Below are 57,671 nucleotides of genomic sequence, written 5' to 3' on the forward strand. Positions count from 1 at the left end.
CCGGTTGAACTGAAGGATCATATGTTCGACTGCGTATGGGACAATACGACCATCAGCACCCGCACGGTAGCAGATGTGGCTCAGGCAGGCAATTGTGTTGACGGACTGACCTACACCTATACCGCAAATGTTGACGGCCAGAATTATACGCATGAAGAATCGGTTACGCCGGGGACGCATACGTATTCTGTGGAGTGGACCTGGGCAGATGATTGCTCTACCGCAACCGCGAAGCTGACCTGTGACCGCTGCGGCGCAACAGCAGAGGAAACTGCAACTGAGGATGCTCAGACTATCACAAAGAGCGGCTATACTGCTGCGACCTGTGAGGAAGACGGTTCTATTTCCTATAAGGCAAAAGTTACACATGACGATGTAAACTATGTAAGCACCAAGACACTGACCATCCGGCTACAGGCCATAGCTATGGCGATCCGGTATGGGAGTGGGTTAAGGCAGATGACGGAAGCTACACGCAACTGCAACCTTTACCTGCGAAAATGGCGACACACATGTTGAGAAGCGGGATGCAACACTGACGGTTGAAACGGACGAATCCACCGGTGAGCAGAAGTATGTTGCAACCGTAGAATTCAACGACACAACCTATACAGACGAACATGAGAAGGAAGTTATGATTACCTCTCAGCCGGGGATTATACCGGCGAGATCGGTACAAAGGCGACCTTCACGGTTGTTGCGGAAGGCAATGGCCTGACCTACCAGTGGCAGTATCAGAACGGTGGCAAAACGACATGGCAGAATTCTTCCCAGAGTGGCTGCACGACCGATACACTGACTGTCCCGATTACGGAAGCACGTGATGGTCAGAAGTATCGCTGCATTGTCACCGATGCAGGCGGAAACAGCATTACTTCCAGCGCGGCAACAATGCATGCAACGGCAGCAACGCCGAAGATCACGATCACCTCTCAGCCGACGAATGTCAGCGGCGCGGTTGGCACAAAGGCTGTCTTCACTGTTGAGGCGGAAGGCAACAGCGAGCTGACCTACCAGTGGCAGTATCAGAACGCTGGCAGCACCTACTGGCAGAAATCCTCTCAGAACGGCAGTACGACCAAGACGCTGACGGTTTCGATTACTGCGGCACGCGATGGTCAGAAGTATCGTTGCGTCATCTCGGATGTGGACGGCAATACTGTCACCTCCGATTCGGCAGCAATTGAGGTAGTTGAACCGACCACTACAATTACGATCACCTCTAATCCGGTCGATTACACCGGCGCGCTTGGTGAAAAGGCAACCTTCACGGTTGAAGCTACGGGTGAAGAGCTGACCTATCAGTGGCAGTATCAGAACGCCGGCAAAACAGTATGGCAGAATTCTTCTCAGAGCGGCAACCAGACCGCAACACTGACGGTTCCGATTACGGCGGCGCGCGACGGTCAGAAGTATCGCTGCGTCATCTCGGATGCAGCTGGCACAACTGCGACCTCCGGTGAGGCAACGCTGTTTGTCAAGACGGTAGATACGCAACTTGAGATCACTGGTCAGCCGGAGGATGTTTCCGGTGCAGTCGGCGAGCAGGCAGCATTTACTGTTGAGGCAGCAGGCGAGGGTTTGACCTATCAGTGGCAGTACCAGAACCCTGGCAAGAGCTACTGGCAGAATTCTTCTCAGAGCGGCAACCAGACCGCAACATTGACCGTTCCGATTACGGCGGCACGTGATGGCCAGAAGTATCGCTGCATTATCACCGATGCAGCAGGGAATTCGGCAACTTCTGATGCGGCGACGCTGACTGTTGTAACGAAGATTACGATCACAAGCCAGCCGGTAGACTTCACCGGTGCGGTTGGTGACATGGCGACCTTCACCGTCGAGGCAACTGGAAACAGTGACCTGACTTACCAGTGGCAGTATCAGAATGTTGGCACCAGCTATTGGCAGAATTCTTCCCAGAGCGGCAACCAGACCGCAACGCTGACTGTTCCGATTACGGCGGCACGTGATGGTCAGAAGTATCGTTGCGTTATCACGGATGCGGACGGCAACACAGTTGCTTCCAATGAGGCATCGATTTTTGTTGAATAAGTCGGGCTCTGACCGGAAGGCGACCTGTGAAACAGTTGAATTTATAGAAAAGTAAACAGCGGGGCGGGCATATTGTCCGCAAATAAACATCCTGCATGCTATATTCGTATAGTGTGCAGGATGTTCTTTAATTTATCAAAATATATTGCAATGCTGTCGATAGAATGGTATAATAAAGACGATTTAAATTGTATGAATCACAGAAAGACATAGCTGTTTTTCTGTGGAGAAGAGGTTGGATTTATGCTATATTGCTATAAATCTAGGAGGATTGCATTATGAAACGTAAAATTCAGGTGATGATCTTGGCTGCATGCATGGTGCTGGCCGCTGGCTGCGGCTCGAAAGATTTATCAGACTCCGTAAACGATGCCGCCACTGCCGATAATGGCTCTGCTGTGATTGCCAGTGAGCCCGCTGCGGGAACGCCGTCGTTAAATGTCGAAAATGACACCTTTACCTTTGAACAACTGGCACGCCAGGCTGGGGCAAAGGAAACAGATGTATTGGCGATGCTCGGTGCCAATGAAAAAAGCGATTCGTATTCCACGACCCTGTTCGGTGAGAGCGTAACGGTTGTTCTGACCAGTGAAGGTGATACTGTAAGCGCGATCAAATTGACTTTCGTAGGGACAAATGCTGACTCACTCATCAATGCCATTGCTGAAGAACTGGGTCAGGATGGCGAAAACACAGATGACATCACAACATGGACGTATCAGAACAACACCGTTACGTTGACCAAGGATAATCAGAACTGTGTTGTCAATATTACAAAGGCATAAGCGAGATCCCTGTAATAGGATAACATAAGAAGCGAGTATCCCTTATCAGCGAGAACAGAAAATAAAAAGCCGATCGAAGCAGTATGATTGCATAACTGCTCCGACCGGCTTTTTTGTGTTGATAGCAAAAGAACGCCTGATAACGGGATGTCCGGTCAGTGTTGACTTTGATTTATGCCAGCGCTCTTTGTTAACAGTTTTGAAATTTATTACAGTGGACAACTCGTTCAGTACGATTATTATTACAGTATATTTTGTTTGAAAGGAATGGTCATATGATTTCTACCATTTTCTATGATTATCTGCATGATAATATAGTTCGATTCGACCTTTGTGGTCTTTCATCAGATCCAAAGCCTTTTCCGAATTTCGGGAAGAGAATGATTGCAAACGGAAGTTCGTTTATCGAAATGGATACCGGTTCGCTATATTTTTTGATGAGGATGGACAAAACTGGTTAGAGTTTGGAGTGAATACATGATGGTTGATATCATTGCGCGTGGATGGCGGCAAAGGCGCTTCAAATCGGTGCCCCAACGGACGAACAAATTACGGACTCGCTTTCCGTGTTGGCGGAAAATGGAAAGATTACCACAGGTGCGACTGCCGCACAGGCAGAGCAGATCGAGAAGAACACACAGGACATCCGTTTATTTACAGAAGAACTTGAAAACAATATCAATTCACTCTCTCTGTGGGAAAGCGGACAGATCAATTCGGATGGAACGAACAATACAAACAACACCCGAATCCGCACGATCAGCTACATACCCGATAATGTCATTCGCGTCAAAGCGGACGATCAGGCAAATGTCAGGGCACAGTTGTATGCCGCAGACGGTACATTTGTGAAGGTGTCCGATCTTGGATTTACACAGGATTTTTTGGTTGCAGATGTGCTGGCAGAAGATGCGCAGGCATCAAAAATCCGGTTGACTGCCAGACACGTAAAAACGACGACGGCGATTGACACAGATTATGCGGAACATATTCAGCTGCTTACTCTGACGGACACGGAACTGACTGCCGCCGGAAAGTCGGCAGACGCAGCGGCAACCGGTGCGGCGATTGCGGCGCTGGAAAAAACAGACAGCGACCAGCAGTCACGAATCTGTAGTATTGACCATATCCTGTCCCCGGTGTGGGAACAGGGTCACATCAAGACTGCGGATGGTACAGACGGTTTGCCGACTGCAAACAGTTTTGCCCTGCGTATCCGAACAGGCTTTCTGCCGGAAGATGTGCAGAAGATCACAACGTCCCGGCTGGGATGGCTGTATCTGTTCCGCTATGACAAAGACGGAAATTTTGTGGATTATATCGATTACGAGGCGTCAGCAGAGGTGACCGATTTCGACCACAGCCAATATTTATACCGTGCGATGCTGCGCGACGGCTTGGATTATGGCGCTGCGACGGATCTGTCCTACACGGCGTATGTCAAAATCGAAAATAAGATCAACCGACCGCTTGTGCGGTTTGAAATCGACTATACTATGCGCGATGTATCCGGCGATTTGTCTGGCGTGGATTTATCTGCCGACACCCTGTCGGAGAAAACGCTGGAGCAGGTGTACAGTCTGTTTGACGGGCTGGTTACAGCGTATCCCGACTATGTGACAAAATCAGATGCAGCGGGGCTGTGCAGTATGACATACCCCGATTATGCCAACGGCGTATCGGGCAGCAGCATATATGAAGATACGCCGGCGTATCAAACATATTTGTACAAATTTTCAGAATCCAACGAATGCGCCGGAAATGATGGCACATGCAGAAAGGCGAAGCTGCTGATGATCTGCGGCGTGCATGGAAATGAATATGCCGCACCATACAATGCCTATCTGTTTGCAAAGCAGCTGTGCGACAGCGTTTTGACAGACGAAAATTTCTTCAAGCTGCGGGCGGCCTTTGATATCTATATCATCCCGTGTCTGAATGGCTATGGCATGTACCACGGACTGCGCGGCAATGCCAACGGGGTAAATATCAACAGAAATTTCCCTGTTGAGGACTGGAAGGTGCGGAGCGAAGATACGAAGGACACAGCAGCGAACAATTACAGTGGCCCATCTGCCGGAAGCGAATTTGAAACACAGCTCGTCATGAACATAACGGATTTGATTCAGCCGGATATGTGCATTGACCACCACAACTACAACAAGGAAAAATGGCAGTTCTATACAACGGTATGTGATTACCGATGGCTGGGGTTGATGTATCAGTCGTTGGTGGACTGTTCGTGCGCATTCAAAAAGAACTATCCGCAGTATTTCGGAACCGGATTTTCCCTTCTGGTAGATAAATCCGGCGCGGCGCCATCCAGCGTGTCGAAGGATAAGACGCTTTGTACGGCGTCCAAATGGTGGTATGAAAGCGGTATGACATTCGCCGCCACAGTAGAAGCAGCCGTGTCAATCAACTATACCGACGGCGTTTATACGGATACCACTACAAATTACTACGGTATGGACACGTTATCCGTCGCGGAATACACGCTGCGCAATGTGATCCTGCATGCGGGGCAGTACGTGTTGGATAATCGATGATGCTGGCATGAGTAGAACGAGACAGCTTGAAAACAGGGAACTGGCTCTGGCAAAATAAACTTATATTTACAGCAGTCATGTCATACTCCTTTTCAGGGAAACAATGCATAAAAGCAGAGTTTCTCTGGAGAGGAGCATTTTTATGCACAATAGAGGGAGAAAACGCACAAGCCAGTGCAGTGATGTGGAGTTTGATTGTAGCTGTAAAGGGAAACAATGGGACTTCATTTTGCAGCGAATGCGGAAATTCTGCCCAAGCAATGTAACTTTATGGAAGGAAATCTAGAGAATTGCGTTAAAAAAACTTTTTTGTGTAATATTATTTATTTCTTTATTGCTTTTTGTATATTTCGTGTATTGACACAGGAAATAATATTTTATAGAATTTTAACGGTATACATATTGACTCAGTAATATAAAAAGTTGGTTTAATCCACAATTGGATACAGCGATTTGAGGTTTTCTCTTGCATCAGATGTGGAGATGTGCCAATTGACAGAAGAAATCTTCCGATTTCTGTCAGACAACTACGGAGAGACTTTTAGAAACCGTTAGTTCTGAAAATGTTGTGAGGACTCTATAGAATATTAGAAACATTCCGGAAACTTTGTGATATCTGGAATAAGCTTTTTGGAAGGGGTAAGGAGAAAGTAATGGAAATAATGCAACATGACACGGACGAAATTGATATTAATTTCTTAAAATTATTTCATATATTATTAAGTAAGCTGCATATCATTCTTCTTTGTGGCCTGCTTTTTGGTCTGCTTGCGTATGGAGCTGTTTATCTGCTGATAACGCCGAAATATATGGCGAGTACAATGCTGTACGTAAACAATGCTTCCACAAAGGAAAATACCACAACGATTACTCAGAGCGATTTGTATGCCTCTTCGCAGCTCGTAAATACATATTCTGCTATCATTACCTCTGAATCTTTTCTGGGACAGGTAATCGTAGACGCAGATATTGATCTTGAGGTGGAAGAGCTTGCAAAGCAACTGGAAATTGAGTCTGTGAATGATACAGAAGCATTTAGAGTAACTGTCATGGATGAAGACCCGAAGGCTGCCGCTCGTATTGCCAATGCGATTGCGGATATTGCACCTACCCAGATTCCTACCATCGTAGACGGCAGTTCTGTAAAGGTTATTGACTATGCAAGTATCCCAACAGATATTGCGAAACCGAACTATCGTAAATTCACATTGATCGGAATCATGCTTGGTCTCGGCATCAGCATGCTTGTCATTCTTTTGAGAGAAATTATGGATACGACGATTAAATCGGAAAGTGATCTGGAAGAATGGAATCTGCCAACTCTGGGAGTTGTGCCTGATTTTGCAGAAGCAAAAAAGCATAAATCATATGGATATAGCTATGGAAATCAAAATGTAGGGAGATAAATGATGATAGGATCAAAAAAGCGTGCGGGAAATGCTGGTTTTACAAATCAGGTAGAGTATTTGCTGACGGATACCGTTCCCTTTGCGATTCAAGAAGCATATAAAATGATTCGAACGAACATTATTTTTTCGATTCCCGATCAGAAATGTAAGAAAATTTTAGTAACAAGTGCGTTGCAGGGTGAGGCGAAGAGCACCACGGCTGTTAATGTGAGCATTGCATTTGCGCAGAATCAATCGCGGATATTGCTGGTTGACTGCGACCTGCGTCTGCCTACAGATGCGAAGAAGCTGAATGCACAACAATCGCCTGGTCTGACGAACCTTCTGGTTGGAATGTGTACGCTGGATGAAGCAATACAGCAGTTGCCCAGTGGTCTTGATGTGCTCGCTGCAGGAGATATCCCGCCCAATCCGTCGGAATTGCTTGGCTCGCCGCGTATGGAGCAGCTCATGAAGGAATTGGAGAGCAGATACGAATATATTATTCTCGATACTCCGCCGATTTGTGCCGTTGCAGATGCGACGATTCTTTCTAAAATGGCATCCGGTGTGATTTTGGTTGTGCGTCAGGGAATTGCAACACGTGAAAATGTCAATAATGCGCTGGAAAAGCTGAAAGTTGCGAATGCCAAAGTTCTCGGCATAGTTATGACCGGCGCAGCAAATGAAAAGACAAAAAGCTATAGTAAAGGCAAGGGTTATGGGTATGGATACGGATATGCAGATAACTATGCCAAGGCACAGATGCAAATAGGTGATCAGAAAAATGAAAGTCATTGATTTTCATTCCCATATTCTGCCAAATATTGATGATGGAAGCAAAGACATCAATATGTCTATGGAGATGCTGAAACGTTCAAAGGAACAGCAGATTGATGTAATGATTGCAACGCCGCACTTTTATGCGGACAGCGATACGATAGAACATTTCCTGAAAAAACGAACGTATGCGTTGAAGCAGCTGGAAGACAATATCGATTTTTCAGCTCCCAAAATTGTCAGTGGTGCAGAGGTATGTTTTTTTGCCGGAATCGGGCGGGCAGATAATATTGAGGAGTTATGCATCGGAAGCTCTGACCTGATGCTGTTGGAGATGCCATTTCGAGCATGGTCCAAAGGGGATCTGCGTGAAGTCGAACGATTGCTGAATCGCGGGATCAGACCGATTATTGCACATCTGGAACGGTTTTATCGGTTTCAAAAAGATAAGGAATTGATACAAGATTTGTTCGCTTTCCCGGTACTAATCCAGGTGAATGCAGAATGCCTGCTGTCTTGGAAGGATCGGCGGCGCGCCATCAAGCTGTTTCAGAGCGGGCAGGCTCACCTGCTTGGCTCGGACTGTCACAATCTTACGGGTAGGCCGCAGAATCTGATGGAAGGCCGAGCCATGCTGGAGAAGAAAATAGGACGGCAGTTCCTGAATCAGATGGATCAGTTGGGCGTATCACTGTTAAGAGAGGATATTTAAAATGCGGAAGGTGCTTGGATTTATTGGCTGCATCGTCCTTGCAGGCAGCCTGTTTGCGCTGGACTACTGGCAGGGGCATAATAATAAACTGACTTCGGAACAGTTGAAACAGGATAATGCGGAAATTCAGCAGCTATTAAATGAAAAATCACAGTTGGAAAAGAAGCTGGAGGAAACCGCACAGCAGGAAACCACGCAGGAGACTCAGGAAATATCGGGAGCCGTTCTTTGCTTTCATTCTTTGGACGAGAGTTTTTACACGGAAATTTATCCTGTTGTAAAAGAAAAGGTCGATTCCGGTATTCTGATCTTGGAGGATGGCAAGATTCCAGGTGATAACGATTATATTTCCGCACAGGCTTTTTCTGAACTGATTGAGGATGGCTGGGACTGTGCCGTTTCTATTGAACGAACAGCGGATGCTTCTCAATGGCAGACCAATATCAAAAATTATTTAAATGCATTGAGTGCCAGAGTTTCTGCAAAACCGACAGTATATTATTTTCCTTCGGGAGGATGCAGTGAAAGCGATGCGCAGATTTTGAAGTCTCTTGGATTTGAAACTGTACTTTGTCACGAAGAGACAACGGAGAAGACCATAGGGGGACTGAATCTTGTCCAGCTATATGGATATAATGATTCGGCTGCCGTAAATAACGTTTTAGCCAATCCGGGCAACTGTGGCTTGGAGATTTGGGTAAATTGGGATAATTCGATCCGTACGCGTGTACGTTATACGGAAACCGCGTTGCAGCGCTTATTGAACAGCAGTACAATAACATTCAAAGGGCTGGAAGAGCTGCTCGACGAAGACCAGGTTGTTACATCACAAACTGTAGAGGAACGACTTACAGAAATAGATCAGTTGCTTGATGATCTGTACCATTGAAAGCGGCGTTTCATATGAAAGGCTGGAGTAGGTGATCTCAAACAGTGCATTTTATAAATCATGCGTGTGAGGGAACATCTTGGGCTTTGGAAGAGTGAGGAAGAGGTTAGATGGAATTGGCAGAGATGATGGCGGTTGATATGGAACAAATGAACAGCAACGTCAGTTTAAGCGGTGAAAAACGAATCTATATCGACCGAAAAGAGCAACTGCACAGAAAGAGAAGATATTGGATACTCAGACGAGTGCAGGATATTCTGCTTTCGGGGATTGGTTTGATTATTCTTTCTCCAATTATGCTGCTTATCGCTTTGGCAATTTGCATTGATGATCCGCATGGCAGCCCGATTTTTACGCAGATTCGGTGTGGAAGAGACGGGAAACTGTTTAAGTTTTATAAATTTCGCAGTATGTGTGTGGATGCGGAAGACAAGTTGGTTGAATTGCTCGGGAGTAATGAGATGGATGGCCCTGCATTTAAGATTAAGGACGATCCACGCATTACGAAGATTGGGCGCATTATTCGGAAAACAAGCTTGGATGAACTGCCGCAGCTTTGGAATGTTTTCAAGGGAGATATGAGCATTGTCGGCCCACGACCGGCGCTGCCCAGAGAGGTTGAACTGTATGATGATTATCAGCTTCAACGCATGTATGTTCAGCCGGGGCTGACCTGTTACTGGCAGATTCAGCCGCGAAGAAATGAAATTTCCTTTGAGGACTGGGTTGCTCTTGATATCAAGTACATACAGGAACGAAGTTTCTGGATCGATTGGAAAATTATTTTCATGACAGTTGGAGCAGTGATAAGGGGCGAAGGAGAATAATTTCTGCTCAGGAGCGCAGGCAGGAGCCTCGATACATCGTACAAACCCGAATGCCATAGGCAGGATATTTTATATTTCTGACAGAATGCCAATATGCTAATAGAGAGTATCCCGCGCATATTAGCCTGCAAGCCGATGTCAATTGACAGCAAGCTACAGGCTTTTTTCTTTTGATTTTTTGCGGAAAAAGTAGCTGATACATGGCAGCTGACAGGGGGATGATATACCTTTGCCCAGAGGTGTTGATATTCCTGTAGGACAAAATAGTGAAATCAGGAACCGGAGGAGACAGACATGGCTGAAAAAAGAAAGACAATTTTGTTTGTGGTTGAGGCCATGGGCGGCGGCGTGTTTACATATGTTGTTGACCTTGCAAACGAGCTTGTGAAGACATATGATATGTATATTGCATATGCGGTGCGCAGCCAGACACCGGCGAATTATAAGGAACAGTTCGATCCAAGAATACAGATGATTGAGGTAAAAAATTTTGTTCGTTCGATCAATCCCCTGAAGGATATCAGAGCCTTTTTTGAAATCAGAAAAATCGCGGACAGAGTTCAGCCGGATATCATTCATTTACACAGCAGCAAGGCTGGGGCACTGGGGCGTTGGGCATTCAATGGAAAGAATACCCCGATTTTTTACACACCGCATGGATACAGCTTTTTGATGCAGAATCAAAATGCAGCAAAGAGGCTGTTGTACAAATTGGTGGAAAAAGTAAGCGGTCAACGGAACTGCACCACCATCAGCTGTAGCGAAGGGGAGCACAGGGAATCATGCAGACTGACCCGGCATGCAACCTATGTAAATAACGGAATCAATGTTGACAAGCTGAAAAATGTGCTGGATTTCGTTACAACAGAGAAAGAACATCCGTTTACTGTGTTTACGCTTGGAAGAATATGCTATCAGAAAAACCCTGCATTATTTAACAAAATTGCGCTGGAACTGCCGGATGTGCACTTCGTCTGGATTGGCGATGGAGAAATGCGTGCGGAGCTTTCCTCGCCTAACATTGAAATAACCGGCTGGGTAGAAAGAGAACCGGCGCTTCAGCATTCCATGCAGGGTGATGTATTTGTACTTACCTCTCTTTGGGAAGGGCTGCCGATGTCTCTGCTGGAAGCTATGTATATGCGGAAGCTTTGCATCGTCAGTGAGGTCATTGGAAACCGGGATGTCATTCATACAGGGGAAAACGGATTTGTCTGCCGAACAGCGGAAGATTTTGTAAAGGCAATCCGGGAGGCACAAAACGGCGATACAAAGGGCTTGATCGAGAAAGCCTACGCGGATATTATTGAAACATATAATACAAATGCCATGGCCAGACATTACAGCGACATTTACAGGGAAGCATTGCGTTCTTGCTGAAAGATACATTTCAGCGCTTCGGGCGCGGAACGATGCAGTACAAAGCCATCAGAGAAGCGGTTTTCCTATCCATTTCTCTGTCATATAAGGAGAATAATATGAGTCATTTGAAGATTGCTGTTGCTGGTGCCGGCTATGTTGGATTGTCTCTGGCAGTTTTGCTGGCGCAACAGAACGAAGTTACAGCGGTTGATGTAGTGCAGGAGAAGGTTGACGCAATCAATCAGCGGAAATCGCCGATTCAGGACAAAGAAATTGAAGAATATCTGGCGACAAAAGAACTGGATTTGACTGCGACGTTGGATGCAAAAGCGGCATACACAGATGCAGATTTTGTCGTGATTGCAGCGCCCACAAATTATGATTCTCAAAAGAATTTTTTTGACACTTCGGCAGTGGAAACGGTCATCCGATCGGTTATAGAAAGCAATCCGCAGGCAATTATGGTGATTAAATCCACTATACCGGTTGGCTATACAAAAGCAATCCGTGAGAAAACCGGAAGCGAAAATATCATTTTCAGCCCGGAATTTTTGCGGGAAAGCAAAGCTCTGTATGATAATCTGTATCCGAGCCGGATTATTGTCGGCACCGATCTGGAAGACGAACGGCTGATGCAGGCTGCCCGTACCTTTGCCGGTCTGCTTCAGGAGGGTGCGATAAAAGAAAATATTGATGTGCTGTTCATGGGCTTTGCGGAAGCGGAGGCAGTCAAGCTGTTTGCGAATACGTATCTGGCGCTCCGTGTATCGTATTTTAATGAGCTGGATACATATGCTGAAATGAAAGGATTGGATACACAGCAGATTATTCAGGGAGTCTGTTTGGATCCCCGCATCGGAAGCCATTATAATAATCCGAGCTTTGGATATGGTGGATATTGTCTGCCCAAGGATACCAAGCAGCTGTTGGCAAACTATAAGGATGTTCCGGAGAATTTGATTCAGGCCATTGTGGAAAGCAATCGGACGAGAAAAGATTTTATTGCAGATCGTGTCCTGAAAACAGCAGGCTATTATGGCTATGATGATGACAATGAATTTGACAGAGCGCACGAGAAGAAAGTGACAATTGGTGTGTATCGCCTCACGATGAAGTCAAATTCCGATAATTTTCGTCAGAGCTCCATACAGGGAGTCATGAAGCGGATCAAAGCGAAGGGGGCTGTCGTTATCATTTTTGAGCCGTCGTTGAAGGATGGAGAAACCTTTTTTGGAAGCGTTGTTGTCAACGATTTTGAACTGTTCGCAGCACAGTCGGATGCCATCATTGCGAACCGTTATGACAGTTGTCTGGACGCTGTACGGGACAAGGTGTACACGCGAGATGTCTTTGGAAGAGATTAAATGCCATCTGAAAACCAGAAAACGAAGAATATTGCGCTATGGCGCGGGGAGTTCGATGCAAGATTTCTTGGAAACCTTTGTGGATTCCAGGGGATTTTAACGAAGAAAATTCTGCCTTGCCGAAATAGTCAAAATTTCTGACTTTATCAGATCCGCCCTGACGGAATAGTGGAAATATATGCAGAATATTCATTCACAAAGCTGTATGGGAAGAATCGTTGTACAATAGAATGAGGAGATGACCAATGAATAATCCATTGATTAGCGTGGTAGTTACGACACATAAGAGGGAAGTAAGTGAGATTCGGCGGGCGATTGACAGCGTTTTGAATCAGACGTACCAAAACCTCGAACTGACGATTGTAGATGACAGCCCGGAGAGTTATGAACATCGCAATGAAGTGAAAGCATTTTGCGAGAGTATTTCAGATGAGCGGGTGACATACATTCAGCATGAAAAAAATTCCGGAGCCTGTGTTGCGCGGAATACCGGACTTGCGCACAGCAAAGGTGAGTTTATTTCCTTTTTGGATGATGACGATGAATTTCTTCCGTTTCGCATGGAAAAAATGATTGGCTATTTTTCCGATCAAAATGTTGTATTGGTTTATGCAGATGCAGCCATGTACCAAAATGGAAAATATGAGAACAAAAACTACTCCGATCTTCAGAAGCCACGCACCGGACAGGTTTATGATGAAATTATGAAAGCGGATTTCATTGGATCAACATCCATGGCAATGCTGCGGACAGATATTCTGCGCAAGGCAGGAGGTTTTAATCCGGAAATGGAGGCATGCCAGGACTGGGAAACCTGGATTCGTGTTGCCCGGTATGGCGAAGTAGCATATTGCCCGGAAGTGGTATTTAACTACTATGCGTATGATGGCAATGGCAAGGATGCCCGAATCACCAACGACACCAATCGACGCATCCGAGCAGTGCGACATTTGAATGAGCTGCACGCGGACTATTTGAAAGAACATAAAGACGCGTTGGCGGTCAGAAAAGCGTATGAAATGAGATTGCACATTAAAAACAGTGACATCAAGAGTGCTGTTGCCTGTTACCGGGATGTCCTTTCTGCAAGACCGACTGCGATCCTCAGCAATCTGATTCTGCTCAAGGCGTTTGGAAGACTGTGGATTAAGAAAAAACAATAACCGGCAAGAGGGCATGATTCCTGCACGGTGATATAGATTAGGGTGGGAGAACGATTCATGGCGATATATGTAGCAACATTTGCAGCTTCAGTGCTGTTTCTATTTATTTCCAGGAAATTGAGGTACAGGCAGTTGAGGCAGCTTTGTGTGATAACAGGCATCCTGATCCCTGCTGTTTTGGCCGGATGCCGGGCGTCGACGATCGGCGTCGATGTTATGGTATATGGTATACCATCCTTTCAGCAGGCGCTCAAGAGCAGTAATATCATTGATTTTTTGGGCCGACAGACATTACAGGGCAGTACGGATTGGGGCTTTAATGTCATTGTATATGCAGTTTCTCTGCTTGCCAAAGACTATCACTGGAGTCTGTTTGCCTATGAACTGATTACAGTTTGGGTGATGTATCTTGGAATGTCCCGCATGGAAAAGCAATATGGTACGCCGGTGTGGTTGGGAATGCTCCTGTATTATCTTACCGTATACAACGCCTCGTTGAATATCATGCGGCAGGCAGTTGCTGCCAGCTTTGTATTTTTGGCATTTACATATCTGACCACCAAGGAATATAAAAAATATGCTGTTTTGATGGTGATTGCTTTTCTGATGCATTCTTCCGCTGTGATTGGCCTTGTGATCTTGCCGTTATACCTGATTCTTCAGGTTCAGAACGGAAGCAGTGAGAAAAAGCAAATTTTCCGGGGGCTATTCGTCATTGCCGGGGTCATGCTCATAGTGGCAGTTGGACCGCAGCTTGTTCGGATGTTAGTCCATATGGGATTATTTCGGGAGAATTATCTCAACTATTTACAGGGAGGAAGATACTCTACTATCTCGCAAGGCAGATCAATTTCTATTGCGGAGTTGGTTATTCAATTGGCATACATTGGAATTTTTATCCTATATTACCGTATTTTAAATCGAAAAAACATGCAGGGATTGTTTTATCTGATGGTTTCCGGAATGGTTCTGGCAATCACTTGCTTTAGCCCGTTGTTCGCAGAATATATTTCACGAATGAGTTATTATTTTATCCCAATGCAAATGGTTGGATTGGCGAATACGTCACTGTGCTATCGGAAAAGCCGCAGAGGTACATGGACTGCTTTGATTGTTCTGTTTGTATTTGCTACATGGCTGAGAACTTATGTTTTTCTGGGGTATCATGCGACAGTTCCGTATGAATTCTTTTGGCAATGAGCCGGGATACCGTGCGAATGCGTGGAGTACGGCAGAAATATTTTACAATGAGCCGGAATGTCAAGGGATTCGTGCAACGAATGATTCTCGGGGTAAAGAACGGATCAGATTTAAGATAAGGGTGAGAGTTGTTTTGGCATATGATGGAATAAAAAAGAAATTTCCTTTTTTGTACGAAGTATATCTCTGTGTGAAGAGCCGAAGGCAATTGTCTCAAAATATGGCGAATACAAAACGAATTCACGCTATGACAAAGAAGGAATTGGAAGCATATGATGCGGCATTGTATCAGGAGTGGACGGGAAAAATCCTGAATTGGGATGATTTACAGACGTTCACGGAAAAAATGCAGTGGGCCAAGCTATATGACGATGATCCACGGAAGGTAGTCTGTGCAGATAAAATTGAAGTACGAACGTGGGTCGCTGACAGAATTGGAGAAGAGTATCTGATTCCGTTGATTGGAACATGGGATAGGTATTCTGATATTGATTTTTCAGCATTACCGGAACAGTTTGCAATGAAAACAAACCACGGAAGTGGTGATGTGGTTGTTGTTCAAAGCAAGAGTCGAATGTCTGTAACAGACAAAATTGATATGCGGCGGAAGATAGAAACCGCCCTGAAAATGGATTTTGGTGCATACCTGTGCGAAATGCATTACAGCAAAATAACACCGCGCATCTTGGCAGAGCAATATCTTGTGTCAGAGGAAGGAGACCTGAGGGATTATAAATTTCAGTGTTTTGATGGAGTGGTAAAGTATTGCTATGTGGATTTTGACAGATTTCATCAGCACAAACGAAATGTATATGATTTGGACTGGAATTTGCAGGATTGGAACACCGGAGAGTATGAAAATTATTCCGGTACGATAGAAAAGCCTGCCAATTTTGAGAAAATGATTGCCATAGCGGAGAAGCTCTCCGCAGGTTTTTCACAGGTACGTGTTGATTTATATAACCTGCATGGCAGGATTTATTTTGGCGAAATGACCTTTACCAGTGCAAGTGGATTTCGTACGTTTTCCTCACGTGAAGCGGATCTGATGCTTGGCAGCATGTGGAACTTACCTATGGACAAAAGCGATTCGTAATCTGGCGCCTGCCTCCCTCTTTTGTGTTTGTTTATGCGGCTGTTGTTGCCGCATTGTACATTTCGCTTATCCCAATGGAAGCGCAGCAAACCGCTCCGGCAATGGCAGGTATGTCGGATCACTGCTCCTGAATGATATCTGCGGGCGCATAGCAGATGGTTGATAAAGTAAGGTAAAGAGATAGGGGAACTGAAAATGAAAAAAACAGCGATCGTTTCATGCTATTTCCAACATAATTACGGGAGTATGTTACAGGCATATGCTACACAGATGGCTCTGGATCAGTTGGGATATGAGAACGAGACAATAGATGTTTCTGGTTTTAATCATGAAATGAAAAAGGCAAAGCTGCTTTACTTTGCGAAAGCCAGTCTGACTTCAGACATCCTGCTTTCTAAAATGGGCATGGCAAAAAGTGTGCTGATCCGAAAGTTTTCCAAAAATGAGTACGCTGTCTTGTCCCAAAAGAGGAATCAGAAATTTGATGCGTTTTCTAAAAAATATTTCAGATTGTCTCCGGTCTATTCCTCTAAGGCTGAATTGGGGGAGAAGTGTAAAGATAACTATTCTACAGTCCTTGTTGGCAGTGACCAGCTGTGGCTTCCGGGTAATATTGCAGCAGATTATTATACATTGAATTTTGTCCCGGATACGGTAAACTCCATCGCTTATGCGACAAGCTTTGGGCAGTCCGTACTGCCAAAAGATTCTTCTGAAAAAGCGCGTGTGTTTTTGAAGAAAATCAAACACATTGGTGTACGCGAAGAATCCGGACAGAAGATGGTAAAAAAACTTTCCGGAAGAGATGTGCCCGTTGTCTGTGACCCAACATTGCTCTTTACCGGCGATGAATGGATGTGCATACAGAAAGAACAGGCAATTGTGAGAGAACCATATATTTTTTGTTATTTTCTGGGGAATAATCCGCCACACAGAGAATTCGCCAAGAGGTTGAGAGWWWAAACTGGCTGTAAGATTGTTGCTCTCACACATTTGGATGAGTTTGTGAAGAGCGATGAAGAGTATGCTGATAAGAATCCGTATGATATAGATCCTGCGGACTTCCTAAATCTCATTCGCAATGCATCCTATGTATGTACAGATTCCTTTCATTGCTCTGTTTTTTCCATGCTCTATAAAAGGACATTTTTTGCATTCAGACGATATTCCAGAAAAACTAAGTCCTCTACGAACGGCAGGCTGGATACATTGTTTCAATTAGCGGGTATCCAGGGGCGCATTCTGAATGGCGAGGAGGATATTCAGGAGTGCCTGGACAGAAAGATCGACTATGAAAAGGTTCATCAGAATTTGCAGAAAATGAGAGAAAAATCATATCATTATTTAGTGGCGGCTTTGGAGGATAAGGAGAGTACCGATTTCGATTAAACAGGAGGGACTTTTATGATACAGATTTCTGATAAAAGGCAATGCTGTGGCTGCGAAGCCTGTATGAATGCATGTCCAAATGGCTGCATTACTATGAGGGCTGACAAAGAAGGCTTCCTGTATCCTGAAATTGAGAAACAGCGATGTATGGACTGCGGGCTCTGCGAAAGGGTTTGTCCGGTTATTCAGGTTTCAGCTGATATTCCTTTTGAACAGAACGCATATGTCGTGCAAATAAAAGATGAGAAGATCCGCAGAGAGAGCACTTCGGGAGGCAGCTTTTCTGCGATTGCAGAATATGTGCTGTCTAGAAATGGCATCGTTTTCGGTGCATCATATGATCGTAATTTCAAAGTCCTGCATACAAAGGCTGAAAGCAGATCGGAAATGTCGAAGTTTCGCAACAGTAAATATGTTCAAAGCGATACGGGAACAACCTTTCGTCAGGTGCAGCAGAGCCTGGAAGAAGGAAGATGGGTTTGTTACAGCGGAACGCCCTGTCAGATAGAAGGGTTGAAAGCATTCTTACGAAAAGAGTATGAGAAGTTAATTACAGTTGATGTGGTCTGTCGTGCAGTCCCATCTCCATTGGTTTGGGGTAAGTATGTTGAAATGCAGAAAGAGAAATTCGGAAGTGACATCTCAAATATTATGTTCCGTGACAAATATTATGGCTATAAGTATTCTACCATGACTGTAAAAGACAGGACTGGTAAGTCAGTATATGCATTTGGCATCGATACAGACCCAATGCTGCGGGCATTTTTTTCCAATATATGCGACAGGCCATCCTGTTATGACTGCAAATTTAAGAAGAGATATAGAGTAAGTGATTTTACAATTTGGGATTGTTATCCGGTATATGACTTTGATAAGGCACTGGATGATGATAAAGGTACGACAAGAGTTCTGGTACATACAGAAAAAGGGAATACGGTTTTCAATGAGATACGTGAAAATCTGAGATATACAGTCGTTTCACCTGACAAATTAACAAAGGGATTCAGGGAAATGTTTGAATCAGTCGAGGAAAATGCCGAGAGAACAGCCTTTTTTGCTGACGCGAGTCGAATGTCAGGTAAGGCGCTGTTCAATAAATATTATCCTGAAACCTTGAAGGTGAAACTGGAAAGAACAGTCAGAATATTTTGCTATCACACTGGAATTTACAGTGTCGTTAAGCGCACTGCAAAGAGAATTTTAAAAAGATGAAAGGAATAGAGCAATGAGCAAGCCATTGGTAAGTATTGTTGTTCCAATATATAAGGTGCCAGAGCAATATCTGAGGAAATGCATAGAGAGTGCGATAGCTCAGACTGTTGAAAATATAGAAATTTTGCTGGTTGATGATGGCTCGCCAGATCAGTGTGGTGAAATTTGCGACAGTTATGTCACTTCGGATGGCAGAGTAAAAGTTATCCACAAAAAGAACGGCGGTTTATCCGCTGCACGCAATGCAGGTTTTCAGGCGGCGTCTGGCGAGTGGATCATGTTTGTGGATGGCGATGATTGGATTGAGCCGGATATGTGCGAAGTCATGTACAGGTTGGGCGAACAAACAAAGGTTCAGTTGGTGATGTGCGGCATCATGAAGGATTATGGACATTCGCAAACCGAATATAAATTTTATTTAGAAGAGAATAAGGTTTACAAAGATCAGGAATGTAAGTGGCTGCAGCAACAGCTGTTGGTTTATAATGGAAATATTGCTGTGGCGTATTCAAAACTAATCAGAAGATCATTGCTTGCTGACAATCATATATTGCATGACGAAGTCCTGAAGCAGGGAGCGGAGGGACTTGAATTTAATCTCCGCCTTTTTGAAAAATTGGAGAGTGCAGTGTTTATCAACAAACCGTTTTACCATTATATTTATAATGCAAATTCGATTTCGGCTTCGCATAATGAAGAGAACCATGAACTTGTGGTCCGGTGTTTTGAGAAGATTAAAACCTTTGCAGAGAGCAGTTCAAATAAACAAATGCTGCTTCCATGGCTGGACAATAGACTTTTATATGTGATTATTACAACTGCAATCAGTGGCTATTTTAATCCGGCCAATACGGAACCATATTCTGAAAAGAAAAGGAAGTACGCGGCTTATCTGAATAAGCCTATTATCGCTGAAGCATTAAAGACAGAAAATCTTGAGGGATTATCGAGGCAGAGAAAGATTGTTTTGTTTATGATTAAGCATCATATGTATTGGATGCTGAATCTCATGGGGATGATACGAAAATGTCAAAAAGAGCATCGCTAAAGTCAAAAAAAGCTTTGATCGTATTGCCATATTTAAAAAACGGAGATGGGACTGCCGTTGCAATTATGAACTATTATCAATCATTGATTGATGATGGCTGGCATGTTGATTTTATGCATTTGAAGAGCAATGCATGTCAGTGGCTGAATGAAGTGAGAGAGAATAATGGCAATGTTTTTGAACTGCCTCAGGCAAATAAATACACCCCTGCGGTACAAAACCGGATTGAAAATGTTATTTCTCAGGGAAATTATGATTTGGTTCATGTAAATATGCCGGGACATATTGGATATTCCACTCTCAGGCTCGCCCGAAAAAAGGGGATTGCAGTCAGAATTTTTCATGCACATAATCCGAAAAATATACTGAATACAAAAACAAAGATGTCTACATGGCTATATGATTATCTCATTCAAAAAGAAGCGACTGACTTGATTGCATGCTCAAAAAGTGCCGGAGAATCCCGCTTCGGGAGCAAAGACTTCCGGGTAATGAGAAATGTAATTGATACAGATCGATTTCAGTATCGCAGTGATGCAAGAAATTGCATTCGATCCGGATTGAACATTACGAATAAAGTGGTTGTTGGTGTTGTTGGGCGCTTTGCCGCTCAGAAAAATCCGGGATTTTTAGTACATTGTTTTGCTGAATATGTAAAAATTGAATCCAGAGCTTTTCTGTTGTGGGTAGGTGATGGCGAATTAAAACAGCGTGTCGAACAGGAATTACATCGGTTGAGCTTAGACGACAGGTACTATTTTGCCGGTAGAAAAGCTGAGGTTGAAGATTGGTATGCCGCAATGGATTTATTTTTCCTTCCCTCTGTTTTTGAAGGAATGGGAATTGTTTTTTTAGAGGCTCAGTGTACAGGTTTGCCATGCTTGGGTTCCAACCATGTGCCTGTGGAAACAGAAGTGACAGAATTGATGCACCGCTTGGATTTAAACCTTCCTGAAAAGGTATGGGCTTTGGAAATGAAGAAAATTACAGATCATGCAGAGGCAGAGGTTAGGCAAAGCAGGGCAAATGATTTTATCGCATCCGGTTATTCGCATGAGGCAACAAAAGATGATTTGAAGAATTATTATAATCATCTGTTTTGATGAAAGCAAAAAATGAACGATTACGCGGCTTGTGGAAACATTCATTGCAGTGTAGAATAGAAGCACAGCAATGGAGATGACACAAATGGAATCCGGCGTTTTTATCTCACCTTCTGAAAGGGTATGAATGATGGAAAAAAGCAGTGTAAAGAAGAATTTTTTTTATCAGATGATTTATGAGGTACTCGTATTCATCTTACCTTTTATTACCTCTCCATATATCGCGCGTGTGATTGGAGCGGAAGGACTGGGGATCTATTCATATGCCAATTCCATCGCGTATTATTTTGTTCTGTTCTCAATGCTGGGTCTGAAAAACTATGGAAACAGAACCATTGCACAGTCCAGAGATGATCGGGAGAGGCTGAATGAAACCTTTTCTAACGTTGCTGCATTACATATTATTGCTTCAACAATCTGCATTCTTACCTATGTCGGGTATATTGTTATCCTGAAGGGAGAACGTCTTTATGCCATTATCATGGGTGCATATGTATTGAGCGGATTGTTTGATATCAGCTGGTTTTATTTTGGAATTGAAAAGTTTAAGCTGACTGTCACAAGAAACACGCTGATCAAAATAGCAAATGTTATTTGTGTGTTTGTGTTTGTCAGGGACGCAGATGATTTGTGGAAATACTGTATGATTATGTCCGTCGGCACGCTGATCAGCCAGATGGTGCTGTGGATTCCATTGAAAAAATATGTGACATTTGTCAAACCCACATGGAGCAAAATGGTAATCCATATCAAACCGCTGTGCATCTTGTTTATTCCTTCGATTGCTGTCAGTCTGTACAAGTATATGGATAAAATTATGATCGGCGTGCTGAGCAATAAGGTTCAGCTAGGATATTATGAGAACGCGGAAAAAGTAATCAATATTCCGATGGGTATTATCACATCCTTTGGCGTCGTAATGCTCCCAAAGATGTCAAATCTGCTGGCAACCAAAAACCGGAAAGAAAGCCAAAAATATATGGCGTTGTCCATGAAATATATCATGTGCCTTGCCTATGCCTTAACCTTTGGACTGGCTGGTGTTGGAACTGTATTTGCACCGGTCTTTTGGGGCGAAGAATTTGCGCTTTCGGGAATTTTGATTATGGGGCTGTCGCTTACGATACCATTTATGTCGTTTGCAAATGTCATTCGGACACAATATCTGATTCCATCTGAGAAAGACCGGGAATTTTTATCGTCTGTAGTGGGAGGCGCCTGCGCCAATCTCATCATCAATACGCTGCTGATTCCTGTATGGGGGTCAGTCGGCGCAACCATTGGCACGATTGTTGCGGAGATCGTGGTGTGCCTGATTCAATGTCTGGCAGTCAGAAAAGAGCTGCCCTTGCAAATATATTTGAGAAACTCTGGTATTTTCCTCCTGTTTGGCATCGCGATGTTTGCTGCGGTTTATGGGGTGGGCAGCGTGATGAGTTCCGGAGTTGTTACTCTGCTGCTTCAGATTATCCTGGGTGTATGCATCTACGCTGGGTGTTGTCTGGTTTATTTTATTGTTGCGAAGGATCAGATGATCGTGGGGATGTTGGATCGTTTGCTGAAAAAAGTGAAAGTAAAATTATAAGCCTGTGTTTAAAAACAGGATGCCTGAAATAAAATATGGTGTATCTGAGTGCATTCAAATATGCTTGTGAGGTATACTGGAACCCTTAGTCGCTGTCGAGCTGTAACTCCGCAGCGACTTTTTTCTATTTTTCTATCAGTGCTCAATGGCCTCCCGTATGGGTTTGGTATCCAACTCCTCGGTTTGATAGTTCAATCACGTTAGCCAATAGATACACTGTGTATCGTCCGAATTATAATGGTATCATAAATTAAGACACTTTTTCGGACAGATTTTAATGAATCTGATATACTTAAACCAGTATGTAAGAAAGGAGCCATTATCATGTCCAGACAAAGAAGAAGTTTTAGTGCCAAATTCAAATCAAACCTTGTAATTGAGCTGCTTAAGGGTGAGAAAGATCTCAATACCCTGGCAGCTGAAAATAGCATCCAACCAAATCTGCTCCGTAACTGGAAAAAGGAGTTCCTGAACAATGCTTCGGTTGTGTTCGACGACAAGCGCGAGGAAAACCTCAAAGAAAAGCTTGCCGAAGAGCGAAAAGAGAAAGCGGAGTATGCCAAAAAGGTTGGTCAGTTAACCATGCAGGTTGACTGGCTCAAAAAAATCTGAAGAAATTTGTGGACCTGACTACGAGAGTAAGTTTAGTCCAAAACCTTTTGACGACTAAGGAAATTCCGGCTTCCGTTGGTGCCAGGTTGCTTGACATCAACCGTACAAGCATTTATTACAAGTGCGCCCCTATTTCAGATGAGGAACTGGCCTGCAAAGAGATCATTGATCATCTCCATACAGATAATCCCACTTGGGGCGCAAGACAAATGTCTGCACAGTTAAAAGCCCGTGGACCAGGTTGGGCGCCGCAAGGCAAGACGCTACATGAATGAGATGGATATTTACCCGATCTATCCAAAGATGAATCTTTCCAAGCGAATGCAGCAGGCGAAAGTATGTCCATATCTTCTTCGTAATGCGGTCATAGACAAGCCAAATCAAGCATGGTCTATTGACATTACATATATCCCGATCAAGCGCGGATTTCTGTATCTGACAGCCGTGATCGACTGGTATAGCCGTTGTATTGTCGGCTGGGAAGTGGATGACACACTTGATACCAGAATGGTTATCAGTGCCCTGAAAAAAGCTTTCAAAGTGGCAAAACCTCAAATCCTGAATTCAGATCAGGGTTGTCAGTTTACAAGTCAGCAATACATTGACTTTGTAAAGGAAAACGGCATCCGTCAGAGTATGGATGGAAAAAGTCGCTGGGCAGACAACATCATGATTGAACGCTGGTTCCGCAGCTTCAAGTATGAGGAAGCCTATCTGACACMGTACAACAACATCAGGGAAGCAAGAGCTGCTATCGGACAGTATATCCACATCDACAACTTTGAGCGGCGCCATTCTGCACTTGATTACCAAACACCGGCTGAATGCTACTATCCGGCAATGTTGATGCCATATGTAGCTTAGCATATATTGAATCTGGGGGAGTGCTCCACTGTTCTCCACATGTTCCTTGTAACTTGTCCACTATATCAGTTCATTATAAAAATCTTAGATTTTTGTCTTGACAACTGAGCCACTATAATCCGCGCAGATCAGCGCATAGAAAAGCATGCCGACTGGGCAGATGAGTTAAAGACACGTTATAGCTTCACGGCAGACAATGCGATGGACATCGTACAGAAGGAAGTTGGCGTTGTCTTCTCCAAGGTGCTCGAACACGCGGGTGTATTCAAGCGCGACGAAGCTGGAAAAACGGCTTTTTTACGGTTTGTACAGTCGGTTTCATGAGTATATTTTAATTGCACACGACCTTACGCCTGTTTCTCACAGGGGTGAGGTCGTTATTTATTTGCCGGATATCTGTTGAAAACAGGAGTTAAATCCTTTATACTGTTTTGCGTAATAAAGTACAAATTTTGGAAAAAATCATATCATAAAAAGGGTGAAAATTTCTCATGATACAAACAGAACGACTGCTTCAGACTTTCTGCACACTGGTTTCCTTTGACAGTCCATCCTGTGGAGAACGTAAAATCTGTGATTATTTAAAAGAAACCTTGAAACAGCTTGGCCTTGCGGTAACAGAGGATGATGCAGCGGAAAAAATCGGCGGAACTGCCGGAAATATATATGCTGTTCTGCCGGCAACACAAGGGATGGAGTCACTGCCGCCCTTGCTCTTTTCCGGACATATGGACACGGTAGAACCATCGCATGGAAAGCAGACGGTTGTTCATCCTGATGGCACGATTACATCAAATGGCGAAACGGTTCTCGGCGCAGATGACTGCGCTGCATTGGCAGCGATTTTAGAGGCGCTATCTGTGATTCAGGCAGACCAGCTGCCGCATCGAATGATTGAAGTATTATTTTCAGCCGCAGAAGAGAGCTATTGCACCGGAATCGGAATGTTTGATTTTAACAGAATTCAGGCAAAGGAAGCTTACATTCTGGATATATCCGGTCCGGTTGGTGGAGCTGCCACTCAGGCTCCGACGATTCTTTCTTTTCGCATCACTGTGCATGGACGCGCTTCTCATGCCGGATTTGTGCCGGAGGCAGGTATTCATGCAATTGCGATTGCAGCGACAGCCGTACATACTCTGAAAAATGGATGGCTGGATGAGCAGACCACGCGCAACATTGGAACCATTTCCGGCGGATCCCAAACTAACATTGTGCCGGAGCTCTGCGTTGTGACCGGGGAAATCCGCAGCTTTTCGCATGCTTCTGCCATGGCGGCATGGGAGGAGACGCAAACGGCATTCCGCGATGCCGTCGCACAGAGCGGTGCTGAGCTGGACATAACGCATACCATTCATGTCCATGCATATCATACGCCGGAAACACATCCTGTGGTCAAACGGTTTGAAGCCGTGTGCAGAAAACAGGGGATTTCCTGTTTTCTGCGTAGCACGATGGGGGGAAGTGACAATAATCCGTTGTCCGAGCACGGAATCACAGGCATTGTCCTTGCCACCGCAATGAATAACTCTCATTCCTGTACGGAATATACATCCATAGAGGAGCTGAGGCGGATTTCTGCTATTACTGTAGATCTGATGTGCGCGGAGGTGTAACCGATGAAAACTCCCTTGCACTATCAGATTTCCGAATATGATTGCGGCCCGACAACTATGATGAATGCCATGAGCTTTCTTTTTTCGCGAGAACAGCTCCTCCCGGAAATTGTACAACATATTATGCTGTACAGTCTGGATGCCTATAATGCCAAAGGTGAAATCGGTAAAAATGGCACCTCTCGTGTGGCTATGATGTTTCTTTCCAGCTGGCTCACTCAATTTGGCAGAGCCTGTCATTTTCCTGTTGTATGTGAGTATCTATCCGGTCAATCGGTCTACCTTGGAGATAAAAGCCTGCTCACACAGGCGCTGCACTGCAACGGTGCTGTGATTGCCCGGCTCAACTATGGCGGTGATCACTATGTCCTGTTGACTGGTCAGGAGGAAAATCAAGTTTCGATGTTTGATCCGTATTACCGCAAGCGTCCCTTTGTTCAGCGAGATATTCAGCTTTTGGAAAACGAGCCGTTCCGTCGGAATCGCATTGTAACAGCGGAACGGCTGAATACCGAAGAAAAGCAGGGAGTTTATGCTCTGGGCCCTATAAAAGCACGCGAAGCGATATTACTGTTTAATGAGGAAACAAGATTGACAGCAGAGAAAACCATCGAATATTTTATCTGAATTTGTTGCGGAAAAGGCCAAAACATCCAAATGACAAAATAAACGCCAAAATTGTTCAGGAACTACGTTTCTGATTGCAATTTTGGCGTTTTATTATGAAAATATATTGCACGATTTGAAAGGCGGTTCATATGAACTGATCCGCAGAGGTGAAGCTGAAAACGGATGTAAATCTGTATAGGCTGCTCAGATGACGTTCAGTGCCATGGCATAACGGATGCGCACGGAGAAACAGCTGTTTCCGGTGATAAAAGCTGAGACCAGCTGTTTTATGGGGGAAGATATCACGGAAAGTAAAATAAAAAGAAAAACTGAGTAAATTTTACTAAAACTATTCAACCTGAACGAAAAACAGATTTTTTGTTTTTTAATGAGTAAACGAAAAGTATGGTATTATCAACGCGTGTTACTTTTTGCGTTGAAATGAAAATGATATAATCATTATAGAAAAAAAGAAGATAAACAGGAGACAGAGAGTATTTTCGATATAAAAAAGAAAAATTCAACTGGAACAATGGATACAAAAAAACAGACGATATGTCGATTGTACTTGAGAAGATATTTACTGTTTTCGTATCTGTTGAATGTTTATTTTCCTCTCTTCACGAATGGATTTTCGGTACTGGGAGGGAGTTACATGAACCTTCTTTTTAAAAGCTCGTGTAAAAACCAACGGATTCTGATATCCGCAGTTCTCGGCGATTTTGCTCACCGGATCATCTGTAATACCGAGCTGTTCGTGTGCGCGGGTCAGTCGGAAGTCGGCGAGATATTCGCTGGGCGAGGTGTGCAGAACCGTTTGAAACAGTGTGGACAGATAACTTCGGCTGATTTCAACCGCATCGGCAATATCTTGTACGGTGATATTATCTGCATAATGTTCCCGGATGAACTCTTCCGCAGCACGCACATAATAATTTTGCTTATCGCTGCGAAATATCGTTCGATCTGTGGAGAGATCATGTGACAGACAGGAAAAAAACTGAAATAGCTGCGCCTGAAGGTACAGTTCCTGCTCCAGACCGTCCAGTTCGCTTTTGAGTATTGCAGTGACGATTTTCAGCAGTTTTGAGCCACAGTTTGCAGAATAGGTGAGGCTCTGGTGAGAAAAGCCCATCGCTTCCAGCAGCGTCCTGGCAGTTGAGCCTTCAAAACCAATCCAAAGATACGTCCATGGATCTTCATGATCTGACCGATAGGAAGACATGACATTTGGTTCTATTAAAAAGCCCTGATTTTTACCCAGTGAATAGGTTCGGCCATCAACCTGATATTGTCCTTTGCCATCCAGAATATAATGCAGGACATAACAGGGGTGTGCTGCGGGACCGATACTGTTATCTGGATAACATACAGAATGGCCACAGAAGCTCATATGAAGCTCATGAAAGTGGGATTTCTTACCCTCCAGTGTCAATGTATAACCTTTTTCCATATGCCTTCCTCCAATACAGACAGAACAGGTTGTCTTACTGTGTTTATTATAACACAGATCATACATAGAGAAAGAAATAAAGATGAGGTGAACGTATGATTTTGTTAGATCAGGCAGAGTTTGCTCTGCGAACCGGAAAAATGGATGAAAGAATATGTGAGGTATATGGCTGTGCCAGCGGGAGCGAACAGCTGAGTGAGTACCGCGGCAGACTGCTTCATGTGGCAGACGGATTCAGTTCTACGTTCGGACGCAATGATGAAGTAGAATTGTTCAGTGCGCCGGGCCGCACTGAGCTGGGCGGCAACCACACTGACCATCAGCATGGCAATGTGCTGGCGGCGAGCGTGAATCTGGACATTGTGTCGTGTGCGGCACCGAATGACAGCATGCTTGTCCGCATTCAGTCGGAGGGCTATCCGCCGGATGAGATTGATTTGACTGACCTGACCCCGCATCCGGAGGAAGTCAACAAAACTGCGGCACTGATTCGCGGCGTGGCAGCGGCAGCACATAAGCAGGGCTATGAAATCAAGGGCTTTGATGCTTACATGACGAGCAATGTGCTGAGCGGATCGGGACTGTCTTCTTCTGCCGCATACGAGACCATGATCGGTGTCATCATGAATCAGTTTTTCTGTGAAGGTGCGTTGACAGCGATTGATATCGCAAAAATCGGGCAGTATGCGGAGAATATTTACTTCGGCAAGCCGTGTGGCCTGATGGATCAGATGGCATCCTCTGTGGGCGGTATAGTGGCCATTGATTTTGAAAGTGAATCCGAGCCGAAGGTGTGCCGTGTGTCGTATGATATGAGCACGAGCGAGCATTCGCTCTGCATTATTGACACCGGCGGGGATCATGCGGAGCTGACCAGCGATTATGCGGCAATTCCGCGCGAGATGGGCGAGATTGCAGGCGCATTTGGCAAGACTGTGCTGCGCGAAGTGGAAGAAGCAGAGTTTTTGCGCGCCATTCCATCGCTGCGCAGACAGTATGGCGACCGTGCCGTACTGCGTGCGATGCATTTCTTTGCGGAAAACCGCCGCGCAGTGGCGGAAAAGGAAGCGCTGCAAAAGGGAAACTTTGAACGGTTCCGCCAACTGGTGCGCCGTTCCGGACGTTCTTCTGCGATGTACCTGCAAAATGTATATGCCGGCGTAAATCCGGAGAAGCAGGATATGTCGATTGCACTGGCGCTGGCAGAAAACATTCTTGAGGCGCGCGGCGCAGTCCGTGTCCACGGCGGCGGCTTTGCAGGCACCATTCAGGCGTTTGTTCCGAATGATATGCTGGGATATTTTAAGACGACAATGGAATCGGTTCTGGGTAAGAATGCCTGCCATGTATTGACGATTCGTCCGGCAGGCGGTGTGGTTCTGATGGCATAAAAAGGAGGAAGTTTACTATGGCAATTCTGGTACTGGGTGGCGCGGGCTATATTGGTTCGCATACCGTATATGAGTTGATCGACGCAGGAAAAGACGTCGTCATTGCAGACAATCTGGAAACCGGACACATCGAGGCAGTACACCCGAAAGCAACATTTTATCAGGGCGACATTCGGAATCGCGCGTTTGTTGACTCGGTTTTTGACAACGAACAGATTGACGGCGTGATTCACTTCGCAGCGAATTCACTGGTTGGTGAATCCATGACCAATCCCCTCAAGTATTATGACAATAATCTGTACGGGACAAAGGTTCTGCTGGAATCCATGGTTACACATGGAATTGATAAGATTGTCTTTTCGTCCACGGCGGCAACCTACGGCGAGCCGGAACGGGTACCGATTTTGGAAACCGACCGCACAGAGCCGACCAACTGCTATGGTGAAACCAAGCTGAGCATGGAAAAGATGTTCAAGTGGGTTGGAAAGGCTCATGGATTGCGTTTTGTCTCCCTGCGCTATTTCAATGCGTGCGGCGCACATGTTTCCGGCACCATCGGCGAGGCACACAATCCGGAATCGCATTTAATTCCGCTGATTTTACAGGTACCGAATGGACAGCGTGACGTTATCTCCATTTTTGGCGACGATTACGACACCAAGGACGGCACCTGCATCCGCGATTACATCCATGTCACCGATCTGGCACAGGCACATATTCTCGCCATGGATTATCTGATAAACGGCGGCGAGAGCAATATCTTTAATCTGGGCAATGGCGTCGGCTTTACCGTCAGGGAAGTGATCGACACTGCGCGCAAGGTCACCGGTCATCCGATTCCGGCAAAGACCACTCCGCGCCGTGCAGGTGATCCGGCACAGCTGATTGCCTCCAGTGAAAAAGCACGCACTGTCCTGGGCTGGAACCCGCAGCATGCCGATCTGGAAGAAATCATCGCAACCGCGTGGAACTGGCACAAAAATCATCCGCATGGCTTTGCAAAGTGAGGTGGAAACGATGTTATATGACAGCATTCAAAAGGTTGTCGCCTATGGTATCCAGACCGGACTGATGGAACCGGCCGACAAGACATGGGCCATCAACCGCCTGCTGGAAGTTCTCCGTGTGGACGACTATGAAGAACCGGAGGATACCGACGGCACTGACGATCACATTGACCTGGCGGCAGTGTTGAACGACTTGTGTGACTGTGCGCTGAAAACCGGCGCGTTGACCGAAGACAGTGTGGTATATCGTGATCTGTTTGACACCAAACTGATGGGCGCTATTACGCCCGCGCCGAGCCAGGTACGTAAGAAATTCTTTGATCTGTACGAAAAAAGTCCGCAGGCTGCGACTGACTGGTATTACAAGTTCAGCCAGGATACCAATTATATTCGCCGCGACCGCATTGCAAAGGATGTCAAATGGATTGCACCGACCGAATACGGCGATCTGGATATTACCATCAATTTGTCCAAGCCGGAAAAAGACCCGAAGGCGATTGCGGCAGCAAAAAATATGCCGCAGTCTGCGTATCCGAAGTGCCTGCTGTGCAAAGAAAACGAGGGCTATGCAGGCCGTGTCAATCATCCGGCGCGCCAGAATCATCGCATTATCCCAGTGACGATCAATGACAGCGCATGGTTCATGCAGTATTCGCCGTATGTGTATTATAACGAACACTGCATTGTGTTCAATTCGCAGCATACACCGATGAAAATTGAACCGGCGACGTTCCGAAAGCTGTTGGATTTTGTGAAGCAGTTCCCGCATTACTTTGTCGGCTCGAATGCTGACCTGCCGATTGTCGGCGGTTCGATTCTCGCGCACGACCATTTTCAGGGCGGACACTACACATTTGCGATGGAAAAGGCACCGGTGGAGACGCCGCTCCTGTTTGACGGCTTTGACACCGTCGAAGCGGGTATTGTCAAATGGCCGATGTCAGTCATCCGCCTGAGAAGTGCTGATGACAATGCTCTGGTCGAACTGGCTTCCAAAATCCTCGCGGTATGGCGTGGATATACCGATGAGTCGGCATTTATCTTCGCGGAGACCAACGGTGAGCCGCACAATACGATTACGCCGATTGCACGTATGCGCGATGGCAAATATGAACTGGACCTTGTGCTGCGCAACAACATCACAACAGAAGAGCATCCACTCGGTGTATATCATCCGCACGCAGAATTGCACCACATTAAGAAAGAGAACATCGGCCTGATTGAGGTTATGGGTCTGGCAGTTCTCCCGGCACGGCTCAAAGAAGAGCTTCAGGTTCTGGCAGATGCGCTGGTTTCCGGCGCGGATATCCGCGCAGATCAGCGCATAGAAAAGCATGCCGACTGGGCAGATGAGTTAAAGACACGTTATAGCTTCACGGCAGACAATGCGATGGACATCGTACAGAAGGAAGTTGGCGTTGTCTTCTCCAAGGTGCTCGAACACGCGGGTGTATTCAAGCGCGACGAAGCTGGAAAAAYGGCTTTTTTACGGTTTGTACAGTCGGTCTGACAGCCAAAAGAGAGGGATAGCAGATGAATATTACATGTGAACACTTTGGAACCACTGGAGAAGGGATGCCGGTGGAGCGGTTCTGGCTGACGGAGGGGGCATATGCTGTTGCAGTGCTGACACTGGGCGGTATCATCCAGTCAGTAAAGGTTCCAAACCGCGAGGGGATAGCAACGGACATTGCTCTGGGCTTTGATTCGGTTCAGGACTATGAAGCGCAGACTTGTTATATTGGGGCATTGCTGGGACGGTGTGCGAACAGAATTGCCAGAGGAGAGCTTTCCGTTGGAGGGAATCAATTTTCCCTTGCATGGAATGACAACGGTGTGTGCCATTTGCATGGCGGTGTATCCGGCTTTGACAGAAAACTATGGCACGCGGATATTTCAGATGCGGGACTGGTGCTGCGATGCACCAGTCCGGACGGAGAAGAAGGATATCCGGGAGAATTGCAGGTTTCCGTCACCTATCAGCTGGCGGACGGTGCGTTGTCGCTGACCTATCGGGCGGAAAGCACGAAGGATACCCTGTGCAATTTGTCTAACCACGCATATTTCAATCTGTCCGGGCACAATGCGGGAAGCATCGGGCAACAGCAGATTCAGGTCTTTGCAGACACCTATGCAGTCAAGAATTTGCACAGCGTGCCAACCGGTGAAATCCAGCACGTGCAGGATACACCGCTGGATTTGAGGGCGCCGCATCGATTTGCAGAGCACTGGGACGATCCATTTGGACAGATTCAATCCGCAAGAGGCTATGACCATCATTATTTCATTGATGGGACAGGTATGCGTCCGTTTGCCCGGGTATATGCCGAAGATACCGGGATTATGATGGAGGTAGAATCTGATCTGCCGGGCATGCAGTTGTATTCGGGGAATTATCTGGAACAGCTTCCGGTGGGAAAAAATGGGGCGGTTTATGACATGCGAAGTGGCTTTGCCATCGAAACACAATATGCACCGAATGCTGTGCATTGTCCGAATTTTGCCGCACCGGTTCTCCGTTCCGGGGAGCAGTATGCGCACACAACAGTATATCGTTTTTCAAACAGATAAAACAGAACAGGATTATTTTGTGCATGGTGCACTGAATAAAAGAAGAAAAGAGTAGGAGGAAGCAAACATGATTGTACCAAGGTATTATGAAAATCTGGATATTTTGCATGATCGCACGATGCCGAACCGGTCGTATTATATCCCGGCGTCCCGGCGGATGGATGATCTTGTGGAGCATCGGACGCATTCCGACCGCATGCAGCTGCTGAATGGAGACTGGGAATTCCGGTACTATGACAGCATTTATGACTTGCAGGATGCGTTCTATGAAACCGAATATGTGCCGGAGGGATATGACAAAATTCCCGTTCCAAGTGTCTGGCAGATGCATGGCTATGATGCGCACCAGTATACGAATATCCGGTATCCGTTCCCACTGGATCCGCCATATGTTCCGCAGGAAAATCCGTGCGGTGCGTATGTACATCACTTTACCTATCAGAAAAACGCAGAAGCGCCGCGGGCATATCTGAACTTTGAAGGTGTGGATTCCTGTTTTTATGTCTGGCTGAACGGAACCTATGTCGGATACAGCCAGGTAGCCCATTCGACCAGTGAGTTCGATGTGACCGAGTATCTGAACGAAGGCGACAACAAGCTCGCCGTGCTGGTGCTGAAATGGTGTGACGGCAGCTATCTGGAGGATCAGGACAAGTTCCGTATGAGTGGTATTTTCCGCGATGTTTATCTGCTGCGCCGCCCGGAACAGTGTATCTTTGATTATTATGTCCATACGGCGATGCAGGCGGAGCATGCGGAAGTGCGGGTGGAGTTCTCGTATCTGGGACAATTTGTTCCGACTAAAGTTATAATTTATAACAAAAATGGGGTGCTTGTCGGAGAAGGCTCTGCGGAAGCATCTCACTCCGATGGCGGATATACGCATGCAGCGTGCATCAAGATTTCGGAGCCTGTACTGTGGAATCCGGAAGCCCCATATCTGTATACCATGGTTCTTGAGACAGCGAACGAAGTGATTACCGACCGTGTGGGCATTCGTGAAATCTGTGTACAGGGAACCGTTATCTATGTCAATGGAAAACAGATAAAATTCCGCGGCGTGAACCGACATGATTCCGACCCGGTAACTGGCTTTACCATTGGAATTGACCAGATGAAGCGCGACCTGTTTCTGATGAAACAGCATAATTTCAATGCGATTCGCACGAGCCATTACCCGAATGCACCGCAATTCTATCAGCTGTGTGACCAATATGGATTTTTTGTCATCGATGAAGCGGATCTTGAGAGCCACGGTGCGTCGCAGCTCTACTGCGAAAACAATGCCGACTGGGACAAGCATGTAGCGTGCTGGAATGAGCCGTTTGCAGACAATCCGGACTGGATGGAACCCACGCTGGATCGCATTCAACGCTGCGTGATGCGTGATAAAAACCGTCCGTGTGTTGTCATCTGGTCGATGGGCAATGAGAGTGCATATGGGTGCACGTTTGAAAATGCACTGGCATGGACAAAGGCGTTCGATCCGAGCCGTCTGACCCACTATGAGGGGTCCTATTATTACAACCGTGACAAGAAATATGACTTCTCCAACATCGATATGTACAGCATGATGTATCGTACCATTGAGACAGCGATGGAGGACATGCAGGATGTACCGGACAAGCCGTATCTGTTGGTCGAATACAGCCATGCGATGGGCAATGGCCCCGGTGATCTGGAAGACTATTTCGGAATGATCCAGTCAGTCGATCAGGTTTGCGGCGGCTTCGTATGGGAATGGTGCGACCATGCCATTTACAAGGGGCAGGCGGAAAATGGAAAGGCAATGTATTGGTACGGCGGCGACCATGGGGAATATCCGCACGACGGTAACTTCTGCCTGGACGGACTGGTTTTCCCGGATCGCACACCCGGTACCGGTGTCATTGAATATAAAAATGTATACCGCCCGGCAAGAATCACAGCCTATGACCAGAAAACCGGAACCGCTGTGCTCCGCAGCTATATGGACTTTGTGAATCTCAGAGACTATTGTACTGCTGGTTATGAGGTTACCTGCGACGGCTTGACAGTTTCTTCGGGTGCAATTGACCTTCCGTCGGTTGACCCGAGACAGCAGACGGAGGTCAGCATCCCGGTCACAGTTCCGGCAGGGGGCAGATGCTTCCTGAAGGTGAGCTATTATCTGAAGGAGGAAACCGAGATTTTGCCTGCCGGTTACGTACTGGGCTTTGATGAGCTTCCCTTGGAAAATGAGGATAGCAGGAATCAAACCAATGTCCGGCTGTGGTATGCGGAGGAGAAACACACAGATGCAGCACCGGTTGTCGAAGAAACTGACCGCTATCTGACGATTACAGCGGAATCATATACTTATGTATACAACAAGCTGAAGGGTGTTTTTGAATCCATGGAACTGGGCGGAGCTGCCGTCATTACGAAGCCGATGGAAATAAATATCTGGCGTGCACCGACGGATAATGACAAAAAAATTAAGCTGGAGTGGATGGATGCGCAGTATGATCGCAGCACCAGCCGCAGCTATCAGACAGAGTATCAAATTGTCGGAAATAAAGTCAAAATCCACAGTGTTATGTCTGTACAGGCAGTTTCTGTACAGCGGTTTATGGATATCGACGCGACATGGACGATTTCTGAGCAGGGGGCCATTACCGTTTGCATGGATGTCGTGCGCGATATGCAGTTCCCGGAGCTGCCGCGCTTTGGCCTTCGCCTGTTCCTCCCGAAGGAGATGCAGCAGGTTCGCTATTGCGGCATCGGCCCGGAGGAAAGCTATTGCGACAAACGCATTGCCGGAAGCTATGGTGTATATTCCGCTGCGGTTTCTGACCTGCATGAGGACTACATCCGCCCGCAGGAGAACGGAAGCCATTGTGACTGCGATTATGTCGCGCTGACCGGCGACAGTATGACCTTTACCGCAGTTGGAGCCAAGCCGATTGCATTCAATGCTTCGGTTTATACGCAGGAGGAATTGACTGCTAAGAATCACAATTATGAGCTGGTTCCGTGCGGCAGCACAGTTCTTTGTCTGGATTATGCTCAGGCAGGCATTGGCTCGCAGAGCTGTGGCCCAAAGCTGATGGAACAGTATCAGCTGGATGAAGAAACCTTCCGATTTGAACTGAAGATGATTCCGACGATTGCATCTGTTTGAAAGGAGAAAAGAACGTGGAAGAGAAAAAGTATTTGAAATGGTATAACAAGATCGGATATGGCTCGGGCGATATTGCCGGCAGCGGCGTGTATAATTTCCTCGCAGCCTTTGTTATGATCTATCTGACCAATACCATTGGTCTGAATCCGGGTATCATCGGCACACTGATGATGTTGTCCAAGTTGTGCGATGGTATTTCCGATGTATTCTTCGGCGCAATGATTGACAAAACGCGTTCCAAGCTGGGACGCGCCCGTCCGTGGATGCTGTTTGGCTTTATCGGCTGTGCCATTACAATGGTTCTGATTTATGCCATTCCGACAAGCTGGGGACAGACGGCACAGTATATCTATTTCTTCATCACCTATACGCTGCTGAATGCTGTGTTCTATACGGCAAATAATGTAGCATATGGCACGCTGACTGCGCTGATTACCAAAAACGGCAATGAGCGCGTACAGATGGGCTCGATTCGATTCATGTTCTCCTACGGTACGAGCATCGTTGTTCAGGCCGTTACGGTCGGTGCAGTCGAGTTCTTCGGCGGCGGTGCAGTTGGCTGGAGAACGGTAGCAATCGTCTATGCAATCATTGGACTTATCAGCAATACCATTTCCGCATTCTCTGTTAAAGAACTTTCGGATGAGGAACTGGACGGTGAAGACAATGTCATTGATGAGGATGGCAAGGTAAAATACAGCCTGAAGGATGCAGCAAAAATGCTGCTGCACAACAAGTACTATCTCATGATTTGCTGTGTTTACATTTTACAGCAGATTTACAGTGCGATGATTAACTCCGGCATTTATTTCATGACTTATGTTCTTGGCGATGCCAATCTGCTGGGTACCTTCTCTGTTGCAATCAATCTCCCGATGATATTGGGCCTGCTCATCACGCCGTTCCTTGTAAAGAAGATGAACGGCATGTATAAGCTGAACCTGTCTGGTTATCTGCTTGGTACTGTCTCGCGCGGACTGGTCATTGTGGGTGCGTATATGGGAAGCGTTCCGATGATGCTGGTATTTTCTGCGATTGCTTCGATCGGCATGAGCCCGCTTCAGGGTGACCTGACTGCACTGATTGCATCCGCATCCGAGTACACATATCTTACGCAGAATAAGCGCCTGGATGGTACGATGTTCTCCTGCTCCTCGTTCGGCACAAAGCTGGGCGGCGGCATTGGTACGGCAATGTCCGGTTGGCTGCTCGCGGCGGGTGGATATGTTGCTGACGCAGCAGTTCAATCGGCTTCCTGCATCAATATGCTGCACTGCATGTATCTGTGGATTCCGATGATTATCAATTTCGTTATCATGCTGATTCTGTCCAGACTGAAGGTCGAAAAGGCAAACGAAGAACTGATTGCTGCAAAAAACGCGTAATGCAGTTGCAATAAACAAGTAAAACGACAAGCTCCCTGTCAGGAGGATGCATTTCACCTGACAGGGAGCATTATTTTGTTGTTCAGAGGAAAACATATAAAACAATTTTCAAGAGCAACGAGTGTCTGAAAGACCGGATGTCTGCGTGACAGTATGCCTGTGACTTTTCGATTTTACTGTGTAAACTGCTGTCAGCCGGGAAATCTATAAGCAGCACAGAAAAGGAGAGAGTCATATGAAAACAGCGCAAGCCAAAAACATAGCGTTGGATTTGCTTTGCGACATCATCGGCTCATTTTTCTATTCCGCAAGCGTTTATACCTTTGCCAAAACAGCAACTTTTGCGTTGGGCGGCCTGACCGGACTTGCCCTGATTATGAATTATTTGTGGCAATTTCCCATTGGTATAACCACGATGGCGTTAAATATACCGCTTATCCTATTGAGCTATCGGATCGTAGGAAGAAGTTTTTTGCTGAAAACCATGAAAACGATGTGCTTCTGCACGGTTTTTCTGGATATCCTATTTCCGCGGCTGCCGGCCTATTCCGGTTCGCAGTTTATGGCGGCATTGTACTCTGGTATTTTTGCCGGAATCGGTCTTGCATTCTTTTATATGCGCGGCTCTTCTTCCGGGGGCATCGATTTTCTTGTCATGTCAATCAAGATATTGCGTCCACATCTGTCAATTGGAATTGTTTCCATGACGATAGATCTGGTCATTATTCTTTTGGGATGGCCGGTATTCGGAAATGTAGATTCCGTGCTCTACGGACTCACCGCCACAATATTGACTTCATTGGTGCTGGACAAAATTATGTATGGCATGGATGCGGGTGCACTGATTATCATTGTCACTGACTGCGGTGAACAAATTGCACAGCGCATTGGCGAGCTGATCGGGCGCGGTTCTACCGAATTGCGGGCACGGGGCGGCTATACAAAGCAGGAGAAGAATGTGCTGCTCTGCGCCTGTTCCAAATCACAGGCGTATCTGGTGTGCCGTGCGGTACAGGAGATTGACAAAATGTCGTTTGTTATGGTTACGGAGACAAATGAGGTCTTTGGAGAGGGGTTTTCAGAGCACCAACCCAAGCAGGAAATAAAGAAAAAGGTGAAAAAATGTCGCTAGACTCTGCCTGAGCGACAAAAATGATTAAGACATATCTGAAAAGTCGAAAAATTTGACTATTTCCACAAATGTGGGTTGTTTGTTCGTTAAAGCCGCTTGAAATCCGAAAGGATTTGGACGTGTTTTTGCCTCGAATCCTCCGCGCCTTTGCGAAATATCCGTTATTTTCTCGGTTTTCAGATAGCGCCTAGAAAAACTTCTCATTGCCACGGATATGGGGATGAGAAGTTTTTTTAGCCAGCGACTGATCTGAAACCCTTGACAGCTAGTGAATACTAGCTTATACTGTGAATGAGCTAGTATTTACTAGCTTGAATTGGAAAGAACGTATACAGTTGGGACAGAATGGGAGGAGCAGATGAAATCATTTGATCTGGAAGGGTATTTAAGCAGCGGCGTTGAACAGGTGATAGCCGGGATTATGAAAGCGACTGCAAAGAACCCAAAGGAAAGCCTGTTTCTGATACAGTATTTGCGCGACAGCCGGAAAGCGAGCCGTATCCGGCGCGCACATGCGGACAACGGGGAACACATTCCACCGTTTCTGATTGCCAGCATTACCACGCAGTGCAACCTGCATTGCCGGGGCTGTTATGCGCGGGCGAATCACAGCTGTCAGGATGGGATTGATTTGAAGCATCCGATGCTCCGCGCGGATGCATGGGGAGAGATCTTTCGACAGGCAGCCGAGCTTGGCATTGCATTTATCCTGCTGGCAGGTGGGGAACCATTCCTCCGGCTGGACGTGCTGGAACAGGCAGCGTTACATAAAAATATCTTATTTCCGGTTTTTACAAATGGAACCATGCTGACAGAGGATTCTCTTGCTTTGCTCAGCCGCAGCAGAAATCTCGTTCCGGTTCTCAGCATAGAAGGAAACGAAAGTACAACTGATCTGCGGCGCGGCAGCGGAGTGTATCAGATGCTTGTCCGCAGCATGAAGCGGTTGAATGAGAAAGGAATTGTTTTTGCTGCATCCGTCACCGTCACAAAGGAAAACCTGGCGGAAACGCTGTCGGAGGATTTCGTCGCGGCATTGGCAGAGCAGGGCTGCAAGGGTATTGTCTATGTGGAATATGTGCCGATTGATGCGGCGACAAAGGCGCAGGCGTTGGATGATGTGACCCGGGCAGATATGATGAATCGGCTGAATACCTTGCGGGAATATCGGGAAGACATGGTTCTGCTCGCTTTCCCCGGAGATGAGAGAGGTTCCGGCGGATGTCTCGCGGCAGGCAGAGGTTTTTTCCATATCAATGCATTCGGTGGCGCGGAACCCTGTCCATTTTCACCGTATTCTGATGTAAATGTGGCAGCAATCGGGCTGCGGGAAGCAATGAAATCTCCGTTGTTTGTCCGGCTCAGGGAAAGTAGGAATCTGGAAGCCGAACATATCGGTGGTTGTGTCCTGTTTGAGCAGGAACAAGAGGTCAGAAAAATGCTGGAGGAATCGCATGACAACCAAGGAACGAATTGTAGATGAAGCGCTGACCCTATTTTCCAGACAGGGCTACAAGGGAACCAGCGTGAAGAATATTGCGGATGCAGTTGGAATTAAAGACAGCTCGATCTACAAGCATTTCAAAAGTAAACGGGAGATTATCGATGCCATTGTCGATCAGATGCGGAGATGTATGGACCAAATGTCTGTGGATGCAGGGCTGCCGCAGGAGGACAATGAAACAGCTGCTGCCATATACGGCAGAATGACGGTAGAAGATCTCCAGCAGTTGAGCCGGAAGGTTTTCCTCTTTTATCTGAAGGATGATTTTATTTCCCGGTTCTGGCGGCTTGCTGTGATGGAGCAATATCAAAATCAGGAAATTTATGAAATTTATCGCAGCATTTTCTTTGACCAGAGTATTGCCTATCAGACCCGGTTATTTGCTGAAATGATTCGTCAGGGAATTTTCCGGGAGGCAGATCCGCGTGTGCTTGCCATGAGCTTTTATGCACCGATTTATTTTCTGTTGAGCAAATACAACGGCAGAACCGACAACGTAGAAGAAGCCCTGCAAGCCTTGGATATGCAGGTAGCAGAATTTTGCCGCATCTATACGGTACAGGAAAGGAACAGTCACATATGATTACAGCCATTGTTTATACTTCAAATTCGGGATATACCGCTCAATATGCAGAACTCCTGCATGAGAAAACAAATCTTCCGGTCTATTCGCTGGATCAGGCAAAAGCTGCGCTGCCGGAGCAGTCCGAAATCATTTATCTGGGCTGGATTATGGCGAGCAATATGCAGGGCTATCAGAAAGCAGCAAAACGATACCGCATTGCCTGTGCATGCGGCGTGTGCATGGGAGCTTCCGGCTCCCAGCTGAAAGAAGTGCGAAGCGCGACAAAAATAGATGCATCCATTCCGCTGTTTACTCTGCAGGGCGGCTTTGACATGAACAAGCTGCACGGCATGTACAAGCTCATGATGCAGGTCATGGCAAAGACAGCCGGAAAGGGTCTGGCAGAGAAAACTGACCGGACGCCGGATGAGGATGTCATGCTGGATATGATGCTGCATGGCGGAAACTATGTCAGTGAGGAAAATCTCCGGCCGGTGCTGGATTGGTACACCGGACAGCAAAAAATCTGAAGCATAAAAACAGCAAGCCCGTTTCTGCTTTTCAGGCAGGCGGGCTTGCTGCTATTTTACGGATTTCATGCGAAAGCCGGTTCGATTGACATCGAAACCGGCCCGCAGTGTGTGTGATAATAAGTAGAAGGGGGTATACAGGCTTGTTATCGTATATACAGCTCGATCACTTGACGCCCATCCAACCGGAGATGACCATCATCTGAACTTCGCTGGTGCCTTCATAGATTTCCGTAATCTTTGCGTCACGCATCATGCGCTCAATCGGATAATCCTTGGTGTAGCCGTAGCCGCCGAACAGCTGCAGGCAGCGACGGGTAACATCACTCGCATTGTTGGCAGCAACCAGCTTCGCCATAGCAGCCAGATGCGTATACTTTTCATGGTTGTCCTTTGCGCAGGCTGCCTGATAAACCAGCAGCTTGGCAGCTTCGGTGTTTGCCTGCATTTTAGCCAGCTCGAACTGCGTGTTCTGGAACTGGGAAATGCGGCGGCCAAACTGCGTGCGCTCCTGAACATACTTGACAGTTTCCTCGATTGCGCCCTCTGCGATGCCGAGTGCCTGTGCAGCGATACCGATACGACCGCCGTCCAGCGTCATCATCGCATACTTGAAGCCCTTGCCGATTTCACCGACCAGGTTTTCCTTCGGAACGATGCAGTCCTCGAAGATCAGCTCACAGGTAGAGGAAGCGCGGATGCCCATTTTGTTTTCATGCTTGCCGATGGAGAAGCCCGGCATGCCCTTTTCCACGATGAATGCGGAAATGCCCTTGTTGCCCAGAGACTTGTCCGTCATGGCGAGGATGAAGAAGATGTCAGCAGCACCTGCGTTGGTGATGAAGATTTTGGAGCCGTTCAGGACCCAGTGGTCGTCATCAACCAGAACAGCGGTGGTCTTCTGCTGCGAGGAATCGGTGCCCGCGGACGGCTCGGTCAGGCCGAAAGCGCCCAGCTTTTCACCGGTTGCCAGCGGAACGAGATATTTCTGCTTCTGCTCCTCCGTACCGAACATGTAGATCGGCGTTGCGCACAGCGAGGTGTGTGCGGATACAATAACACCGGTGGATGCGCAGACCTTGCTGAGCTCTTCGATACACTGGACATAGCTCAGCGTATCCATGCCGGCTCCGCCGTACTCTTCCGGGAACGGGATGCCCAGAAGACCCATTTCAGCCATTTTCTTTACATTTTCCATCGGGAAACGCTCGGTTTCATCGATTTCAGCCGCGATCGGCTTAACTTCATTCTGTGCAAATTCGCGATACAGGTCAATCAGTTCCTGATGTTCTTCATCAATTCGAAAATCCATAGATATACCTCACTTTTTACTGTCGTTGATTAGGAAAGATGGGGGAGAAACCGGTGGGCAATTTCTCCCCCTATGGGCTGGAAGAAGAATTTATGCCTTGATCTTCTTGTATGCTTCGATAAAGGCCGGGATGACATCGAACAGATTGCCGACAATGCCGTAATCTGCTACTTCAAAGATCGGTGCCTCCTCGTCCTTGTTGATTGCAATGATGGTATCAGAACCGCTCATGCCGGCAACGTGCTGAATTGCACCGGAAATGCCGCAGGCGATGTATACCTTCGGAGCAACGGTCTTGCCGGACTGGCCGACCTGATGTGCATGCGGCATCCAGCCTGCATCGACAACAGCACGGGAACAGCCAACGGTTGCGCCGAGAAGATCAGCCAGCTCACGGATGGTGGCAAAGCCTTCTGCACTGCCGACACCGCGGCCGCCGGATACGATAATGTCAGCCTCTTCCAGATTGACTGCTTCGGCAACTTCCTTGACACGCTCGACCAGCTTGGTGCGGATGGCATCTGCGGCAACATGGATGTCCTCGCGGATGATTTCACCGGTCTTATCTGCCTGATAGGGAGCCTTCTTGAAGACTGCCGGACGGACGGTACCCATCTGCGGACGGCATTCCGGGCACTCGATGGTAGCCATGAGGTTGCCGCCGAATGTCGGACGGGTCCATGCAATGCAGCCGGTCTCTTCGTCGATATCCAGTGCGGTGCAGTCAGCAGTCAGGCCGGTTTTCAGACGGCAGGATACACGCGGACCCATGTCACGGCCGTTGTTGGTTGCGCCAATGATGACGGTTTCCGGCTTGTGCTTCTGGATCAGCTCGAACAGTGCCGTTGCAAAAGCATCGGTGGAATAATATTCGTACTCGTCGCCTTCTACCAGGATTGCGCTGTCGGCGCCATAGCAGATGGCATCCTTTGCCACGTGCTCGACATCCTTGCCGATGACGACAGCAACCAGCTTGCAGCCCTTTTTATCAGCCAGTTCTCTGGCCGGGTTGAGCAGCTCGAAGCCAACATTCTTGGCCTTGCCGCATTCTGTTTCAACGAACACCCAAATGTTCTGATATGCTTCACTCATAATGGTTACCTCTCAATCACAGGATCTTCGCATCAGTCAGCAGGGTTGCCAACTGTGCCGCAGCTTCGTCAGCCGGCAGACCGGCAATCTTCATGCCGTTCTTTTCGCGGCTCGGCGTATATGTGCTCTTGACCTTGGTGGGGGAGCCCTTCAGACCGCAGCGGGCAACATCAATCTTGAGGTCTTCCGCGGTCAGCACCGGAATCGGCTTTTTCTTTGCAGCCATCTTGCTGCGGATGGTCGGGTAACGCGGTTCTGTCGGGAGCTTGACAACTGTGACAACAGCCGGAAGGGAAGTGGTCATCAGGTCATAGCCCTCATCGCATTCACGCTTGACCTGGATTGCACCGTCTTCGACGGTCAGATCCATCGCATAGGTGATCTGCGGCAGACCCAGATGCTCTGCCAGCTCAGGGCCAACCTGTGCTGTATCACCGTCGACAGCCTGCTTGCCGCAGAGAATCAGATCGAACGGTGCGCCTTCCTTTTCTTCCACTGCCTTGACGACATGGGAGAGGATAAAGCTGGTGGCGAGGGTATCCGAACCGCCGAACTCCCTGCCGCTGACAAGATAGGCAGCATCTGCGCCGACAGACAGGCAGGTTTTGAGTGCATCAGCCGCCTGCTCCGGGCCCATGGATACAACGACAACTTTGCCGCCGACTGCTTCCTTGATCTGGACGCCGGCTTCCAGCGCATAGGTATCAAACGGGTTTACGATGCTCGGTACGCCAGCGCGGACCAGAGTATGAGTTTCCGGATCAATCTTGATTTCGTTGGTATCCGGTACCTGCTTTACACAGACTAAGATATTCATAGGACAGCCTCCTGTTTGTTCATTTAAAATTCTGCTTACAGACGGTAGCAGACCTTGCCCGGATTGAGGATCATATTCGGGTCAAATACATGCTTGATGCCTTCCATCAGGCGCATGTTGGTTTCGCCGACCGATTCGACCAGATACTTGATCTTGCCGGAGCCGATGCCGTGTTCGCCGGAAACCAGTCCGCCCAGTGCGGTAGCCTCTGCGTAGATCAGTTCGAAGAACTTGTCAACGCGGGCCTTGAATTCGTCCTCAGTCAGGTCGTTGGAGCACTGATAGATGTGCAGATTGCCATCGCCTGCATGGCCGAAGCTCTTGATGGTCAGGCCGCACTCTTCGCCGGTCTTGTTGACATAAGCCAGATAGGATGCAATCTTGTTGACCGGAACGACAACGTCGCACTCGTCCAGCAGCTTGGTTTCCTCCATGATTGCTTCGAGGAAGCTGGAGCGGGCTGCCCATGCGTCCTTCATCTTGTTCGGCGTGTCGGCAACCAGGACGTCGATGGCACCGGCTTCCATAACCAGTTCGGCTGCCTGCTCAATCAGGGCATCCAGCTCGTCTTCATTGTTGGCGTCCAGCGTGACAAGCAGATAAGCGCCGGCGGTAATGCCGTCAATGACCTGCGGGAATACGCTGCGGCCGATATAGCGCTCGGACGACAGGACGATCTCGCGCTCCATAAATTCAAGCGCCTGCGGGTCCATATGTGCCATCTTAAACTTCGGAACGGTGGAAATACAGGTGTCGAGATCCTCGAACGGGATAATCAGGCTGGCAACCTTCTTCGGCGCCGGGATAATTTTGAGGGTGAGTTCGGTGATGATGCCCAGCGTGCCTTCCGAACCGATCATGAGGTTCAGCAGGGAGTAGCCGGAAGAGGTCTTGGAAACAGTTGCGCCGAGGTGGGTGATCTCGCCGGTCGGCAGAACAACGGTCATGGCGCGGACATAATCGCGCGTTGCACCGTACTTGACAGCACGCATGCCGCCTGCGTTTGTTGCGACGTTGCCGCCGACACAGGCAAACTTTTCACCCGGATCAGGCGGATACAGGAGACCCTTGCTGCTGCAGTCTTCCGCGAGGTCGTTGAGCAGCACGCCCGGCTGAATGCGGACGACAAAGTTTTCCAGATCGTATTCCAGAATCTGATTCATCTTGGTGGTGTCGATGAGCACGCCGCCGTACAGCGGAACTGCACCGCCTGCCAGACCGGTACCGGCGCCGCGCGGGGTAACCGGAATCTTGTTTTCATTGCAAATCTTCATGACTGCGGCAACCTCTTCGGTGCTGCGCGGCACAACGACGCAGTCAGGAGCATGGGTGCCATAAATCGGCATTTCGTCCTTGCTGTAGTCCGGATTGATGTCCTCGCCGGTAATCACATTTCCGGGAGCAGCTGCCTGCAGCTGTTCAATGATTTCAGCTGTCAATGTGTTGTAAGTACTCATATAAATTCCCTCCTACTCAAAATTGAGTTATTATTTAAAACAATCACAGGATCAGCGAGCCTGCAAAGCAGACAATGCCTGCAAGAATGACGTATGCAACACAGTATTTAATGGATATTTTCAGAATCTGGCTGTCTGAATTGGGCTGGTTGATTGCGCCGACGCCGATTGCAATCGACTGCGGACAGATCATCTTGCCGATGCAGGCACCGACCGTATTTGCGGATGCGAGCCAGGCTGCATTGATGCCGAGGGCGGATGCGGTTTCTGCCTGCAGACCGCCGAACAGAACCGTTGTAGATGTACCGGAACCAGTGACGAATGCACCCAGTGCACCGATCAGCGGGGCAACGAACGGATAATAGTGGCCGGTTGCCGCGACGAAGAACTTCGCGATGTCGGAGATCATGCCGCTGTGGCTCATGACCTTGGCGAGTGCGAGAACCGAGCAGATGGTCAGAATGGTCTTGGCCATGCTCACCATTGTCTTTTTAAAGACCTTCCACATCGTGGAAAAGGATGCGCCCTGGACAAGGCCGCCGATAATCGCAGCGATAAAGATCAGGATACCGGGTGTGTTGACCCAGCTGAAGCTCAGCGTTGAGGTATCATCGCCGGCATAAACATGTACCGTGGATTTGAACTGTGCCAGGAAATCGTGAATCGGCGGAATCAGGCTGGATGTTACCATCAGCAGAACAAAGATCAGCAGGAACGGCATCCATGCGCGGATGGCCTCGCCCAATGCAATCGATTTGTTCGATTCGCTCTTTTCAGCGGAGATACAAAATTCTGCCGGAGGATTGCGGTTGAAAATGCGGGAAGCGATGACGGTGCCAACCATGCAGCAGATGGAGCCCAGAATATCCGGCAGTTCTGCGCCGAGGAAATGGGATGCCAGATAGAACGGAACCACAAAGCAAAGGCTGGAGATCAGCGTTGTCGGGATCATGCCTTTGAGACCCTTGAACCCCTTGCCGCACATGGCGACCATGACAAACGGGGTGATGAACATAAACAGCGACAGCTGGAGGCCGGTGGCACTGGCCAGTGTCGGGACATCCACACCGGTGACAGAGCCGAGTGTCGTTGTCGGAACGCCTACCGAACCGAATGCTGTCGGAGCAGCATTCGCGACCAGACAAACGACGGCGGAAAAGATCGGCTCAAAGCCCAATGCGACCAGCATGCTTGCGGGAATGGCAACGGCGGTGCCAAAACCTGCCATGCCTTCCATAAAGCCACCGAAACCCCAGGCGATAATCAAAACAAGAACACGCTTATCGTTGGACACCATCGTAAGCATCTGCTTGATTTTATCCATCGCCTTGGTTTCGAGTGTCAGGTTATACGTGAACATCGCTGCCACGATAACCAAGCAGATCGGCCAAAGAGCATTCAGAATGCCTTCGACACAAGCGGTAGCCATATTGATGGCACTGAACTTCCAGATCATCATAGAAGCGATGATGCCAACAATCAGTGCGATGGGACAGGCGCGATAGCCGGGCATCTTCAGTACGGCCAATGCGATGATCAGCCAAATGATAGGCAGCATCGCAAGGATAAACTTCAGAAACAGCATATTACTACTCTCCTTTACTGCATCTCTTTCGGGCAAATTGGCATTACCAATTTTCGAATTAAATTCTGCGATAATCCTGCCACTCTCAAGATTATGCAAATTCAATTGCCGAATTTCGCAAATTCTGCCGGATTATATTGGACAATATTCGCTTTGTGTCCAAAAATAACGGGAAGAATCTGAGGATTGCAGCTGCGCACCGTTAAATTGGTACTACCTTCTACATGTTTTATTCTACAACTGGATTTTTTGAAAATCAAGAGCAATCGGCGAAGTTTTCCAATGCCGGAAAAAACCGGGTTGGCACACGGAAAAAGCGACAAAACAGCACTTTCTGTCGATTGCTTTGCAAATAACAGATTTTTTATTTCCAAAAATGAACAAAAAGCGGAAGGGGGAAAAGAAAATTTCGGCACAATTGCACAAACGGTGGCAGGCCAACAAAAAACCGCAGTTCTGCATCGCAGAACTGCGGAGGAAGGGGTTGAATCACGGATCAGTCAGGTTTAGATCAATCAGGTTTAAATGATATAATCCGGACAATCCGGCTCCTGATCGGAAAAATCCGGATGTTTTTGTTCGAATTTGATGACATGCTCCTTGACAATTTCAAAGTGCTGTTCCATCGCTTCGTATGCGCGCGGCGCGTCGTGCGTCAGCAGACCGTTGTAAATGTCCCAGTGTGCGGCGCGCAGCGCCTTGGAACGACGGCGGTCAGCGAGAATCGAGGTGCGCAGGTTTTTGATAAAGATATCCAATAGGTCACTCATCAGCTGTGTAAGATAGATCATCAGGGTGTTATGTGACGCGTGAATCAGAATGCGATGGAATTCCACATCCAGCTTTGCGTTGCTTTTGAGACTCATCGGCTCATCCATTCGTTGCAGGACATCGTGCAGGCGTTCCAGTTCCTCCGGCGTGATATTCTGTACTGCCAGCGTGAGTGCTTCAAATTCCATGGCGCGGCGGATGTCAAAGATTTCGTTATAGCTGATGTCGCGCAGAACCATCAGCATATTAAAAGACTGCGTAAAATAACCGTGCGGATCGCAGCAGATATAATTGCCGGAGCCCTGAAGACTTTTGACAAACCCCATCATTTCCAGCATACGGATTGCTTCGCGGACGGAATTGCGGCTCACGCCCAGCTGTTCTGCGATATCCCGTTCGGCAGGCAGTTTGTAGCCGATACCGATTTCTCCGCTGAGTATTTTGCCTTTAAAATAATCGAATACGACTCTGTATGCTTTTTTTTCAACCATATTGTTCACCTGTGTCTTTTATGATGGGATAACGCGCAGTGCGAAATATCCTGAATAAACATAAATCATTATATTGGATTTGAACACCGTTTGTAAATATATAAAAGTATAAATAATTTGTACTTTTTCATAACGAAATGTAGATAGAATGGCACACATACAGTACGAAAGTAAACAGAAAAGACAGAAAGAGAGTAAAACAGGACAAAAAGCGGGGGATGCCAAAAACGGGCGTATGCATATCCGCTGGATTGTATCCGGTGCCATGACATGAAAAAAGACGAACGATGAGAATCAATCGTTCGTCTGAAGATGGTCGAGGTGGCGGGACTTGAACCCACGGCCTCTGCGTCCCGAACGCAGCGCTCTACCAAACTGAGCCACACCTCGTTATTCTGTTTCGCAACCTTTCTCGCTGCAACGAAAATTATTATATCAGGCATCTGTTGGAATGTCAACAATTATTTTCTGGTTTTGCAAAGTTTTTTCGCGTTTGCCTTTTTGATGGCAGGAAAAGATGCTGCTCTGAAAGACAGACAGGGATATGACATGCCATATGCATGACAAAAATCGGAAAAAGCGGATATCTGGTCGGGGATTTTAGTAATTTTGTCTATAATCTTGAGAGTGTCTGGTTTTTTTGTTATAATATCTTTGAATTAAAATAAAAAGAGGAGTTGCAATGAAATCGAAAAAATGGAATATTGCTGCACCGAATCGCGAGAAGATCCGAAATCTCTCGCGTCAGTGCGGATATGCGCCATTGACTGCCGCTGTTTTGTGCGCACGCGGGCTGGATACACCGGAACAGGCAGCTGAATTTCTCTCTTGCGACCTGTCCGGGCTGCATGATCCGTTGCTGTTGCCCGATATGCAGGCGGCTGTGGACACCATTCGCACTGCAATCCTGCGCGGGGAACACATTGCGGTATTCGGTGATTACGATGTCGACGGCATTACATCAACCTGTGTGCTTATCCGGTATCTGAAAAGCCAGGGCGCAACATGCAGCTACTACATCCCGGATCGGCTCACGGAGGGCTATGGCCTGAATAAGAAGGCGTTGCTGGAGCTGCGGAACAGAGGAGTTTCTCTGGTCGTGACCGTCGATTCCGGCATTACTGCGGCGGAGGAAATCGCCTATGCGCGCCAGATCGGCCTGAAGGTAGTTGTCACCGACCACCATGAATGCAAGGACAGCCTGCCGGATGCCATCGCCGTGGTCAACCCGAAGCGTGCTGACAGCACCTACCCGTTTAAGGATCTTGCGGGTGTCGGTGTGGTGTTCAAGCTGATCTGTGCACTCGCCGGGTCGGCGCAGCTGGGGAGCATTCTGGCATCCTATCTGGATCTGGTTGCCGTCGGCACCATTGCCGATGTTATGACGTTACAGGGCGAGAACCGCGTGATTGTTGCCAACGGTCTGCGGGTTCTCCAGCAGACACACAATCCCGGCCTGCGCATGCTGATGCGCGAATCCGGTGTGGAAACGCGCCGCATGACCTCGACGATTGTCAGCTTTACCCTCGCACCGCGTATCAATGCCGCCGGGCGTATGGGCTGCGCCGATCAGGCGGCAGAGCTGTTTCTGACAGACAACCCGCTGCGTGCACAGGAGATTGCCGCTATGCTGTGCTGTCAGAATAAAGAGCGGCAAAATGCGGAAAATGCCATTTTAAAGCAGGCGTTTGATGTGCTTCAAAAAGAATATGACCCGCAGGTCGACCGTATGATTGTGCTGTGGGGGGAAAATTGGCATCACGGTGTCATCGGCATTGTCTCGTCCCGCATTTCCGATCGGTATGGCTGTCCGACTGTCCTCATTTCGCTTGATGGCGATCAGGGCAAGGGCTCCGGCCGTTCCGTGGGCGGGTTCAACCTGTTCGAAGCGCTGGAAAACAGCGCACAATACCTCGAAAAATTCGGCGGGCACGCGCTGGCAGCCGGTCTTACCATCAGCCGAGATCAATTGCCTGCGTTCAAGCAAAGCATCTGCGCATATGCGCGCGAAAACATTCATGACGAAGATTTGATGCCGGTTGTCGACATCGACTGTCTGATTACGCCGGATGATATTTCTCTCGAAGCTATTCGTGATCTTGGCATTCTCGAACCGTATGGCATGGGAAACCGCGAGCCGGTGTTTGCCGTCCGGGAGCTTACAGTGGAGGAAATCACCCCGATTTCCAGTGACCGACATCTGAAAATGTCGCTTATCAAGGGCGGCAGGCGGTTTACTGCCATGCTGTTCGGCACAGGCTCCGGTGGATGCCCGGTTGTACAGGGTGATGTCGTGGATGCTGCGTTCAGTCTGGAAATCAACACCTTCCGCGGGCGGCAGGACATTCAACTGATGCTGAAGGATATCCGCCTGAGTGATTGCGAGCTGGAAAAGGATCACTATTACTTGTCTGTATATTCTGCCTTTATCAATGGGAAGGAGCTGACAGACCGGCAGGTGAATGACATGTATCCGGACAGAGCAGATCTGGTTGCTGTCTGGCGTCATATTATTTCGCGTGCGGAAGCAGGCAAGCTGACAGCACCGTACAACACCCTTTCCCGGCGCATTTCCTATGAATCGCGCCGCTGTATCAACATCGGAAAGCTGTTTGTCTGTCTGGATGTCTTTTCCGAGAGCTGCCTGCTGAGCTATCATTTCAAAAACAACCTGCTACATATCAGGCTGCGGCCCTTCAAGGGAAAAGCGGATATCACGAAATCCGTGGTTCTCGCAACCCTGCGGCAGAGAAAACAACAGAGTACGGCCGATCATTCGATCACAGCCGGGGAGTAAGCGTATGGATATGAAAACAAAAATTGATTTTTTGATCGAACGTGTGCAGAAGCAGAATTCTTCCGCAAATGTCGAGAAAATCCGCGCCGCATATGAATGTGCCGCTGCGGCGCATGAAGGGCAGAAGCGTAAAAACGGCGATCCGTATATCATTCATCCGGTATCTGTCGCTGAAATTATCGTTGAGATGGGGTTGGATACCGACTCGATCTGTGCCGGTCTGCTGCACGACTGCATGGAGGACACTGATTTCCAGTATGCACAGATTGAGGAAAAATTCGGCACATCGGTTGCAAACCTTGTCGATGGCGTCACCCGCCTGGGCCGCCTGCATTACTCCAAGGAGCAGGAACAGATGGAGGATCTGCGCAAGATGCTCATCGCCATGGCGAAGGATATCCGTGTCATTCTGATTAAGCTCGCTGACCGCCTGCACAACATGCGGACGATTGAGTTTATGCCGGAGGAAAAACAGCGCTCTAAATCGCTGGAGACCATGGAGATTTATGCGCCGATTGCACACCGCCTTGGCATGCAGAAGATCAAGTGGGAGCTGGAGGATCTTTCGCTCCAGCGGCTCGACCCGGTCGGTTATCAGGAAATTGTAGACGGTCTCGCGCGCCAGCAAAACGAGCATGAGGAAATGTTGGAGCGCATCAAAAAGACCATCGGCAAAAAGCTGGATGAGAGCGGCATCCGCAACTCGATTTCCGCGCGCGTCAAGCACATCTATAGCATTTATCGCAAGATGTATGCACAGAATAAAAGCATTGACGAAATTTATGACATTTGCGCCGTGCGCGTCATCGTCGATTCGGTTGCGGACTGCTACAATGTCCTTGGCTATGTGCACGACTTGTATAAGCCCATTCCGGGCAGATTCAAGGACTATATCTCCACGCCAAAGCCGAACGGCTACCGCTCGCTGCATACGACCGTTATCGGACGTTCGGGCGTGCCGTTTGAAGTGCAGATCCGCACGGAGGAAATGCACAAGATGGCGGAATACGGTGTCGCGGCACACTGGAAATACAAGCAGGGCGTCGACAAGACCGGCAATGAGGAAACATATGCGTGGATTCGCCAGCTGCTGGAATCGCAGCAGGATACCGAAGCGGAGGACTTTATCAAGGCGATCAAGGTCGACCTGTTCTCCGATGAGGTCTTTGTCTTCACGCCGAAGGGCGATGTTGTCAATCTTCCGGCGGGGTCTACGCCGATTGACTTTGCCTATGGCATTCATTCCGCTGTCGGCAACCGTATGATCGGGTGCAAGATCAACGGCCGCATTGCGCCGATTGATTATGCGCTGCAAAATGGCGATATCGTGGAGGTGCTCACGTCCAAGGAAACTCATGGCCCGAAGCGTGACTGGCTCAAGATGATTAAGACCTCTGAGGCGCGCAACAAAATCAAACAGTGGTTTAAAAAAGAATGCCGCGAGGAGAATATCGAACAGGGCCGGGAGGATCTCGACCGCGAGCTGCGTTCCAGCCTGCTGTACAGCCATTTTATGGAGAAACCGGAAATTCAACAGGCCGTGCTGACCAAGTTCGGGTATCCGTCGCTGGAAGAACTGTATGCGGCCATCGGCTATGGCGGCATCACGGTCACCAAGGTGCTCAACAAGGTGAAGGATGAGGTTATCCGCGCGAAAAAGGCGGAGGAGGCACATCATCCGCTGACCACTCACAAGCATACCAAGTCGGATTCGGGCGTTATTGTCGAGGATATCGGCAACTGTAAGGTCAAATTTGCGCGCTGCTGTACGCCGATCCCGGGCGATGATATCATAGGCTATATCACGCGCGGCTATGGCGTATCTGTCCACCGCAAGGACTGCGTCAATGTTAAAAACAGCAGTCCGGAGGATCGCGATCGCTGGATCAAGGTCTCATGGGATGAAAACCACATCGAGGTCAAGGAACGCTTCAGTACAGCCCTTCAGGTCTCCACGACCGACCGCATGGGCGTCATGAGTGAGGTGCTCCAGATTCTCGCAAATAACCATATCAATGTGCGCGACTTCAACGGCAAAACGCTGTCGGAGGGCTTTGGCATCATCAACATTGTGATTGACGTGACCGGCCTGTCCCAGCTGGATGCGCTGACCAAAAAGCTGCGCAGCATCAAGGGCGTCATCAACGTCGTCCGCCAGTCGACGTGAGGAGGGCGCAATGAGAGCAGTATTACAGCGCGTGTCACATGCAAAGGTGACAATTGACGGCACTGTGTCGGGCGAGATTGGAAAGGGTTTTCTGATCCTGCTCGGCGTTGCGCCGGAGGATACCGCGGAGGAAGCGCTCTATCTGGCGCGCAAATGTGTCGGTCTGCGTGTTTTCACCGATGAAAACGATAAAATGAACCTGTCGCTCGACGATGTCGGCGGGAAAATTCTCGCTGTCAGCCAGTTTACACTGTATGCCGATTGTCGCAAAGGCAAGCGCCCCAATTTCATCGGCGCGGCGAAGGGCGAACAGGCAAACGAACTGTATGAATATTTTGTATCCTGCTGCCGGGGTCTCGGGATTGAGACACAGACCGGCGAATTTGGTGCAGACATGCAGGTTGAGCTGTTGAACGACGGCCCGGTGACCATTCTTATGGATACCGATGAGCTGATGCGAAAGAAATAAAGGAGACTGTATGAAAATCAAGCAATTTTGTGTGGGTGATGTCGCCACCAACTGCTATCTGGTATATGATGAGAATACCCTCGAGGGTGCCATTGTCGATCCCGGCGACCGTGCAGACATGCTTCTGGCGGAGATCGAGGATAAAAAAATAACGCTGAAATATATCCTGCTGACACATGCGCATTTCGACCATATTCTTGCGGTCGGCGCACTCAAAAAAGCCACAGGCGCGCAGGTTGTCGTCAGCAAAGCGGACGAATACCTGTTTGACGCAAATGCATCGCTGTCCCCCTTTGGCGCATATGGCCGTCAGCTGATGAACCGCTTTGATTTCCCGGGCGCGGATATCTGGGCAGAAGAGGGAACAGAGGTCACGTTCGGCGGCATGACGGCAAAGTATCTCAGCACACCGGGACATACGCCCGGCTCATGTACGATTCTGTTGGACAACAGCATTCTGTTTACGGGTGACACGCTGTTCTGCCAGTCCTGTGGCCGCACTGACCTGCCGGGAGGCGACTGGCATGCGATGCTGAAGTCGCTCAAACGGCTGTATGAGCTGCCGGGAGATTATCAGGTGCTGCCGGGACATGAATCGCTGTCCACATTGGAGCGGGAGCGCGCATCCAATCCGTATATGCAGCAGGCTGTGAAACAATGATCTATACTGTACACGGTCTGGAAAATGACCATCATGTCCGTGAAATGCTGCTGTGCCTGCTGCCTGCTGAGACCCCGGAACGCGTAGAGTTTGCGCCGGAGGGCACGGATGCGCTTGGCGTAGCCATCGACCACACTGGGACAGAGACTGTGATTCGCGTCTGTTGTACGCGCGGGGGCAGACAGGTCTGCGTGGAACAGCGCGCGCCGGTTACAGACAGCGAAGAGGATACCAAGCGCGCGCAGACACATGCGGTGAAATCGGCCATTTTTGAAGCGGTAACCCCGTTTTTGGATGCCGTTCCCGAGTGGGGATCCCTGACCGGCGTCCGTCCGGCGAAATTTGCGCGCGGCTTTCTCGAAAAGGGGTATACCCCGGTACAGGTCGCACAACTGATGACCGAGCAATACCATGTTTCACCGGCACGGCGTGCACTCGCCATTCGTTCAGCGGGCATTGCGCTCGATTGTAAAAAACGGCTGCATCCGCGCGATATCTCCATTTATATCGGCATTCCGTTCTGTCCGTCGCGGTGCAGCTACTGCTCCTTTGTCAGCCATTCCATCGAGAAGGCAGGCAGACTCATGGCGGAATATCTGGATACGCTGTGCGCGGAAATCGTGCATACGGGTAAAATCATAAAGCAGGCGGATCTGCATATTATCTCGATGTATATCGGCGGCGGCACGCCGACCACGCTGTCGGCAGAACAGCTGGAACGCCTGCTGGATACCGTACAAAACGCCTTTGATTTACAGTATATGACGGAATTTACTGTCGAGGCAGGGCGTCCGGACACCATCACAGAGGAAAAGCTGCATGTGCTGGCACAGCATGACGTCGACCGCATTTCCATCAATCCGCAGTCGATGAATGACGAGGTGCTTGCTGCAATCGGGCGGCACCACAGCGCACAGGCTGTGCTGGACACCTACGAAATGGCGCGTGGCATCGGCTTCCGTGCCATCAATATGGACACCATCGCAGGGTTGGACGGCGACACACCGGAGAGCTTTGCGCATACCATGGATACACTCATCGGGCTGAACCCGGAAAATATTACCGTCCATACGCTCGCCGCCAAGCGCGGCGCAGACCAGCACGACCGTGTGCGCAACGCGGAAAAGCACGAGACTGTGCGACAGATGCTGGATATCGCGTCCCAAAATCTGACCGCTGCCGGCTATGCGCCGTATTATCTGTACCGCCAGAAATTCATGGCGGGTGGCTTTGAGAATGTCGGCTGGTGCAAAATGGGATATGAATGCTGGTATAATGTCTATATGATGGAGGAGCTTCAGACCATTGTATCGCTCGGCGCGGGCGGCATGACCAAGTTGCTGAGCGCGGATGGAAGAAAAATCCGGCGCATCAACAACCCGAAATATCCATATGAATACAATACTTCATTGGAAAAAATCAACGCGGGGAAGCAGGCATTGCTTGCCTGGGCTTCCGAATTGTGAGGGATTTGCTTGCAGTATCTCAATCTTGAGGATATCAATGAACGCTGCCGCCGGGATCCGGCGGAGTTCGTTGCTTCCTGTGAACAGAGCTATACCAATGTCATCGAGAATGTCGCGGAACGCATCTGTGCGGGATGTGAGGAACGCATGATCCTGCTGCTCAATGGCCCGTCCTCCAGCGGAAAGACCACGACAGCGCATCGCATTCGCGATGCCGCACAGCGAAAGGGGATCCGGACGCATTCGATTTCCATGGATGACTATTATCTGAGCCGGAATACCTATTCTGTCCCGAAGGACGAGGACGGTGCGGATGATCTGGAATCCCCGTTGTGTATGGATCTGCCGCTGCTCAGCGAGCATCTGGCTGCACTGTGCGAGGGGAAAACCATAGAAGTTCCCAAGTATGACTTCATGACGCACCGGCGGACAGAAGAGCGGGAAGAGGTCCGTTTGGGCAAGGGAGAAATTGCCGTCATCGAAGGCATCCATGCGCTCAACGATGTCATTACCGGCAAGATAAAGGAACACGCCATCGGGGTCTATATGGCGGTCGGCACAGAGGTCGTCCTGTCCAACGACTGGCGGCTCGCACCCCATGAGCTGCGGTTTGTGCGGCGTGCCATCCGCGACCGGAATTTCCGCGATGCACCGATTTCGGATACCATTCGGATGTGGCGCTCTGTCCGGCGCGGTGAACGGCTGTATATTCGGCCATATATCCCATCAGCTTCCTATATTCTCAACACGTATCTGCCCTATGAGGACTGTATTCTGATGAATCAGCTTCGCCAGGAAGCGGAGCCGTACCATCAGGACATGATTGACGCGGGACTGGAACCGCTTGTCCGGGCACTCGACCGATTTGAGCCGCTGGAAAACTTAGAGCTGATCCCGCCGCAGTCTATCATGCATGAATTCATCGGCTGACACTGACGCAACAAAGAAATACGAAAGCCGGCTGTCAGTCCGCTTTCGCGAAAGGAGCTTTATCATGGATAAGAAAGTGAATAGTTTTCTCGAAAAAGCCAGAGTATCCGCAGAGTTGTTTGCCAACCGTACCGGGCGGGTTGCGACGCAGGCCGCCAGCACAGCCGGAAAGACCGCAAGCAATGTGGTGGAGGCGACCCGGCTGAATCTCCGGATTTTCGATCTGAACACAGAAATTGAAATCCTGTATAAGGAAATCGGCAAAATGGTTTATGCCGTGCACAGCGGCACGACGGGAAATCAGGATGAAATGCAGATCAAGCTGGAGCTCATTGATGAAAAGCTGGATAAAATTGCTGCAATCCGCGAAAAGTTGAGCCAGGTCAAGTCGACGGTCACCTGTCCGAATTGCGGCAGAGAATGCGGGCCGGACGACACGTTTTGCAGCAGCTGCGGTGCACAGCTGTAACCCACTGGTACACAGGAAAACCATCCGCTTCGGCTTCTAATGTCTGCACTTGCGTCATACCTTGTCTATCATAGGAAGACAAGGGAGGCGTGGGGATGAAACAAAGGGAAAGCTTTGTCGGCGGTGCGATGGCACTGCTTGTGTCCGGCATTGTCGTCAAGCTGCTCGGCGCGCTGTTCAAGGTGCCGCTGACCAATCTCATTGGCGACAGCGGCATGGGGCTGTTTTCGTTTGCGATGCAGTTTTTTTCACTGCTGTTCGTCGTATGTGCGGCCGGCCTTCCCGTTGCGGAGTCGCAT

The 57,671-nt window shown here is 48.1% G+C and carries 50 protein-coding genes and 1 tRNA gene (1 of these 51 running past the window's edge); 43 read left to right on the forward strand and 8 right to left on the reverse strand.

What is annotated here, in order from left to right:
• The 24 genes from CBW42_RS14655 to CBW42_RS08310 all read left to right on the forward strand — a co-directional run.
• On the forward strand, positions 1-519 hold a 519-nt coding region (locus CBW42_RS14655), incomplete at its 5' end, for a hypothetical protein (RefSeq protein WP_165761107.1).
• Positions 520-891: 372 nt separating this feature from the next.
• Complete coding sequence (locus CBW42_RS08205) at positions 892-2,055, forward strand: immunoglobulin domain-containing protein (protein ID WP_087019823.1); 1,164 nt, start codon at positions 892-894, stop codon at positions 2,053-2,055.
• Between the two features lie 278 nt (positions 2,056-2,333).
• Entirely contained in the window at positions 2,334-2,840 is a 507-nt protein-coding gene (locus tag CBW42_RS08210; protein WP_087017768.1) for a hypothetical protein, read from the forward strand.
• 566 nt (positions 2,841-3,406) lie between these two features.
• On the forward strand, positions 3,407-5,389 hold the full coding sequence (locus CBW42_RS08220) for a M14 family zinc carboxypeptidase (protein ID WP_165761108.1): 1,983 nt from the start codon (positions 3,407-3,409) through the stop codon (positions 5,387-5,389).
• A 653-nt stretch (positions 5,390-6,042) separates the two neighbouring features.
• Positions 6,043-6,795 (forward strand): YveK family protein, encoded by a 753-nt coding sequence (locus CBW42_RS08225; RefSeq protein ID WP_087019831.1) that lies wholly within the window; start codon positions 6,043-6,045, stop codon positions 6,793-6,795.
• Positions 6,796-7,578 carry a CpsD/CapB family tyrosine-protein kinase gene (locus CBW42_RS08230; protein WP_087019834.1) on the forward strand — a complete coding sequence of 261 codons (783 nt, stop codon included), beginning with the start codon at positions 6,796-6,798 and terminating at the stop codon, positions 7,576-7,578. It begins immediately after the preceding gene.
• Positions 7,565-8,269, forward strand: coding sequence for a CpsB/CapC family capsule biosynthesis tyrosine phosphatase (locus CBW42_RS08235; RefSeq protein ID WP_087019839.1), 705 nt, complete (start codon positions 7,565-7,567; stop codon positions 8,267-8,269). The genes CBW42_RS08230 and CBW42_RS08235 overlap by 14 nt, the downstream gene beginning before the upstream one ends.
• Before the next feature lies 1 nt (position 8,270).
• Positions 8,271-9,158, forward strand: a complete 888-nt coding sequence (locus tag CBW42_RS08240) for a hypothetical protein (protein WP_087019841.1) — start codon at positions 8,271-8,273, stop codon at positions 9,156-9,158.
• A 140-nt stretch (positions 9,159-9,298) separates the two neighbouring features.
• Complete coding sequence (locus tag CBW42_RS08245; RefSeq protein ID WP_407922958.1) at positions 9,299-9,985, forward strand: sugar transferase; 687 nt, start codon at positions 9,299-9,301, stop codon at positions 9,983-9,985.
• A gap of 294 nt (positions 9,986-10,279) precedes the next feature.
• Positions 10,280-11,365: a glycosyltransferase gene (locus CBW42_RS08250; RefSeq protein ID WP_087019844.1), complete on the forward strand. Its 1,086-nt coding sequence runs from the start codon at positions 10,280-10,282 to the stop codon at positions 11,363-11,365.
• 107 nt (positions 11,366-11,472) lie between these two features.
• Positions 11,473-12,711, forward strand: a complete 1,239-nt coding sequence (locus CBW42_RS08255; protein ID WP_087019994.1) for a nucleotide sugar dehydrogenase — start codon at positions 11,473-11,475, stop codon at positions 12,709-12,711.
• A gap of 245 nt (positions 12,712-12,956) precedes the next feature.
• Positions 12,957-13,874: a glycosyltransferase gene (locus tag CBW42_RS08260; protein ID WP_087019847.1), complete on the forward strand. Its 918-nt coding sequence runs from the start codon at positions 12,957-12,959 to the stop codon at positions 13,872-13,874.
• 57 nt (positions 13,875-13,931) lie between these two features.
• Complete coding sequence (locus tag CBW42_RS08265; protein ID WP_087019850.1) at positions 13,932-15,074, forward strand: EpsG family protein; 1,143 nt, start codon at positions 13,932-13,934, stop codon at positions 15,072-15,074.
• Complete coding sequence (locus CBW42_RS08270; protein WP_242969828.1) at positions 15,055-16,170, forward strand: ATP-grasp fold amidoligase family protein; 1,116 nt, start codon at positions 15,055-15,057, stop codon at positions 16,168-16,170. Before CBW42_RS08265 ends, CBW42_RS08270 begins: the two co-directional genes overlap by 20 nt.
• Before the next feature lie 195 nt (positions 16,171-16,365).
• Positions 16,366-17,559 (forward strand): polysaccharide pyruvyl transferase family protein, encoded by a 1,194-nt coding sequence (locus CBW42_RS08275; RefSeq protein ID WP_087019853.1) that lies wholly within the window; start codon positions 16,366-16,368, stop codon positions 17,557-17,559.
• A 15-nt stretch (positions 17,560-17,574) separates the two neighbouring features.
• Positions 17,575-18,771 (forward strand): Coenzyme F420 hydrogenase/dehydrogenase, beta subunit C-terminal domain, encoded by a 1,197-nt coding sequence (locus CBW42_RS08280; RefSeq protein WP_087019856.1) that lies wholly within the window; start codon positions 17,575-17,577, stop codon positions 18,769-18,771.
• Between the two features lie 13 nt (positions 18,772-18,784).
• Positions 18,785-19,819, forward strand: a complete 1,035-nt coding sequence (locus CBW42_RS08285; RefSeq protein WP_087019859.1) for a glycosyltransferase family 2 protein — start codon at positions 18,785-18,787, stop codon at positions 19,817-19,819.
• Positions 19,798-20,922, forward strand: coding sequence for a glycosyltransferase (locus CBW42_RS08290; RefSeq protein ID WP_087019862.1), 1,125 nt, complete (start codon positions 19,798-19,800; stop codon positions 20,920-20,922). The genes CBW42_RS08285 and CBW42_RS08290 overlap by 22 nt, the downstream gene beginning before the upstream one ends.
• 127 nt (positions 20,923-21,049) lie before the next feature.
• Positions 21,050-22,507 carry a flippase gene (locus tag CBW42_RS08295; RefSeq protein WP_242969829.1) on the forward strand — a complete coding sequence of 486 codons (1,458 nt, stop codon included), beginning with the start codon at positions 21,050-21,052 and terminating at the stop codon, positions 22,505-22,507.
• 324 nt (positions 22,508-22,831) lie between these two features.
• The gene (locus tag CBW42_RS14980; protein WP_242969830.1) at positions 22,832-23,119 is read left to right on the forward strand and encodes a transposase; all 288 of its coding nucleotides are present in this window, start codon (positions 22,832-22,834) and stop codon (positions 23,117-23,119) included.
• Positions 23,120-23,395: 276 nt separating this feature from the next.
• Complete coding sequence (locus CBW42_RS14985) at positions 23,396-23,983, forward strand: IS3 family transposase (protein WP_456236393.1); 588 nt, start codon at positions 23,396-23,398, stop codon at positions 23,981-23,983.
• A 201-nt stretch (positions 23,984-24,184) separates the two neighbouring features.
• Positions 24,185-24,307, forward strand: a complete 123-nt coding sequence (locus tag CBW42_RS15165; RefSeq protein ID WP_278308592.1) for a hypothetical protein — start codon at positions 24,185-24,187, stop codon at positions 24,305-24,307.
• Positions 24,308-24,474: 167 nt separating this feature from the next.
• On the forward strand, positions 24,475-25,599 hold the full coding sequence (locus tag CBW42_RS08305) for a M20/M25/M40 family metallo-hydrolase (protein WP_087019865.1): 1,125 nt from the start codon (positions 24,475-24,477) through the stop codon (positions 25,597-25,599).
• A gap of 3 nt (positions 25,600-25,602) precedes the next feature.
• Positions 25,603-26,226, forward strand: coding sequence for a peptidase C39 (locus CBW42_RS08310; RefSeq protein WP_087019868.1), 624 nt, complete (start codon positions 25,603-25,605; stop codon positions 26,224-26,226).
• Between the two features lie 562 nt (positions 26,227-26,788).
• Here the strand turns inward: CBW42_RS08310 and CBW42_RS08315 are convergent.
• Positions 26,789-27,661: an AraC family transcriptional regulator gene (locus CBW42_RS08315; protein WP_165761109.1), complete on the reverse strand. Its 873-nt coding sequence runs from the start codon at positions 27,659-27,661 to the stop codon at positions 26,789-26,791.
• A 95-nt stretch (positions 27,662-27,756) separates the two neighbouring features.
• Between CBW42_RS08315 and CBW42_RS08320 the strand changes: the two genes are divergently transcribed.
• The 10 genes from CBW42_RS08320 to CBW42_RS08365 all read left to right on the forward strand — a co-directional run bounded on the left by CBW42_RS08320 (position 27,757) and on the right by CBW42_RS08365 (position 40,888).
• Complete coding sequence (locus CBW42_RS08320; RefSeq protein WP_087019875.1) at positions 27,757-29,052, forward strand: galactokinase; 1,296 nt, start codon at positions 27,757-27,759, stop codon at positions 29,050-29,052.
• A gap of 17 nt (positions 29,053-29,069) precedes the next feature.
• Complete coding sequence (galE, locus tag CBW42_RS08325; protein ID WP_087019878.1) at positions 29,070-30,059, forward strand: UDP-glucose 4-epimerase GalE; 990 nt, start codon at positions 29,070-29,072, stop codon at positions 30,057-30,059.
• Between the two features lie 10 nt (positions 30,060-30,069).
• Complete coding sequence (gene galT / locus CBW42_RS08330; protein WP_087019880.1) at positions 30,070-31,569, forward strand: UDP-glucose--hexose-1-phosphate uridylyltransferase; 1,500 nt, start codon at positions 30,070-30,072, stop codon at positions 31,567-31,569.
• Positions 31,570-31,592: 23 nt separating this feature from the next.
• Positions 31,593-32,630, forward strand: a complete 1,038-nt coding sequence (locus CBW42_RS08335; RefSeq protein ID WP_087019882.1) for an aldose epimerase family protein — start codon at positions 31,593-31,595, stop codon at positions 32,628-32,630.
• A 67-nt stretch (positions 32,631-32,697) separates the two neighbouring features.
• The gene (locus tag CBW42_RS08340; protein ID WP_087019884.1) at positions 32,698-35,772 is read left to right on the forward strand and encodes a glycoside hydrolase family 2 TIM barrel-domain containing protein; all 3,075 of its coding nucleotides are present in this window, start codon (positions 32,698-32,700) and stop codon (positions 35,770-35,772) included.
• Positions 35,773-35,786: 14 nt separating this feature from the next.
• On the forward strand, positions 35,787-37,157 hold the full coding sequence (locus CBW42_RS08345) for an MFS transporter (RefSeq protein WP_087019887.1): 1,371 nt from the start codon (positions 35,787-35,789) through the stop codon (positions 37,155-37,157).
• Between the two features lie 235 nt (positions 37,158-37,392).
• The gene (locus CBW42_RS08350; RefSeq protein WP_087019890.1) at positions 37,393-38,289 is read left to right on the forward strand and encodes a YitT family protein; all 897 of its coding nucleotides are present in this window, start codon (positions 37,393-37,395) and stop codon (positions 38,287-38,289) included.
• Between the two features lie 358 nt (positions 38,290-38,647).
• Positions 38,648-39,772, forward strand: a complete 1,125-nt coding sequence (locus tag CBW42_RS08355; RefSeq protein WP_087019893.1) for a radical SAM protein — start codon at positions 38,648-38,650, stop codon at positions 39,770-39,772.
• Positions 39,744-40,376 carry a TetR/AcrR family transcriptional regulator gene (locus CBW42_RS08360; RefSeq protein WP_087019896.1) on the forward strand — a complete coding sequence of 211 codons (633 nt, stop codon included), beginning with the start codon at positions 39,744-39,746 and terminating at the stop codon, positions 40,374-40,376. The genes CBW42_RS08355 and CBW42_RS08360 overlap by 29 nt, the downstream gene beginning before the upstream one ends.
• Positions 40,373-40,888: a hypothetical protein gene (locus CBW42_RS08365; RefSeq protein WP_087019899.1), complete on the forward strand. Its 516-nt coding sequence runs from the start codon at positions 40,373-40,375 to the stop codon at positions 40,886-40,888. The genes CBW42_RS08360 and CBW42_RS08365 overlap by 4 nt, the downstream gene beginning before the upstream one ends.
• 166 nt (positions 40,889-41,054) lie before the next feature.
• On the opposite strand, the gene CBW42_RS08370 is transcribed toward CBW42_RS08365, so the two are convergent.
• The 5 genes from CBW42_RS08370 to CBW42_RS08390 form a co-directional block, all read right to left on the reverse strand.
• Complete coding sequence (locus CBW42_RS08370) at positions 41,055-42,200, reverse strand: acyl-CoA dehydrogenase (protein WP_087019901.1); 1,146 nt, start codon at positions 42,198-42,200, stop codon at positions 41,055-41,057.
• A 90-nt stretch (positions 42,201-42,290) separates the two neighbouring features.
• Positions 42,291-43,292 carry an electron transfer flavoprotein subunit alpha/FixB family protein gene (locus CBW42_RS08375; RefSeq protein ID WP_087019905.1) on the reverse strand — a complete coding sequence of 334 codons (1,002 nt, stop codon included), beginning with the start codon at positions 43,290-43,292 and terminating at the stop codon, positions 42,291-42,293.
• Between the two features lie 16 nt (positions 43,293-43,308).
• A complete protein-coding gene (locus CBW42_RS08380) occupies positions 43,309-44,109 on the reverse strand; it encodes an electron transfer flavoprotein subunit beta/FixA family protein (RefSeq protein ID WP_087019908.1) in 801 nt (266 codons plus the stop codon).
• 35 nt (positions 44,110-44,144) lie between these two features.
• On the reverse strand, positions 44,145-45,566 hold the full coding sequence (locus CBW42_RS08385; protein ID WP_087019911.1) for an FAD-binding oxidoreductase: 1,422 nt from the start codon (positions 45,564-45,566) through the stop codon (positions 44,145-44,147).
• A gap of 43 nt (positions 45,567-45,609) precedes the next feature.
• Positions 45,610-47,151: an L-lactate permease gene (locus CBW42_RS08390; RefSeq protein WP_087019914.1), complete on the reverse strand. Its 1,542-nt coding sequence runs from the start codon at positions 47,149-47,151 to the stop codon at positions 45,610-45,612.
• A gap of 282 nt (positions 47,152-47,433) precedes the next feature.
• On the opposite strand from CBW42_RS08390, the gene CBW42_RS08395 reads away from it, so the two are divergent.
• The gene (locus tag CBW42_RS08395; protein ID WP_087019917.1) at positions 47,434-47,661 is read left to right on the forward strand and encodes a hypothetical protein; all 228 of its coding nucleotides are present in this window, start codon (positions 47,434-47,436) and stop codon (positions 47,659-47,661) included.
• An 11-nt stretch (positions 47,662-47,672) separates the two neighbouring features.
• Here CBW42_RS08395 and CBW42_RS08400 read toward each other — a convergent pair whose 3' ends face one another.
• Both CBW42_RS08400 and CBW42_RS08405 read right to left on the reverse strand, forming a co-directional pair.
• On the reverse strand, positions 47,673-48,413 hold the full coding sequence (locus tag CBW42_RS08400; RefSeq protein ID WP_087019920.1) for a FadR/GntR family transcriptional regulator: 741 nt from the start codon (positions 48,411-48,413) through the stop codon (positions 47,673-47,675).
• A gap of 313 nt (positions 48,414-48,726) precedes the next feature.
• Positions 48,727-48,803: transfer RNA gene (locus CBW42_RS08405), tRNA-Pro, on the reverse strand.
• A 292-nt stretch (positions 48,804-49,095) separates the two neighbouring features.
• Between CBW42_RS08405 and recJ the strand changes: the two genes are divergently transcribed.
• The 8 genes from recJ to CBW42_RS08445 form a co-directional block, all read left to right on the forward strand.
• The gene (gene recJ / locus CBW42_RS08410; protein WP_087019923.1) at positions 49,096-51,210 is read left to right on the forward strand and encodes a single-stranded-DNA-specific exonuclease RecJ; all 2,115 of its coding nucleotides are present in this window, start codon (positions 49,096-49,098) and stop codon (positions 51,208-51,210) included.
• 10 nt (positions 51,211-51,220) lie between these two features.
• Positions 51,221-53,377: a RelA/SpoT family protein gene (locus CBW42_RS08415; RefSeq protein ID WP_407922959.1), complete on the forward strand. Its 2,157-nt coding sequence runs from the start codon at positions 51,221-51,223 to the stop codon at positions 53,375-53,377.
• A 10-nt stretch (positions 53,378-53,387) separates the two neighbouring features.
• On the forward strand, positions 53,388-53,846 hold the full coding sequence (gene dtd, locus CBW42_RS08420) for a D-aminoacyl-tRNA deacylase (protein ID WP_087019928.1): 459 nt from the start codon (positions 53,388-53,390) through the stop codon (positions 53,844-53,846).
• A gap of 10 nt (positions 53,847-53,856) precedes the next feature.
• Complete coding sequence (locus CBW42_RS08425) at positions 53,857-54,507, forward strand: MBL fold metallo-hydrolase (RefSeq protein ID WP_087019931.1); 651 nt, start codon at positions 53,857-53,859, stop codon at positions 54,505-54,507.
• Positions 54,504-55,973 (forward strand): coproporphyrinogen dehydrogenase HemZ, encoded by a 1,470-nt coding sequence (hemZ, locus tag CBW42_RS08430; RefSeq protein WP_087019934.1) that lies wholly within the window; start codon positions 54,504-54,506, stop codon positions 55,971-55,973. The genes CBW42_RS08425 and hemZ overlap by 4 nt, the downstream gene beginning before the upstream one ends.
• Before the next feature lie 9 nt (positions 55,974-55,982).
• Positions 55,983-56,903: a uridine kinase family protein gene (locus CBW42_RS08435; protein WP_087019939.1), complete on the forward strand. Its 921-nt coding sequence runs from the start codon at positions 55,983-55,985 to the stop codon at positions 56,901-56,903.
• Between the two features lie 64 nt (positions 56,904-56,967).
• Entirely contained in the window at positions 56,968-57,372 is a 405-nt protein-coding gene (locus tag CBW42_RS08440) for a zinc ribbon domain-containing protein (protein ID WP_087019942.1), read from the forward strand.
• A gap of 95 nt (positions 57,373-57,467) precedes the next feature.
• Positions 57,468-57,671, forward strand: the 5' portion of a protein-coding gene (locus tag CBW42_RS08445) for a putative polysaccharide biosynthesis protein (protein ID WP_087019945.1). The gene runs 1,374 nt beyond the window's last position; 204 of the gene's 1,578 nt are visible here — the first part of the coding sequence; its start codon is at positions 57,468-57,470; its stop codon lies off the right edge, out of view.

The sequence above is a fragment of the Butyricicoccus porcorum genome (assembly GCF_002157465.1).
Taxonomy (GTDB): domain Bacteria; phylum Bacillota; class Clostridia; order Oscillospirales; family Butyricicoccaceae; genus Butyricicoccus_A; species Butyricicoccus_A porcorum.

Excerpts from the sequence above, each read along its gene's own strand:
- CBW42_RS08205 (WP_087019823.1), top strand. The coding sequence starts at position 892 with ATGCATGCAACGGCAGCAACGCCGAAGATCACGATCACCTCTCAGCCG.
- CBW42_RS08210 (WP_087017768.1), top strand. The coding sequence starts at position 2,334 with ATGAAACGTAAAATTCAGGTGATGATCTTGGCTGCATGCATGGTGCTG.
- CBW42_RS08225 (WP_087019831.1), top strand. The coding sequence starts at position 6,043 with ATGGAAATAATGCAACATGACACGGACGAAATTGATATTAATTTCTTA.
- CBW42_RS08230 (WP_087019834.1), top strand. The coding sequence starts at position 6,796 with ATGATGATAGGATCAAAAAAGCGTGCGGGAAATGCTGGTTTTACAAAT.
- CBW42_RS08235 (WP_087019839.1), top strand. The coding sequence starts at position 7,565 with ATGAAAGTCATTGATTTTCATTCCCATATTCTGCCAAATATTGATGAT.
- CBW42_RS08240 (WP_087019841.1), top strand. The coding sequence starts at position 8,271 with ATGCGGAAGGTGCTTGGATTTATTGGCTGCATCGTCCTTGCAGGCAGC.
- CBW42_RS08245 (WP_407922958.1), top strand. The coding sequence starts at position 9,299 with ATGGAACAAATGAACAGCAACGTCAGTTTAAGCGGTGAAAAACGAATC.
- CBW42_RS08250 (WP_087019844.1), top strand. The coding sequence starts at position 10,280 with ATGGCTGAAAAAAGAAAGACAATTTTGTTTGTGGTTGAGGCCATGGGC.
- CBW42_RS08260 (WP_087019847.1), top strand. The coding sequence starts at position 12,957 with ATGAATAATCCATTGATTAGCGTGGTAGTTACGACACATAAGAGGGAA.
- CBW42_RS08265 (WP_087019850.1), top strand. The coding sequence starts at position 13,932 with ATGGCGATATATGTAGCAACATTTGCAGCTTCAGTGCTGTTTCTATTT.
- CBW42_RS08270 (WP_242969828.1), top strand. The coding sequence starts at position 15,055 with ATGAATTCTTTTGGCAATGAGCCGGGATACCGTGCGAATGCGTGGAGT.
- CBW42_RS08280 (WP_087019856.1), top strand. The coding sequence starts at position 17,575 with ATGATACAGATTTCTGATAAAAGGCAATGCTGTGGCTGCGAAGCCTGT.
- CBW42_RS08285 (WP_087019859.1), top strand. The coding sequence starts at position 18,785 with ATGAGCAAGCCATTGGTAAGTATTGTTGTTCCAATATATAAGGTGCCA.
- CBW42_RS08290 (WP_087019862.1), top strand. The coding sequence starts at position 19,798 with ATGTCAAAAAGAGCATCGCTAAAGTCAAAAAAAGCTTTGATCGTATTG.
- CBW42_RS08295 (WP_242969829.1), top strand. The coding sequence starts at position 21,050 with ATGATGGAAAAAAGCAGTGTAAAGAAGAATTTTTTTTATCAGATGATT.
- CBW42_RS14980 (WP_242969830.1), top strand. The coding sequence starts at position 22,832 with ATGTCCAGACAAAGAAGAAGTTTTAGTGCCAAATTCAAATCAAACCTT.
- CBW42_RS15165 (WP_278308592.1), top strand. The coding sequence starts at position 24,185 with ATGGACATCGTACAGAAGGAAGTTGGCGTTGTCTTCTCCAAGGTGCTC.
- CBW42_RS08305 (WP_087019865.1), top strand. The coding sequence starts at position 24,475 with ATGATACAAACAGAACGACTGCTTCAGACTTTCTGCACACTGGTTTCC.
- CBW42_RS08310 (WP_087019868.1), top strand. The coding sequence starts at position 25,603 with ATGAAAACTCCCTTGCACTATCAGATTTCCGAATATGATTGCGGCCCG.
- CBW42_RS08315 (WP_165761109.1), bottom strand. The coding sequence starts at position 27,661 with ATGGAAAAAGGTTATACATTGACACTGGAGGGTAAGAAATCCCACTTT.
- CBW42_RS08320 (WP_087019875.1), top strand. The coding sequence starts at position 27,757 with ATGATTTTGTTAGATCAGGCAGAGTTTGCTCTGCGAACCGGAAAAATG.
- galE (WP_087019878.1), top strand. The coding sequence starts at position 29,070 with ATGGCAATTCTGGTACTGGGTGGCGCGGGCTATATTGGTTCGCATACC.
- CBW42_RS08335 (WP_087019882.1), top strand. The coding sequence starts at position 31,593 with ATGAATATTACATGTGAACACTTTGGAACCACTGGAGAAGGGATGCCG.
- CBW42_RS08340 (WP_087019884.1), top strand. The coding sequence starts at position 32,698 with ATGATTGTACCAAGGTATTATGAAAATCTGGATATTTTGCATGATCGC.
- CBW42_RS08350 (WP_087019890.1), top strand. The coding sequence starts at position 37,393 with ATGAAAACAGCGCAAGCCAAAAACATAGCGTTGGATTTGCTTTGCGAC.
- CBW42_RS08355 (WP_087019893.1), top strand. The coding sequence starts at position 38,648 with ATGAAATCATTTGATCTGGAAGGGTATTTAAGCAGCGGCGTTGAACAG.
- CBW42_RS08360 (WP_087019896.1), top strand. The coding sequence starts at position 39,744 with ATGACAACCAAGGAACGAATTGTAGATGAAGCGCTGACCCTATTTTCC.
- CBW42_RS08365 (WP_087019899.1), top strand. The coding sequence starts at position 40,373 with ATGATTACAGCCATTGTTTATACTTCAAATTCGGGATATACCGCTCAA.
- CBW42_RS08370 (WP_087019901.1), bottom strand. The coding sequence starts at position 42,200 with ATGGATTTTCGAATTGATGAAGAACATCAGGAACTGATTGACCTGTAT.
- CBW42_RS08375 (WP_087019905.1), bottom strand. The coding sequence starts at position 43,292 with ATGAGTGAAGCATATCAGAACATTTGGGTGTTCGTTGAAACAGAATGC.
- CBW42_RS08380 (WP_087019908.1), bottom strand. The coding sequence starts at position 44,109 with ATGAATATCTTAGTCTGTGTAAAGCAGGTACCGGATACCAACGAAATC.
- CBW42_RS08385 (WP_087019911.1), bottom strand. The coding sequence starts at position 45,566 with ATGAGTACTTACAACACATTGACAGCTGAAATCATTGAACAGCTGCAG.
- CBW42_RS08390 (WP_087019914.1), bottom strand. The coding sequence starts at position 47,151 with ATGCTGTTTCTGAAGTTTATCCTTGCGATGCTGCCTATCATTTGGCTG.
- CBW42_RS08395 (WP_087019917.1), top strand. The coding sequence starts at position 47,434 with ATGCCGGAAAAAACCGGGTTGGCACACGGAAAAAGCGACAAAACAGCA.
- CBW42_RS08400 (WP_087019920.1), bottom strand. The coding sequence starts at position 48,413 with ATGGTTGAAAAAAAAGCATACAGAGTCGTATTCGATTATTTTAAAGGC.
- recJ (WP_087019923.1), top strand. The coding sequence starts at position 49,096 with ATGAAATCGAAAAAATGGAATATTGCTGCACCGAATCGCGAGAAGATC.
- CBW42_RS08415 (WP_407922959.1), top strand. The coding sequence starts at position 51,221 with ATGAAAACAAAAATTGATTTTTTGATCGAACGTGTGCAGAAGCAGAAT.
- dtd (WP_087019928.1), top strand. The coding sequence starts at position 53,388 with ATGAGAGCAGTATTACAGCGCGTGTCACATGCAAAGGTGACAATTGAC.
- CBW42_RS08425 (WP_087019931.1), top strand. The coding sequence starts at position 53,857 with ATGAAAATCAAGCAATTTTGTGTGGGTGATGTCGCCACCAACTGCTAT.
- hemZ (WP_087019934.1), top strand. The coding sequence starts at position 54,504 with ATGATCTATACTGTACACGGTCTGGAAAATGACCATCATGTCCGTGAA.
- CBW42_RS08440 (WP_087019942.1), top strand. The coding sequence starts at position 56,968 with ATGGATAAGAAAGTGAATAGTTTTCTCGAAAAAGCCAGAGTATCCGCA.